We start from the raw sequence: 57,206 nt of genomic DNA, 5'->3' as shown, positions 1-57,206 counted from the left end.
TGGGCGTCCTGACCCCATTCGACGTGCTCCAGCCCAGCCTGCACTGCGAGCGCGATGATCCGCTCCGGAGGAAGCGGCCGATAGGTGACGCTGCACATCCCCGCCGACAGAAGCCGCGGCGGCCCACTGTCCGTGACCAATCAGGTCTCCTGACGATTCGCAGCCGACGAGGAGAGGATCGGGGCGACGACGAATCGTGTGGTGGCCCAGACGACGTACAGCAGGGGGGAGCACGCGAGGAAGACGCCTGCCATCGGCTTCAGCAGGACGGCGGCCACGACGAGGCCGAGCACGGCGATGGTGAGGACGGACAGGTACCAGCGCCGCACCACGAGATAGAGGCAGGGCAGCACGAGAGGGCGCAGCCGCACCGGCCCTGACGCGTCGGACGCCAGCACCAGGAGCGCGAGCACCACCGTCACCACCAGCGCCGACACGGTGAGGAAGAACGGGACCAGCGCCGGTCCCCACCTCGTCGGCGCGACGGCGGCCACGTCCGCGGCCAGCACGCCCACGGCCGCCGCACCACCCGCCCAGAGCAGGAGCGCCCGCGGTGCCGCCCGCCGGTACGAGCACCGGAAGGCGCGCAGCACGTCCGTGGATCCCTCACCGAGCCCGGCGAAGCATCCGAACGCCCCGGCCAGCGCCGGCCCGCACGGCAACGACAGCGCGGCGAAGAAGGGCCACGACGCGAGCGGGTCCCTCACGATCGCGAGCGCGGCGAGGAGCGGTGCGCATGTCACGGCGAGCAGGACGTTGGTCATGAGCCCGACGTAGACCGTGGAGAACAGCTTCTCGTACGTCTCCTGCCGGGCCGGCCTCAGCAGGCGCGGTGCCCGCGCGGCGCCGTGGGCGCTCATCCCTTGAGTCCGCTCGTCGCGATGCCCCGGATGAAATACCGCTGCCCGAACAGGAAGACGACCAGGATCGGCAGCACCGACAGCACGGCGCCCGTCATGATCATCGCGTACTCGGCGTCGTACTGGCCGACGAACGAGCGCAGGCCGAGCTGGACTGTCCACAGCTCGTTGCTCGTCAGGTAGATGAACGGTCCCATGTAGTCGTTCCACGTGTTCACGAACGTGAGCAGGGCGAGGCTCGCGAGCGCCGGTTTGGACAGCGGGAGCATGATGCGCCAGTAGATGCCGTACTCGCTCAGGCCGTCGATGCGTGCGGCCTCGCACAGGTCGTCCGGGATCGACAGGTAGTACTGCCGCATGAGGAAGACGCCGAACGCGCCGAACGCCTGCAGCAGGATGATCGACCAGTAGGTGTCGGTGAGCTCCGCGCGCTGCATCATGATGTACTGCGGCACCATGTACGCCTGCCAGGGCACCGCGATGGTGGCGATGTAGGCCAGGAACAACGCGTCCCTACCGGGGAAACGCACCTTGGAGAACCCGTAGGCGGCGAAGCTGCCGGTCAGCACCTGCAGGACGGTGACGGCGACCGACAGGAAGGCCGAGTTGCCCAGGTAGGTCAGCATCGGGATGCGGTCCCAGATCTCGGTGAAGTTCGACCAGCGGAACTCTCTCGGGATCCACTCGATGGGAACGGTGAGGACCTCGTTGTTCCGCTTGAGAGAAGAGGACACCATCCACGCGAACGGCACCAGCACGAGCAGGGCCACGGCGAGGAGGCACGCGTACGCCAGCGCCGTCCGCACCAGGCGCGGCCCTCGGGAACGGGGGCCCGGGGGTCGATCGGGTGGCCGGGGCGGGGCGACGGCCGGGGGAGCGTCGGGCAGTGCGGTCATCGGGTGCTCCTCCGTTCGTTGAGACGGAACTGGACGACGGTCACGGTGAGCACGATGACGAAGAGCATCAGGGCGATGGCCGAGGAGTAGCCGAACCGCCCCTCGGTGATGCCCTCGCGGTAGACGAGCTGGGCCAGGACCAGGGTGCTGCGCCCGGGCCCGCCGTCGGTCATGACCACGATGAGGTCGAGCACCTTGAAGCTCTGGATGGTCAGCATGACGACCACGAAGAACGTCGTGGGGCGCAGGCAGGGCAGGGTTATCCGCCGGAAACGATGCCAGGAGTTCGCGCCGTCCACCCGGGCGGCCTCGTAGTACTCCTTCGGGATCGTCTGCAGACCGGCGAGGAAGAGCACCATGTAGTAGCCCATGTCCCGCCACACGCTCGTGACGATCACGGCCGGCATCGCCCAGTCCGTACTGGCCACCCACCGGGGCGGGTGGTCGACGCCGAGCGCGTGGAGGATCTGGTTGACCGGTCCGGCCGTCGGATTGAACAACATGTTCCACACGACGGCCACCGCGACCAGAGACGTGATGTACGGGAAGAACGCCGCGGTGCGGAAGAACTGCACCCCGCGAAGCTTCCGGTCGAGCGCGATCGCCAGGCCGAGCGCCGCCGCCAGCGTGAGCGGGATGTGACCGGCCGCGTAGTAGAGGGTGTTGCGGAGCGCGACGAAGAAGGTCTCGTCACGCAGCAGTCGCCGGAAATTCTCCAGCCCCACCCACTCAGGCGTGCTGTAGGAGTCCCACTTCAGGAACGCCAGCGCGAACGCCGCGAGCATCGGAACCAGCGTGAACAACGCGAAGCCGAGGAAGTTCGGGAGGATGAAGCTCCATCCGATGAGGATGCCGCGCCAGGCACGTCGTCTCGGCGGCGAGCCCTCGGGCGCCGGTTGCGTCATCACATGAGCCATGGCCGTCCTTCGTGTCCTCCTGCTCCTGCACCGAGACGCCCCGTGCTAGTTGAGCACTTCGCTCTTCACGCGGTCGCCCATCGAGCGGATGCCCTCGTCGATCGACTTGTCGCCGACCATGATGAGCTCGTGCTCCTCGTTGAGGATCGTGTCGACGTCGGAGGTGTGTTCGCTGACCGGCATCTCCAGCACCACCTTGTCGGGCTGGAAGGCCTTCTTGGACAGTTCGTCGGCGGGCATCCCCTTGTTGGAGAAGTACGACTTGGTGATCTCGGGACTCTGCAGCGCCGGCACCACGCCCACCTTGCTGATCGCCTCGGCGCCGGCCTGGCCCGCGGCGAACTGCACGAACTTCTTGGCCGCGTCGGCGTGCGCGGCCCGCTTGTTCACCGCGAAGGCGGTCGGCGAGCCGAACGTGGTCACCCCGGAGGCTCCCGGCCGCTGCGGCATCGGCGCCAGGGCCCAGTCGACGTCCGTGGCGCCCTTCTGCTTCTGCTCGAGGATGCCGGAGATGTACCACGTGCCCATCGGCAACATCGCCGTGGCACCGCTCTCGAACAACGTCCGGTAGTCGGACTTCTGTGCCTTCGCCGTGCCGAAGTCGAGGGCCGAGCCGTCCTTCTGCAGCCCGAGCGCCATCTCGTACTGGTCGCGGAAGAACGAGTAGTCGCCGCCGAGCTGGTCGCCACCGGTCTGCGCGGCGGCGATGGCCTGCACGACCGACCGCCACGTGTGGTGGTAGGTGCCGTAGACCTTCTTGCCTCCTTCGTCGTGCGTGAGGCTCCGGGCGAGTTTCGCGTACTCGTCCCAGGTCAGGTGCTCGGGCATGGTGACGCCCGCCTTCTCGAAGGACTTCTTGTTGTAGTAGAGCAGCCAGAAGTCCTGCCGGTAGGGCAGCGCGTAGTACTTGTCCTTCACGTTGAACGCGGGAAGGCCCGCCAGCTTCGAGGTGTCGGCCGACGTGACCAGATCGGTGATGTCCAGGAGCTGCCCGCGGCTGGAGTAGCGCGAGTAGTCCGTGACGTTCTTCATCGTGATGACGTCGGTCCGGTCACCGCCTGCGAGCATGGTCGTGACCTTGTCGGGGTAGTCGTCGGCGAGGATGTCCACCGGCTTGATCGTGATGCCGGGGTTCGCCCGCTGGAAGGCGTCGAACAGCGCGGTGAACTCGGGGGTCTTGGCGAGGTTCCACACGGCGACGCTCAGGGTGACGGCCCCGCCGCTCTCCGGCTCCTCGGAACCGCGGCCGCACGCGGTCAGAGCCAACGCGAGCGCGACCGCTGCTCCCGTGAACCTGGCGAAACGGCGGACTCCTCCCGCCGTGGTCGAAGCGATCATCACTCCGGTCTCCTTCCCTGCGCCGGGTCAGGCGCTGACCTTGAACTCGTCGGCGGTCACGACCGCGCGGGGCGGTTGACCGGACAGGTAGCGCTCGAGTTCGTCGAGAGCGCTCTCGCTCATCCGCCGGGTCTCCGATCCGAGCGATCCGGCGATGTGGGGGGTGATCATGACATTGGGCAGGTCGTACAGTGGTGAACCCGCTGGGAGCGGCTCCGGGTCGGTCACGTCGAGGATCGCGTCGAGGCGCCCCCGGACGCACTCGCGCTCCAGGGCCGAGGTGTCCAGGACCGCGCCGCGCGCCGTGTTGATCACGGTCGCGCCGTCGGGCAGCAGGGCCAGCTCGGCAGCCCCGATGAGGTGGCGGGTGGACGCAAGCGCGGGCACGTGGAGCGTGAGCACGTCGGAGCGCGGCAGCAGCTCGGGCAGCCGCACCAGGCGGGCGCCCGCGGCGCTCACCTGGGCCGCGTCCGCGTAGGGGTCCGCGACGAGGACGTCGACCTCCAGACTGCGGAGCCGTTCGACGACCCGGCGTCCCACGCGGGAGAACCCCACGACGCCGATCGTCCGCCCGCGGTTGGACAGCTCTCCGCGGCGCGCGGCGTACGACCAGTCCTGCCGATGCGCACGCGCGTCCTGCGCGAGGAACGGGGCCTTCTTGCCCGCGAAGATGATCGCGGCGAGGGTGAACTCGGCGACCGGGATAGCGTTCTCGTGGGCGGCGTTGGTGACCAGCATCCCGCGGCGCCAGACCTCGTCGGTGACGAAGTCGCGCACCGTGCCCGCGCAGTGGAAGATCGCTCGCAGCCGCGGGGCGTCGGACAGCCGCTCGGCCGTCAGCGGCGGGCAGCCCCACGAGGTCATCAGCACCTCGACCTCGCGCAGCCGGCGCCGTACGTGCGATGCGTCGAGGTCGCCGGTCACGATCGGTTCGCCGAGCTCGACCAGACCGTGCAACCGGCGGAGCTGCGGCTCCTGGAACTGCACGGTGAACGTCGCGGGGTCCATGACCAGCAGCGCGTGAGGCCGTCGTCCGTTCGTCACTCACGATCCTTAGGGAAAGCGCTTACCAGTGCGCCGATCATGTCCGATCGTTTCAATCACGTCAATACCGTGTTAATCAGAGTGATCAGGGCTGACGATCGTTCTTGATCGAAGGAGGCGCCATCGCTCATCCTCTCTTGACGGGACCGAGCGGTGCTGCCACGATCACCTCCACGATGGTTACGTAAACATCACCGCGCACGATGACGGCGTCGTCTTCGGCCGTCCATACGAAGGGACACGCGCGATGCCGGGCGACCTCGACGACCTGCGGCTCTCGCCCTTCACCGGGTGGACCCGGGTGCACTGGGCGGCACTCGCCGACCGCGTCCTGCTGGCGGCCCGCCGGCACGCCTCGGCGTCGCACGCGCGCATCTCGTTCCCCGGCGCCCCTGGAGGCTACGGTCCGGACGTCGACGCGCTCGAGGGATTCGCGCGCACGTTCCTCGCCGCCGGATTCCGGGTGGCCGGAGAGAACGGGCGCGACCCGCTGAACCTCATGGAGTGGTACGCCGAGGGCCTGGCCGCGGGCACCGACCCCGATTCGCCCGACCGCTGGGTGCGGCTCGACGAGCACGACCAGGCCAAGGTCGAGGCCGCGTCGATCGCCTTGGTCCTCCACCTCACCCGGCCGTGGTTGTGGGACCGCCTGACACCGAGGGCGCAGGAGCGGGTGGTCGACTACCTCGCGCCGGCGATCGGCGCGCACTATCCGCCGATCAACTGGATCTGGTTCCAGATCGTCGTCGAGCAGTTCCTCGCCTCCGCCGGCGGCCCGTTCGCGCGGGAGGACATCGAGGCGGGACTCGCGCTGACGGACGGCTTCGTCCGGGACAACGGCTGGTACGCCGACGGCGCGGAACGCGCCTACGACCATTACGTCGGATGGGCGTTGCACTTCTACCCGCTCATCTGGACCGAGATGGCCGCCGGAGACCCCGAGGCGGACGCGCGACGGCCGGTCTATCTGCGCCGGCTTGAGCGATACCTGCACGACGCCGTCCACCTCGTCGGCGCCGACGGCTCGCCGCTCGTCCAGGGCCGCAGCCTGACCTACCGGTTCGCCACCGCGGCCCAGTTCTGGCTAGGCGCGCGCTCGGGCGTCACGACGCCCGCGCCCGGTGTGCTGCGCCGCGCCGCCTCCGGCATCGCCCGGCACTTCGCCGACCACGGTGCGCCCGACGAGGAGGGCCTGCTGACGCTGGGCTGGCACCGGCCGTGGCGGCCGATCGCCCAGTCCTACTCCGGTCCAGGGTCACCGTACTGGGCGGCGAAGGGCTTCCTGGGACTGTCCCTCTCCGCCGACCACCCGGTCTGGACGGCCGTGGAGGAGCCCCTGCCGGTCGAGTCCCACGACTTCCACCTCGTCGTCTCCTCGCCCGGATGGCTCGTCAGCGGAACGCGGGCGGACGGCATCGTGCGGGTGACCAACCACGGCACGGACCACTCCCGCCCCGGGTCCACCCTGACCGACTCCCCGCTGTACGCACGCCTCGGATATTCGACGGCCACCTCGCCCGTACTCGCCGGAGAGCACGCCGAGCACCCGCTGGACCAGTCGGTCGTGATCCTCACTGACGGCGGCGAACCCAGTCACCGCACCGGGTTCGAGACCCTTGCCGTCGACCGCCTGCCCACCGGGACGCTCGTCGGCGCGTCCCGGTGGCAGGCGCACTGGGTCGAGCCCGATCGCACGCGCCCCGATCACGGGTACGGGCGCGAGGGCCGGGTGCGCCTCGGTCCGTGGATTCACCTGATCTCGGCCGTGCGCGGCCCCTGGGAGGTACGCCTCGTCCAGGTGTCGGAGGCGGGGGACGAGCAGGGCGTGCTCCGCGTCGGCGGATGGCCGCTGCCGGGGGCGGGAAGGGCCCGCAAGGCCACGGCCATGGTGTCGGACGACGCCGCGCACTCCATGGTGACAGGCGGGGAAGGGCTGGACGCCTCCGGCGTCGTGCCGGCCGAGGACGCCTCGCCGCTCGCGGCCCGGATATCCGTCCCGTGGTGCGCCACGACCGGAGCGGCCCGGCCCGGCATCTGGTACGACGCGGCGGTCTTCCTCGGCGGGCGGGAACCGGAGGAGCCGCCGGCCGTGCACCGGGACGGCGCCGGGATGGTCGTCGTCTGGCCGGACGGGACCACCGACAGGCTGGAAGCCCGGCTCATGACGAGGACGAGCGGACGATCAGGCGGGGTTCGATGACGACCCGATGCGCGGGACGGTGCGCGTCCTGGTCGGCGATACGGTCCGCGAGGAGCGCGAAGGCGGCCCGCCCGATGGCCGCCTTGGGAGGGCGGACCGCGGTCAGCGGAGGGTCGCAGAGTTCGGCCACCTCGTCGTCGTAGGTGACGACGGCGAGATCGCCGGGAATCCGGATGCCGCGTTCCTGACAGCGTTCAACCAGGGAGATGGCCTCCGGGTCGGAGTGGACGAGCAGCGCGGTCGTCGCGGAGGCGACGCACTCGTCGAGCAGGTCGTCGAGTACGTGAGGCCACTCGGGATCTCTCCGGTCGACCGTGTCGGCATCCAGCGCGTCGTCGAGCCCGAGGCCGAGTTCCTCGCAGGCCTGCCGCCAGCCGCGCCGCACGTGCGGACTCGTCGGGCTCTCCTTCGTCGTGATCACTCCGATCCGCCGATGACCCAGCGCGGCCAGATGCCGCACGGCCATGGCGGCTCCGAACACGTGGTCGCTGACCACGGACTCCATCGCCTCCTGGTAGGGCCCGACGACGGCGGCACGCTCGACGAGGACCACGGGCACCTCGGCGGACTGGAGCCAGCGCACCAGCGCCTCCCCGTCCTCGCCGGTGGTGGTCGGCGCCACCAGGAGGCCGTCGACTCCCACGGAATCCACCAGCCAGGAGAGCTGACGCCGCTCGTCGGCGGCCTGGTAGGTCGCGCCCCTCAGGACGACGCGCGTGTCGGAGGCGGCCGCCGCCTCACGCACTCCGCGGATGACATCGGGCCAGTAGTAGTCCAGCGAGGGGACCACCATCCCGATCGTCACCTGAGCCTTCGCCTCCTCGGCCGCGTCCTGCGCCGGCTGCGGAGGCGGCCGGTCCCCGGGTGCCTGACTGATCGGCGCCTCGGCCACGGGCCTGCGGAGGAGGGCGGCTCCGCCGCGGACGCGGCGGATGAGCCCCTGGGAGGCGAGGAGGGCGATGTCGCGGCGAATGGTGATGGCCGACACGTCCAGCTCCGACGCCAACTCGTTGACACGCAGGACACCGCGCCGCCGTAGCAGCTCGATGACCTGGGCCCGTCGCTCGTCCGGAAGCGGTGCGGCCGAGTCGGACACCGTCATTCGTCAACCTCCACCCGTATGTCGATGACTCCCCGCCGCGTGCTCGGCACGACCAGGGCCAGCCTGGTCAGATTCTCGCCCCATACGGCCGAGAGCATCGGATCCTCCAGCGCCCGAGGCGTCAGCACGGCGGTCAGCGCCTGAGGGCGCCAGGTGACGAGCACGGGGCGGCTCCCCGCCCGCGCCCGTACGCGCACGCCCCCGGCCGCGTGCCGCTCGACGTGGCCGGCCAGCAGGAAGTGCAGGGCGCTCGGGACGGACCCACCCTCGTCGGCGGCGAAGCGCCAGCGGTCCTCGACCGTCACGCGGGGCACGCCCCGGTCGAGCTCCACCGTCCGCCGCCACCGCTCCAGCCCGGGGACGGGATAGGCGGCGGCGAGATCCATGCGCACCGTGAAGCGATCGGGTTCCTCCACCGCTTCGACGCGCCGAGCCCGGAACTCGCCTCCCTGCCCCTGCGGGGTTCCCCGGACCTCGGGAACGTTGTGCCAGCTGCTCTGCATCGTCCAGATGCCGTAGCGCCCGGGCCCGAACGTCTGCGCCGTATAGGTGGGACGGCCCGCGTCGACCAGCACCGGAACGCCGTCCACCGCGACGATGACGGAGCCGACGTCGTTGTGATTGTGGTGCTCCCCGTTGTGCCCGCCCTTGACCGCGACGGCGAGGCCGAGCTCCGTCCCGGCCGCCGACCGCGCCACGCCCACCTGGGTTCCCGGCAACCACACGCCGGATGTCAACGGCGGCCCGCTCCGCTCGGCCTCGCGCCAGTGCGGATCGAGCAGCTCGCTCACGGCGCGCCCGAGCTCGGCCGACGCGGAGATCGCCGCAGCGCGCCGGGAGGCCGCGTGCCGCATCGCGTCCCGGTCACCGAGCCGGCGAGCCCAGCGGTAGGGCACGTGCCAGGGCTGATCGGCCGGTGGGCGGGCCCGTGCGTCCGCGAAGTTCACATACCAGGGCCCGCCGAGATGCATGCGATGCGGGAAACGCACGGTCTCCCGCACGACCGGGACGTCCACCGCGCGCAGCGCCCCCGACGTCGCGTGTTCCAGGACGTCCAGGGCTTCGAGCGCCCGGCACGCGCCGTTCCACCAGTACTCGTAGCCCTCGTCCACGGAACCGTCCGGCGGGAGCGCCGCGAGGTATCGGTCGATGCCTGCCACGGCCAGGGAGACCAGCGTGACCCGCTCCTCGTCGTGCTCGCACAGACGCAAGGCGGCGACGAGCAGGTTGCCGCAGATCCACGGGCACCAGTTGTGGACGTCGCCGTCCAGCCCCAGCCAGTGCCAGTCACGCCGTCGCAGGAAGGGGTGGAGGACGCGCGTACGGGTCTCCGACCGCAGCCGGCCCCGCAGCCCCGGGAACCGCTCGTCCAGCGAGGTCCCGAGGAGTTGATCGGCCCAGGCCAGTTGCGCGGCGACGTCGGCGGCCCCGAGATCGAGGCACGGCCTGTCGGTGTCCGGGAGCACCGTCCCGCGCGCGGGACACGACTCCTCGTGTGCCGGCCAGCACCAGGAGCTCTGCTCGCACAGCAGGAGTATTCCGTCGACGGTCTCGTCCAGCCATGTCTCCTGACGCGTCGTCACCGCCATGAGCACGGCCCGGGTCAGCCGGTCCTGACGCTCGAACACCTGGCTCTCATAGCCCGTGCGATCGCCGTCGCGGAAGAAACGGGCATACTGCGAGGCCAGCGGTTGCGGCCACGGCGTCCCCCGTTCGGTCTCCGCCCTTCGCCGTACGGCGAGCATGGCGTCGCCGCCGTTATCCCTGATCGGCGCCCACAGGGCGTTGTCGGCCGCGGGCGCCGGCAGCGCGGCATCCGATGGCAGAAGGACGCGGGCCAGATTCTCTGCCGAAGCCGCGGATTCCCAGACCTCGAGTAGAGGACCGCGAACGGAATCCGCCGCCCCGCCGCCGGTTCTGGTTCCAGTCATCGTCCTCCTCGCCGGAACCAGTGTAGCGATCGAAGTTGATCGAAGATGATGTGTATGAACCGTCCCGTCCGGCTCGCGGGCATCCGTCTGCATGGTGAAACTTTCACCGGCACACTCTCGGCGGACCCACGGTCGTCCGGCCTTCCTCGTCAGGGCCGTCATCGACCCTCGTCGTGGTCTGTTATGAACACAACGATCGAAATCGTTCGTACATGGTCTTGACATGATACGTGCGGGTTTTCACACTGACTCTCGCGAGCTCGCCTCAAGCAGCCGGTGAAGGACAGGAGTAGTCGTCTTCGCCGTCATTCACCCCCGCCGACGAGGCCCTCGTCCCCCGTGAACCGATAGCGACTACGCCACCACCCCGCCGACTCGCGATGTCAGCGCCAACAATCCTCGCCGGCGTGGCGCTCCGGCTTCACGCACCGAGACCTGCGTCCCGGTGAGAGCCAAAGCGACCGTCCGCGCTCCAGGGCTGCAGGAGTGGTGGACACAGAAGGGATGCGTTCGTGAGATCTTCTCGTCATGCCGCGGGAGCATGGGGCGCGTTCATCGCGTTCCGGCTGTTGGCGGTGTTAGCGCTCGTCGGAAGCATGGTGAGCGTCACCTCCACCGCGGCCCATGCGTCCACCAATCAGCTGAGGGGCGTCAACTGGGCCGACGCGAGGGACAACTTCGTCAACGGCGTGCTCTACGTGTCCGGGCTCGGTTCGTCCGACACCTACTCCTCCGCGGCCGCGACGGCCGACCAGGTGGTCGGCCAGCTCTACTCGATCACCGGCGCCAACACCGTACGGATCCCGATCAACGAGCCGACCGTGGCGAACTACTGGGAGACCTACACCGGGGCGATCGACACCGCGCTCGGCAAGGGCAACGTGATCTTCGCGTACTGGGCCTACAGCGGCGGCAAGCCACCCAACATGACCGCCTTCAACCAGATGTGGGACAAGGTCGTCGGGAAGTACGCGGGCAACCCGAACGCCTACTTCGAGGTCATCAACGAGCCGTACGGGTACAACACGACCGACCTGACCAACATGTACAACGCCTGGCTGAGCAGGTACGCCGGCGTTCCCCGCGGCCGGGTGATCCTCGACGGCGGCGGCTACGCCACGAACATCGGCGCGGTCGGCGGTGACAGCCGCCTGAACGGCACGCTGCTCGCGGTGCACGACTACACCTTCTTCGTCAGCCCGCCCTACGACAGCGAGAACGAGTGGGCCGACCACATCGGCAGGTCCATCGGCAACTACGCCGACCGCACGGTCGTCACCGAGTGGGGCGGCCCGATGGGCCCCGGCAGCAAGTACGACGTCCAGTGGAACCCCATCGACTACAGCATTCCCAGCGGGTCGCTCTTCGCCGACTACATCCGGGGCGTCAGCGGCAAGCTCCGCAGCCTCGGTGTGGGAAGCGTGTACTGGCCGGGCCTGCGTGACGGCGACTGGTACAGCCTGACGAGCAGGAGCGGAAGCGGCGCGAACACCAAACTGTCGCTGGTGAACCCCTCGGGCCTGGTCCGGCTGCAGTACGCCTGGGGGGTCGGCGCCGGAGGCGGCACCTATGTGCGTATCCGGAACGCGGGCACCGGTCTGTACATCGACGGCATGGGCCGCGGCACCGCCGGGTCCGACGCCGGCCAGTACGCGAACAGCACCAGCACCAACCAGCAATGGACCATCGAGAACGTCGGCAACTACGTGCGGATCAAGAACCGTGCGACCGGTCTTTATCTGGACGGCATGGGGCGCACGTCCAACGGCTCCGCGGTGGCTCAGTACGGGGACGGCAGCGGCACCAACCAGCAGTGGTCGGTCGTGACCGCCGCCAACAACGTGCGGATCAAGAACCGTGCGACCGGTCTCTATCTGGACGGCATGGGGCGCACATCCAACGGCTCCGCGCTGGGCCAGTACGCGGACAGCGGCAGCACCAACCAGCAGTGGAACATCGTATCGGCGGGTTGACGGGAGAGACGATGACACTCGGTGCTCCCGGCAGGAGCCTTCACCGGGCGATCGCGGCCCTCATCCTGCTCGCCGCCGCCGCCGTCGGTCTCCCGGCGCCGGCTCACGCGTCCGCCGTGACCGTCACCAACGGCACCCAGTTCCTCGACACCAGTGGAAACGTGCTGCACGCTCACGGGGGCGGCGTTCTGAAGGTGGGCGACTACTACTACTGGTTCGGTGAGAACCGCAACCCCGACAACACCTTCCGCGCGGTCTCGGTCTATCGATCCACCGACCTCAGTCACTGGGAGTTCCGCAGGGACGTCCTGACCCGGTCGTCGGCTCCCGAGCTCAACGTCGCGAACATCGAGCGGCCGAAGGTCATCTACAACAGCTCCACCGGCAGATACGTCATGTGGATGCACAAGGAGAACGGATCCGACTACAGCGAGGCCCGCGCCGCGGTCGCCTCCTCCGCGACGGTGGACGGCGACTACACCTACCACGGCAGCTTCCGGCCGCTGGGGCAGTACATGTCGAGGGACATCACCCTCTTCAACGACAACGGCACGGCCTACATGATCTCGGCGGCCGACGAGAACTACGACCTTCACATCTACCGGCTCACGCCGGACTACCTGAACGTCAGCACGCTGGTGGGCAACTTCTGGAACGACGCCCATCGCGAGGCCCCGGCGATGTTCAAACGGGGGAGTGTCTATTTCCTGCTGACCTCGGCGGCGACCGGCTGGAACCCGAACCAGGCGCGATACGCGACCGCGTCGAGCGTCTCCGGACCGTGGACCGGGTGGACCGACGTCGGCGACGGCACGACCTTCAACTCCCAGCCGGCGTTCGTGCTGCCCGTCCAGGGCTCGTCGACGACCAGTTATCTGTACATGGGTGACCGCTGGGCCGGGGCCTGGGGCGGGCGGGTGAACGACTCCCAGTACGTCTGGCTGCCGATCACCTTTCCGTCCGCGACCAGCATGAGCCTGACCTGGTATCCCCAGATCACGATCGACACCGCGACCGGCGTCATCTCGGGCGGCGGCTCCACCCCCTCCTACCGGATCACGGCCCGGCACAGCGGAAAGGTGGTGGACGTGGTCAGCGCGTCGACGGCGAACAACGCGGAGGTGAAGCAGTACTCCTGGAACGGCGGGGCCAACCAGCAGTGGCAGTTCCAGGACGCCGGCGGCGGCTACTACCGGCTGGTGAGCCAGAACAGCGGTAAGTGCCTGGACGTGGCGAGCGGGTCCACCGCCGACGGGGCGAACGTCATCCAGTACACCTGCGGCGGTGGTGCCAACCAGCAGTGGCAGTGGGTCGCCACGGGCAGCTACTTCCAGCTCAGGGCACGGCACAGCGGCAAGTGCCTGGACGTCGTCAACGCCTCCACGGCGGACGGCGCCGACATCACCCAGTACACCTGCGGCAGCGGCACCAACCAGCAGTGGAGCCGCACCCAGTCCTGACCCGTCCGCCTGACCCGTCCGCGCGGCGGGGGCGCACCTCCTCGCCGGCCCGGCGCGGTCCCTCCTGGGACGGGCGCCGGGCCGGTCAAGGCCTTCTATCGGAGGTACGCCGCGAGGCCGAGCCGCTGGTCGCGTACGGCGGTGGCGACGAGGCCGGCGATCTGGTGGGCGCCTGCCGCCTCGAAGTGGGTGTGGTCGTTGGCGAAGAAGGCCCCGACCGGGCCTGAGGTGTAGTCGCCGTTGAACGGGCAGAAGTGCAGGCTGTTGTAGAGGGTGTAGCTCAGCTTGTGCAGGTCGATGACCGGGGCGCCGGTGGCGGTGCCGACGGCGAAGGTGTCGGTGACGTAGCCGCGGTTGGGCGTGGCCGTGCTTCCGCTGCAGGTCAGGGCGGCCACGGGCGTCACGAGTACGGGGGTGGCGCCGCGCTGCCGGGCGGCGCTGACCATGGCGGTGAGCAGTTCGCGATATCGGGTGGCGCCGACGTGGCGGGGGCAGGTGGTCGAGCCGTCGTTGATGCCGAACTGGATGAACAGGTAGTCGCCGGCCTTCATCCCGGTGGAGGCGTTGAGCATGGACTGCCAGCGGGAGGCGTAGGCGGTGGAGCTGAGGACGCACTCGCCTGCGGAGTTCATGCGGTCGGTGACGGCCGACTCATAGAGCCAGGTTTGGATGCTGCGGCCGCCGACGGCGTTGTTCACCACGGTGGCGTCGGTGGTGAGGTACTGGCCGAGTTCCCGGCCCCAGCCGACGATGGGGGCGCCGGAACTGTTGGCGACGGTGGAGTCGCCGGCCAGCCAGACGGTGATCCGGCCCGGAGCCGGGCTGGGACTCGGCGTCGGGCTCGGGCTTGGACTGGGGCTTGGACTGGGGCTTGGACTGGGGCTGGGGCTTGGGCTGGGACTGGGGAAACGGGTCGGGGACGCGCTGGGGCTGCTCGTGATCCCACCGGTGCAGACGACGCCGTTGAGCGTGAAGCTCGCCGGCGTGGGGTTGGTGGAGGTCCACGAGCCGTTGAACCCGAAGTTCACCGACGCGTTGCTCGCGATGGTGCGGTTGTAGTCGGCGTTTGCGGCGGTGACGGCGGTTCCCGTCTGCGTGACCGCCGCGTTCCACGCCTGGGTGATCTGCTGGCCCGCGGTGAAGGACCAGGTGAGGGTCCAGCCGTTGATCGTGTCGCCGAGGTTGGTCACGGTGACGTCCGCGCCGAAACCGCCGGACCACTGGTTGGTGATCCGGTAGGTGACGGCGCACCCGGTGGCGGCGTCGGCGGGCGATGCCCCCGCCACCCACGTCAGCGCCCCGGTCAGCGCGGCCACAGCCGAGGTGATCAGGGCGGCGGCTCGTCGCCGGAACGTGCTCATTCGCGTTCTCGCTTTCTCAGGCGTTGTGGTCTGGGGGGACCGCGTGACGGCGATCTCCTTGGTCGCGACAGCCGTCGCGCCCGCTCAGGGCGCGGCGGCCGGTGCCGTCAGGCGATCCGGCATCCGGCGTCGTTGAGGGTGAAGGAGGTGGGCACGCTGTTGGCGCCGTTCCAGGTCGCGGTGAAGCCGACGGTCGTGGAGGAGCCGGGGGCGAGCGCCGGGCTCCACTCCGGGCCGGTGACGGTGACCGTTGCCCCGGTCTGGGCGAACGTGCCGTTCCATCCCTGGCCGATCTGCTGGCCGTCGGGGAACGTCCAGCGCAGCGTCCACGGGTTCAGGGTGCCGGTGCCGGTGTTGGTGACGTGGACATCGCCCTGGAAGCCGCCGGGCCACTGGTTGGTCACGGTGTAGCGCACGTCACAGCCGGCGGCCGGGCCGCTCGGCGTGGCGCTCGGCGATGCGGAGGGGGTGGGGGTGGGCGAGGCCGAGGGGGTGCGGCTGGGCGATGCGGAGGGTGTCGGGGTCGGTGTCCGGCTCGGGCTCGGTATCGGGCTCGGTGTCGGGGTGGGGGTGGTGCGCGGGGGGAGGTGTTCGGCCACGATCGGCGCCAGCTTGGCCGCGATCGCGCGGTGTCCGGCGTCGTTGGGGTGGACGCTGTCGGACAGGCCGTCGGGCGGGACCCATCCGTCGGTGTCGACGAAGAAGACGTTGCGGTCGCCCGGCGTTGTTGACGGTCTGCACCGCGGCCTGGGTCTGCGGGACGAACCGCCCGCGGAAGGTCTGCAGGGCCAGGATCGCGGCCTTCGGGTACTTGCCCCGGATGGTGCGCAGCAGGCCGGTGTAGGAGTTCTGGAACTGGGTCGTGGACACGCCGTGCCCGGCGTCGTTGGTGCCGAGGTTGATCACGACGACGTCCGCCTGGTAGCGCGAGAAGTCGTGGTCGACGGCCCCGTCGGCGGCGCTGACCTTCACGAAGCGGCGGTCCAGTCCGACGCAGCCGTCGGCGGTGGTGACCAGACAGGCGCCCCCCTGGGCGACCTGCATGTGGTCGAGTCCGAGCTGCTCGCCGACCAGCCACCCGTAGGCGGTGAGGGCGTTCTTCGAGGTGGTGGTGCCGACGGTGATGGAGTCGCCGACGAACTCGACCATGCCGCGGGCCGGCTGGGCGGGCAGGGTGCGCGCGCCCGGGTCGAGCACCAGCCCCTGGAACACCGCGTCACCGTGGTAGGAGCCGGCCACCACGCGGTAGGACACGCGCAGGGTGTGGTTCCCGGCCGGGAGTGGGGTGGGGGTGAGGTTGACCGTGCCCCGCACGTCCTGCAGGTAGACGTCGGGGCGGCCGTCGATGCTGTAGTAGAGATCGATGGTGTTGCGCTGCTTCAGCCTGACGGTGGTGCCGGTGAAGCCGGTGGTCAGGTACGCGCCGGCCCAGCCCGGGACGTAGGCGGAGCTGTCGCGCGTGTCCCACCGGCCGACGAAACGGATGTTCGGATCGGTGGGCGTCCCGTCACCGGCGGCGGCCTGGGCGCCCGGCGGCGCCGCGAGCACGGTCGCGAGCACGGTGGCGAGGGCGGCGGCCACGACGGCGAGGCGCATGAGTTTCATGGCGGTCCGTTTCTCCTGCGGCGGGTTCGCCGATGGGGGGTCGAACGCGTGGTCACTCCTGGATGGGCGCACGCGTTGGCGAGGTGTCGTTCTGCCGGGGAGGATGCGGTCCCCGGCGTCGCGGGGGAGGCCAGGGACCGATCACAGTGGTCGGCGCAGGGCACACCGTCATGGCCACCGGACTCGCCGGAGCCGGTGATCCAGTGACCGCGGGCTCCTTCGCCATAGCCGACTGAAACGATTAAAGAGGAGCATCGCTCGTCCGCGACGGTCAAGGCCGTCGACGTGACCTCGCTCGCCTTTCGTGTGGGAAAAGGACGTCCACCAGCGTCTTCGTGGATTCGTGGGGGCATGGGGCGTGAAACGTTCATGTCGTGAGGAGCGGTGCGCGGGTCGTTCCGGTACCCCACACGCCGGCCCTGGGGTGACCGGTGCGTCCGCGGTGCGGACGATCCTGGCCGGCGGCACAGCGGACGCGCCGCCGGTCAGGGGCCGGTGATCTGGCCGCCGATCAGGGCGAGGTTCTGGATGGCGGCCAGGCCGTACAGGGCGGTGGTGTTGGTGGACACCCAGGGAGCCTGCTCCGTCGGGTTGAGCGTCGAGGCGACCTTCTCGGCCCGCCACGGCAGGTTGGGCCCGTAGCCGTCGCCGGTGTAGAACTCCTTCCACGCCCGGGCGGCCAGGTCGTCCCGCTTGAGCCGGACCGCGGCGTAGGCGGTGAGCCGGGAGTGGCCCTGCCTCAGGATGAGGTTGCCGAACGACGCGCCGGTCTCGGCGGTCTGCTCGTCCGCGGTGGCGTTGAACAGCCGGCAGTACTGCAGCCACGCCTTCTCGAACTCCGGCACGTCCACCAGGTCGATGAGCTCGGCGCAGACCTCGACCTGGCCGAACATGGCCGACAGGTGGGAGACCGACACCTTCTTCTCCGCGGGGGCGAACTCGCCGGTGTCCAGGTCGTACAGGCCCTCGCCGGTGACGAAGCCGTTGGGCATCGCGGCGATCGTCCGCATCGTGGCCTTGAGCTTCCGCTCGGCGACGGGGTCGCCGCCGCGCTCCCATTCGGTGAGCCAGGCGGCGGCCAGTCCGCTCCAGTCGGTGCCGAGGCCGACGGCCAGCGCGTGCGGGTCGGGCGTGTACGGCTCGGTGCGGATCTTCCGCAACGGGTCGAGCGCCAGGAACGTCGTGTCGGAGTCGACCAGCGCCCGCATGAGGTCGCCGGTGCGCTCGTCGGCGGTGAGGTAGTAGTAGAACCGGCGGTAGATCGCGGTGGAGATGCGCTGCTGCTTGGCGCTGTCGGCCCAGTGCTGCACGCCGTGCCGGGTGCCGAGCCCCGCCCATGGGCCCAGATGGTAGACGTCCACCTCGCTGGTGTGCCGGGTCATGGCCTCGGCGAAGCGGAAGACGTCGGCGCGTCCCGAGCGCAGGAAGGCGTACCAGAGCCACAGGTCGGGTGACAGCTCGGAGTTGTCCCAGGCGTAGCCGCCGACGTCGTACCGCCACACCTTCCGGTCCTCGTCGAAGGTGTGCATGATGTCGCCGTAGTTCCAGAATCCGTACCAGTGGCGTTGCTCGGCCTGCCCCTTGTAGAAGGTGAAGAGGAAGTCGAGGTGGTCCTCCACCGCGGCCCTGGCCGGGTTCGAGCGGTCGACGGGCGAGAACAGTCCGCCGAACACCTTCGCCGACACCAGGTGCGCGACCGGGTTGACCAGTTGCGGGGGAGTGCGGAGCTGGTCCGCCATCGTCCCCAGCCGTTCGGCGGAGGGGGTGGCGGGCAGGGCCCAGAACGTGAGCTCGTGGGTGCGGGCGATGCCGTACGGCGTGCCGAAGCCGGGCTCGTAGTCCTCGTAGGTGATGTTGAGCCCTTCGAGCTGCTCGGGGTAGGTGTCCTGGCCCATGCCGTCGTGGTAGAAGCGCATGTCCATCGGCCCCGCCTCCGGCGACCAGAGCCAGACGGTGACCTCGGCCTCGTCGGTGTGGGCGTCGCGGATGTCGAGTTGCGTGGGGTGGAGCTGCCAGAAGTCGCGCAGCCCGAAGGCCAGGCCTCCGCCGACGCCGCCCGCGTAGCCGAGCCCGGAGGCCTGCCCGCCCTGGTCGACGGGGATCCAGCCGTAGCCCTTCTTGGTGCGCTTCTTCAGCGTGAAGCCCTGCGACGACAGCTGGCTGAGCGAGTGGTCGCCCCATTCGGGGATGTACTGCAGGCGGGTGGTGACCCGCTGGTCCCAGGTGGAGGGGTCGGGCAGTTCGGTGCCCGCGATCTGGGCGGCCCGCACCGCGGCGCCGGGGTCGCGGCGCAGCCCCGTGATCCCCTGCACGGCTTCGGAGAGCATGCCGTGGCCCTCGCCGACGAAGCGGATGTGGCGGTCGTAGGCGGCGTCCCGCATCGGCACCCGGAACCGGACGCCGAGCCCGGCGATGACGTCGTGCTGCCCGTCGCGATCGAAGACGAACGTGTGTGTCATGCGGATGGACTCGGCGCCGGCGTAGAAGTAGAGCCGCACGGTGAACGGCAGCCAGGACTTACCCCTCTTGCCGGCGTAGCCGCCCTCGATCCGGATCACGGCGCGCACGGGTCCGGCCTGCTCGACGACGACCTTCTTGATGTCGCTCTCGTAGCGGTCCAGGGAGGTCGTCTTCTCCTCGTGCTCGTCGATCCTTTCCTGCTTGAGGTTGACGAGCCGCCCCTTCCGGGCGACCTCCACGTCGCCGCGCCAGATGTGGCCGATCAGCTCCGTGCCGCTCTTGCCGATGCGCGCCCGGATCACGCCGGTGTCCACGTCCACGTGGTTCTGCCGGTCGCTGACGGTGACCGGCGTCGCGGGCTTCGCCGGCGTGCCCGCGCGGAGGGTGTAGGACTCGGCGGGAGTGTCCGCGGAGATCGCGTGCGCGGTCCACTTCAGCGAACCGTCCGGCCAGTAGGCCAGCGGCCAGCTCTGCACGGGCGTGCCGTCGGCCAGCGCGAACGTCTGTCCCTTGGGGACGACCCCCTTGGGCCAGGGCGTGCCCCAGGTGGAGGCCGCGGCGGTGCCCGGCCTGCCCTCAAGCCAGGTCAGCCGCACCTCCGGTACGGCGGGGGCCGCGCCCGCTGCCGGGGCGCCCTCGCCGTCGAGCATCGAGATCAGCGGCATGGCCGCCATGCCGGCCAGGACCTCGCGCCGGGAGACTTCCATCGAGATGAACCTCCGTGGGTGGGGCGCCGGCTCCGTCACTCCTTGACCGAGCCGATCAGGACGCCCTTGGCGAAGTGCTTCTGCAGGAAGGGATAGAAGAACAGGATCGGCAGGGTGGCGATGACGACGACGGCGAACTTCATGCCCTCGACGGGGAACAGGACGGAGTCGAGCTGGGACAGGGCGTTCTCCGCGTCCGCCCCGGTCAGCTGGCGGACGATCACCTGGAGCGTCCACTTCCTGTTGTCGTCGATGTACAGCAGCGGCGACATGTAGTCGTTCCAGATGGCCACCGCGTAGAACAGCGAGAACGTCGCGATGATCGGCTTGGACAGCGGCATGACGATCCGCCAGAAGACGCCGAGCTCGCTGCAGCCGTCGATGCGGGCCGCCTCCTCCAGCGCCTGCGGCAGCTCCTGGAAGAAGCTCTTGACGATGATCAGGTAGAAGGGGTTGATCGCCAGGGGGAGGATCAGCGCCCAGTAGGTGTTCAGCAGGCCCAGGTCGCGGACGACCAGGTAGGTCGGGATCAGGCCGCCGCTGAACACGATCGTGAAGATGACGAGGTTCAGCACCAGCGCGCGGCCCGGCAGGTAGCGCTTGGCCAGGGGGTAGGCCATCGTGAAGGTCAGCAGCACCTGGACCACCATGCCGACCGCCGTGACGCAGATCGTGGTGATCAGTGCCCGCACGAAGGTGCCGGTCTGGAAGATGTACGCGTAGGTGTTCGTGACGAAGCGCTCCGGCCACAGGAAGAACGGCCGTGAGGCGATCTCCGACTCGGTGGCGAACGACGCGGCCAGGACGTAGAGCAACGGCAGGACCGTGACCAGCGCCAGGCCCAGGAGCAGCGTGACGTTGAGGACGTCGAAGATCCGGCTGCCGAGCGAGCCATGGTGCCTGACCGGTTGCGGGGTGGACATGCCGCGCTCCTCAGAACAGTCCGCGCTGGCCGAGGCGCTTGGCCAGCCAGTTGCAGCCGAAGATCAGCAGGACGCCCGCGACTCCCTTGAACAGGCCCACGGCCGTGGCGTAGCTGTAGCCGCCCTGCGTGATGCCGATGTAGTAGACGTAGGTGTCGAACACGTCGGCCACCGAGCGGTTCAGCGAGTTGGTCATGAGCCAGATCTGCTCGAAGCTGTTGTCCAGCAGGTGGCCCGAGGTGAGGATGGCCATGACGACGATGGTGGGCCGGATCGCCGGCAGCGTGACGTGCCAGAACTGCCGCCACCGCCCGGCGCCGTCGATGCGGGCGGCCTCGTACAGGTCGGAGTTCACACCCGCGAGCGCCGCCAGGTAGATGATCGTGCCCCAGCCGGTCGACTTCCACAGTGTCTGCATCACGATGATGGGCCGGAACCACTCGGCCTGGGCGACATAGTCGACCTTGGCACCGCCGGCGACGCCGTACACGAAGTTCGCGATCACCCCGTAGTCCACCGAGAACAGCAGGTAGGTCAGGGACGCGACGATCGTCCAGGACAGGAAGTGCGGGATGTAGATCAGGGACTGGACCGCGCGCTTGAGCACGCTCAGCCGCAGCTCGTTCAGCATCAGCGCCACGACGATGGGCGCAGGGAAGGCGAACACGATCGTCAGGAACGCGAGGATCAGCGTGTTGCCGAGCAGGCGGCCGAAGTCGGGCCCGGTGAACAGCTCCTCGAAGTGCTTGACGCCCACCCATTCGCTGCCGCCGTACCCGAGGAACGGGACGAAGTCCTGGAAGGCGATGGCCAGGCCGCGCATCGGCAGGTACTTGAAGATCGCGAAGTACGCGAGGCCGGGCAGGAGCATCAGGTAGAGCCAGCGGTAGCGCAGCAGCGCGGCGCGCGGCGACAGCCTCTCGCGGCGCGCCCGGGTGGGGGCCGCCTTCACGGGAGGCGGCGCCAGGTCGGTGGCCACAGCGGCCTCCTTTCGTGGCAGGGGCCCGGGACGCCGCCCCGGGCCCCTCGCGATCAGTTGCCGCCCTTGGCGATCAGGTCCTGGAACTCGGTCACCACCTGGCTGCCTCCGCCGTCGTACCAGCGCTTGATCTCCGCCTTGAGCTGCTCCTCGGTGATCTCACCCGCCAGGTACTTGACCCGGGCGTCGGTGACGACCGGGTTGAGCGTCGCGCCCTTGGCCGTCAGGGTGGGGGAGACGTAGGGGAGGGTCGGGTCGTGCACGGCCGTCTGCAGGTCGAGCGCCTCCAGTTCCTTGCGCAGCTTCAGATTGTCCTGCTCCGCCCTGCTCGCCGGCTTCAGCTCGTAGGCGTCGCCGCCCACGCCCACGCTGGCGGTCGTGCCCAGCTGGATGAAGGCCCAGTCGACGTCGTTGTTGATGGTCTTGACGGCGGGGTCGTCCTCGTTGATCCGTACGGCGTAGCCGCCCTCGACTTCGAAGTTGCGCCCCTCGATGCCGTTGGTGAGCAGGATCGCGCCCTGTTTGGACGCCAGCCGGTCGAGGACCTTGAGCACGTCGTCGAGCTGCGCCTCGGTCCTGATGTTCTGCTTGGAGATGGCGATGACGCCGTTGTAGCCGGTGAAGGGCAGGGAGAACTTCTTCCCGTCGGGACGCGAGAGGTTGCCGGTCATCGCCAGCATCTCCGTGTAGTGCTCGGGGTCCTTCTCCTTGAGCAGGCCGTACAGCTGGGTGGCCCGGACGTTGACGTCGATGATGATGCCGCCCTTGCCCTGCACGAACGGGTCGTTCCACTTGCCGGCGTCGAGGGTGGCGAAATCGGGGTTGACCAGTCCCTCGTCGACCATCTTCTTGAGGTAGCGGTTGGCCTCGAAGAACTCCGGGGTGTCGAACTCGGGGACGAGCTTGCCGCCGCGCTCGCCGAAGCCGTTCGGTGCGCCGAACCATACGTCGACGGCGTTGTACGGGTTTGCCGAGTTGAACACCGGGGTCGGCCACTTCGGGATGATGAGGCCGTAGGTGTCCTTCTTGCCGTCGCCGTCGGGATCCTTCTCGGTGAAGGCCTTGGCGACGGCGTAGAGGTCGTCGGTGGTCTTGGGCAGGTCCAGGCCGAGCTTGTCGAGCCAGTCCTTGCGCAGCAGCACGGCCGAGCGGAGCAGCGGACGGACCCGGTAGACGCCGAAGTTCCTGCCGTTGGTCGAGGAGTTGAGCCTGGTCTGCTCGTTCCTGGGCTTCAGGTTGGGATACTTGTCCAGCTTGTCGGTGAGGTCCCAGAACGCACCGGCCTCGGCGGCCTTGACGAAGGACGGGGTCTTCTGGTCCTGGATCACCATGACGTCCGGGATCCTGTCCGAGGCCAGCGTGACGTTGGTCTTGTCGCCATACTCCGCGTTGGGCACCCATGTGACCTTGAGCTTCTTGCCGGCCAGCTTCTCGACGGCCTTCTGCATCTCGCCGTCGGGAGCGGGAGCCGTGCCGAAGAGCGGGGCCATCACGGTCAGCTCGTTGTCGCTCGGACCCTGCTCGCCCCCGGAGGAGCAGGCGGAGGCGACAAGGGCGGTCGTCATCGCCAACACACCGGCGAGCAGCCGGTGGGGGGTGGTTTTCATATGGTGCCTTTCGGATGCAGGCGGGCCTCGTTCTCCGCGAAGAAGCGCAGGCAGAGCCAGGTGTTCAGCTGGATCCAGCCGCCCACGGCGACCGTGAGCGCCAGGATCGGGAAGGACGAGACCGCGACCACCGCCGCCGCCAGGCAGAACAGCAGCAGGACCGAGGCGGCGGGGCGGGTGAGTGCGAACAGCGAGGCCTTGGGCAGGCAGGCGAGGGGCCGCAGATCGTAGTGCGCGTACATCGGCAGCAGGTAGGCGGCCACGACGACCAGCGCGACCAGCGCCGCGTAGGTCGTCAACCGGAGCGCCGCCGCTCCCGATGCCGTGAAGTACAGGTAGTCGCCGGCCAGCACGACGCCGGCCGCCAGCAGTGGAAGCACCAGGAGCGAGCCGCGAGCGAACTCCCTGCGGTAGACCGCCGCGAAAGCCGACCGGACATGAAACGATTCACCCATGGCGTGCCGTCTCGCCACGGCATACGCCGCGACCGTGGCCGGGCCGATGCCCAGGAGCACGCCGCCGAGCAGGGTGAACGCGATCCAGAGGAGATTCAGCCGAACCGCCCACAGCAGCTCGTCGCAGAGCAGATAGATCCTGATCGACCAGCCGGTCATCGCGTGCCGATGCCCCGATTGGGGATTTCTGCGCGGGTGTGAGGTTTCACGGGAGTTCCTGCCTGCGACGCGAAAGCGGGTGAAGGCCGATCGGTTCGTGCGAGCGGAAGAGCCGGTGCCGTCAACAGCGTCGACGGCGCGATATCCCGGATTTAAACGTTTTTCCCCCAACTGCACAAGACCCAACATGCTCGCGGAATCCGGAATGACCGGCAAATGACCGCAATAAGGAAGAAACTGACACGTAACTCGCCACCTGCTACGGCGCGACAGAAGAACGTTTCACGCGACGACGGTCACGCCTGCTCCCAAGGCGTGGCGTCCGCCGTTCCATCCCCGCGCCCGCGCGTGCGTACGGCCGATCGGCGCCGCGTCGAGCGCCGTCCCCGGCCTGTCGCGAGGCGGGGGCATCCAGGTGCGCGCTGGTGATCCCGGCGAGCGCGCCCACCTGCGCGGCCGCCCGAAGGCGAAGCGGGAGCCTACGCGGGCCGGCGGGCGAGGGTGAGCATGTGCCCGCTGACGCCGAGAAGTGACGGCACGCGTTCCAGCGTGCGCTGGGCGTCGAGCATGAGCCTGCGGCGTCCGGGGTCGTCGAGCCAGTCGTTCACGTCGCCGTACAGCCAGAAGGCGCCCTCCAGGCCGTACCGCTCGGCGTCGGGGAGCCCCGCGTCGGCGAACTCCCCGGGCACCTCGTCGGGATCGTGCAGGTAGGCGGAGAAACCCTGCACGGGACCCAGCAGGACGCCGTCCGCCATGGCCTTGCGCGCGGCCAGGCGGTGTGGTTCCTGCTCGTAGACCCCCAGGTAGACCATGTCGTGCACGGCCGCGTAGCGGTTGATGGTGGCGGCGGCCACCAGCCCTCCGGGGCGCACCACGCGGCGCGCCTCGGTCAGGGCGGTGACCCGGTCGGCGCGGTCGGCCAGGTGGTAGAGCGGGCCCAGCAGCAGGACCGCGTCCGCGCTCGCGTCCGGCAGGGGCAGATCGCGTGCGTCGCCCTGCCGGGCCGTCACACCCGGCAGGGCCGCGGCACGCTCGACGTGGAGCGGGATCGGGTCCAGCAGTTCGACCTCGTAGCCGTCGGCGACCAGCCATTCGGCGTGCACTCCGGTGCCGCCACCGACGTCGAGCACCCGGGCGGGCGGTGACGGCAGTGTCCGGCGCAGCACGTCCTGCGTCCGCCACAGCTCCAGACGACCCCGGCCCGTACGGAGCCTGCCGTCCTCCTTGCCCTGCTCGTAGTAGGCGAGCACTTCCCGGGTCACCGTCATGACCGATCACACTCCGCCTGGTCGTGGGTGCGGGGTTAGGCAGCCGGCTCGGCGGGGAGCCAGATCCGGTGGCCGCCGGGCACCTCATGGTAACGGCGCAGCGCGGCCAGACCGCTGAGCCATCCGGTCCAGGCGGCGTACGGCGGGTTGCCGGTGTCGAAGCCGCTCTGGACGAACGTCAGGCGGGTCTTGCCGCCGCTGTCCTCCAGCTCCCAGGTGACGACGCCCCCCGGTCCCCAGTCGGCCGACATGGTCTTGCCGGGGACCAGGTCGATGATCTTCGCGGGGTGCGGATCGGCGTCCAGGCCCCCCATGGCGAAGCGCCCGCCGACGTACGGCTCGATGCCGATGGGGTAGCCGAACCAGTCGCTCGCCTTGTCCGAGTCGACCAGGGAGTCGTACACCTGCTCGACCGGCGCCTCGACGACCATCTCCCCGCGGAAGTCGGCCGAGGTGTAGTCGGGCTGGGGGCCGATCTCGCGCCCCTCGACGTAGTCGGCCAGGTTGGACAGCGCCAGCGACCAGAAGGTCTGCAGCACGCCCCGGATGCTCGCCCCGGTGATGACGTCCTGGAAGTCGAAGTGGCTCTGCGACAGGGTCAGGACGGTCGCGTCCGGGGCCTCCTCCGCCAGCGTGATCTCGGTGGTCGTCTCCACGCCGTCCAGCAGCCAGGCGAAGCGCAGCGTGTGGTCGTCGGCGTGCAGCGGACGCTGGTGGGGGGCGTCGCCCTCGGGGGTGCGGCGGCCCCAGAACGCGTAGCTGCCGGGCAGGTCGGCCTCGGCGTGCTCGGCCAGCCACACCCGCATCGCGGCGGGGTCGGTCAGCGCGTGGCGCACCTCCTTCAGCGGAGCCACCAGGCGGACGCGGACGATCATCGGTTCACTCACGGTCGTCTCCCTGCGGATAGTGGGGATAGCACGCCACGGCGAGCTTGAAGGCGTCGCCTTCGCCGCCGCCGTAGCGGGTGAACAGGTCCTGCAGCGCGGTGCGCAGGTCGGCCAGGAACTCCTGGCGTCGTTCCGGGGGCACGCGCACCTCGCCCGACACGCCGATGGACGGCAGCTCCGGCGCGGTCCGGTCGAGGGCGGCGATGTCGGCCTGCACCTCTTCCATGAGGTCGAGCAGGTAGCCCAGGCTGAGCTCGTCCTGCCGCCGGCGCAGCCCGCCGATGCGGCCCACAAGGCCCGGCGACAGCCAGTAGGAGCGGGCGCTCGCCTGGTAGATGCCTTCGGTGATGCCGCGCACCCGCCGCTCGGAGACCTGGTCGACCAGGCCCGCCTCCACCAGGCGTTTGACGTGGTAGTAGACCCGCTGCGGCGTCTGGTCGAGCGCCGCCGCCACCTCGGTGCACGTGCGCGGCACCGCCAGTTGCCGCAGCACCTCGATGCGCTGCGGTTTGAGCAGTGCCTCGGCCTGCTCGATCTGCTCCAGGTACAGGACGTCTCTCATCGCAAAAACAATGTTGTACGTAAAAACTCTCTTTGTCAATCGCTCTTGGAAGGGGGAGAGGGTCATCGGACGGGGGTCGGCTAGCCGCAGTCGGAGGCGCGGGCCAGGAACAGGGCCCGCTCCCGCTCGTCGCCGGTCAGGGACGCCGCCCGTTCGAACTCCCGCCGGGCCTCGTCCGTACGGCCCAGCCGGGCCAGCAGGTCACCGCGTACGGCGGGCAGCTGAGGGCAGCCGCGCAGGGCCGAGCCGATCCTGGACGAAGAGCGCGACCTCATCGCCGGGAAAGGGACGCCACGCGACTCGGCTTCGCGCCGGAGGAGACCTGTTTCGGATGAGTCAGCGGTTCCTTGTGGAGGCCCACGCCTGTCCGAGGGCCGTCCTGTACCACACCGCCCGCTTCCGGCTCGTGCCCGCGCTCGCCAAGTCGCGCACTGCGGCGACCCCGCCCGTCCGCAAGCCGGGCACGCTCTGGATCGAACTGCCGCGCCCGGCCACGGCGGGCGCCGAACCGGCGGGGCACGTGCGCATCGGGTACGCCCGCGCCTCCATCGTCCGTCAGCCCCTGGACACCCGGCTCGACGCACTCCAGGCCGCCCGCGTCTTGTCCGAGGAGATCCCCACCCGCCCCGAACTCGACAAGGTCGTCGCCCTGGCCCGCGAGCTCCGATCGGCAAGCGTCGCGGTCATGCTCGTGGTGCACGAGCACAGACGGCTCGGCCGCGACCTCGACCTGGCCGCCCTGGCCGAGCAGCTGCACGCCGCCGGCATCGGCCTGGAGTTCCTCACCGCCGAACTGCAGGGCTCCCACGACCCCTCCGGCGTGGTGTTCACCGTGCTCGCCGCCCTCTCAGAGATGGAGCGCGAGTACATCCGCGACCGCACCCCTGGAAGGCCACGTACTTGCCTCACAAGCATCCAGGGGGCTTCAGAAATGTGAGGCATGTCAGGTGCCCTACCTCGTTACTGGCGGCCGCGCGCCTCACTCGGTGAGGCCGGGTGGCTCCTGGTAGGGCGTTCTGGTGTCGGCTACAGGCGGGTGTCGCCCAGGCCGGCGGCGCGGGCGCGGGTGATGGCCTCGGCGCGGGAGGCCGCGTTGAGCTTGGCGAGGATCGGGGAGATGTAGTTGCGCACGGTCTTGGCGCTCAGTCCCGACCGCTCGGCGATGGCGGGATTGGTGTAGCCGGCCGCCATGAGATGCAAGATGTCGTGCTCCCGTGTGGTGAGCTCGGGGAAAAGCTGCCGGCTTGGCCCGGGTGTGGAGGCCAAATCCCGCCACCAGAACCGGGGCAGCCTCGGCCGCTACGTCCGTTTGGGCGAGGAGACCTCCGCCGCGTCACCGCCGAGCATGACCCCGCAGCACGACGACGCAAACGCTGACGTTCAGGCGAGACACCCGGACTACGCGGTGTGTTTCTGGCGTACTCGGTCGTACCTCATCGGGACCGGCACGCCGTACGGCCGGCGGTCAGGTGAACGTGAGCGTCATGGTGTCGCCGTGGCCGGACCAGTTCAATGTCAGGCGCCAGCAGCCCGCCCGGGGCAGGTTGACCGACGACGGCCCGGCGCCGCCGCTGATCTCGCGGCTGACCGAGGTCGTCGTACCATCCAGGCGGGCTTCGATCGTCAGCGGCTGCATCGGCTGCTGCGGCAGCCGCGAGACCCACAGGATCTTGTTGGCGTCGTCCGGATCGGCCGACGCCTTCGGCGGGTACTCGAACAGCACGGCGATCATGTCGCCGCGCTCGCTGAACACGTGGGGGACGCCGGATCCGTCGCCGCTGAAGCCCGCTCTCGCCCAGATCGGAAGCGCCTCGCGGCTGACAGCGGATCCACAGGAGACGGACGGCCGTGCGGCCTCGGGCGCCTGACCGCCCGCCGAGCAGCCCGCGGCCATGACGAGTGCCGCCAGGGCCGAGAGGCCACGTCCGATCGCCACGCTGACCTCCACGGTGTAGGGACCCCATTGTCCGCCGCCGCGTGAAAGCAGACCAGCGGCAGCACGAAGGGCACGCCCGAGGCCCGGTAGGCATCCACCGCACGCCGCGTGTCACAGCTGCGTGCCGTTATCAGCCAGTGCGACCCCGTCGCCGCGGGTGGCATTGGAACAGGGACACACCTGATGCGCCACCCGTACCAGGTCGGCAGCCTGGGCGGGCTCGGCGATCGACGGCAGACGGACGTTCAGCTCCACGCCCGGCTTGAAGCCGTCGTTGCCCGTGGGGATGAGCATGACCTTCGAGTCGATCGCCACGTCGTCGGCGAGTAGTCGCTTGCGCTGAGCCACCAGGGCCAGAGAGGTGGCGAAGCGACCGGGCGCTCCCGCCGTGGGATCGGCCGCGCCGGCGAAGGCTAACGATCTCGAGCGGAAGCTGGTCATCGAGGGCAACCGGGCATGGAAGGCCAGCGCGACCGTGCGGCAAGAATGGGTGGCCGCCCTGCCGGCCCGCGTCACCGCGCCCAAGCCGGTGCTGGCCTGGGTCGCCCGGCAACTGCTGCGGATGCCGGAACCGTTGCGGGACAAGCTCACCGGCGCCCGGCACACCGCTGTGTGGGCGAAGCCGGCCGGCAACATCGATAGCCGATCGAGCAGGCGGTCGCTTGGCTGGAATTGGTACAGCGCAGGTAAGGTCCGATTCTGTGGACCGTTTGGGGACCAATTCGAGGCTGGCCGAGGACTTGCTCATCGAACTGGACCGTGACGCCGGGGTGTCACTGCACCGGCAGATCGAGGCGTCGATCCGCGCGAGCATCCGGGCCGGTCGGTTGCGAGCGGGTGCGTCGCTGCCGCCCAGCCGCACCCTCGCGGCCGGGCTCGGGGTTTCCCGCGGGGTGGTCGTGGAGGCCTACCAGCAGCTCGTGGCCGAGGGCTACCTTGCCAGCCGATCGGGCGGATACACCCGGGTCGCCGCGTCGATGCCGCCGGCCGCCGCCGGCGCGGGCTCCGCGGCTTCGATGGCGCAGCCGGCCGCGAGCAGTGCCGGTCTCAGGGCTGGCTTCAGGGTTGACTTCGGGTATGGGCGCACCGACGTGTCGCAGTTCCCGCGGGCCGCCTGGCTGCGTTCGGTTCGTACCGTGCTCACCACCGCACCCAACGACCGGTTCGTCTACCTCGACGGGCGCGGCGTGCTGGAACTGCGCCAGGCCCTGTGCGACTACCTCAACCGGGTACGCGGCACGCTGGCCGTCCCCGGCAACGTGGTCATCTGCAACGGCTACGGACAGGGCGTCTCACTGCTGATCCAGGTGCTCGCGCGGCGCGGCGCCAGGCGGATCGCCCTGGAGGACCCCTCGTCCGACGACGATGCCCGGGTGCTGGCCGGGGCCGCGGGACTGGAGGTGGTCGGCATCCCGGTGGGTCCGGACGGCGTTCGGGTCGACGCCCTGGACGTGGCCGACGCCGACGCGCTGGTCCTCACGCCGTCGCACCAGTGGCCAACCGGCGGGGTGCTGTCGGCGGCGGCCAGGGCCGAAGTGATCCGCTGGGCCAGGCGCCGCGGCGCGATCGTAGTCGAGGACGACTACGACGCGGAGTACCGCTACGACCGCTCTCCGGTGGGCGCCATGCAGGGCCTGGCGCCCGATCACGTCGTCTACTGCGGTACGGCCAGCAAGACGCTCGCGCCGGGGTTGCGGCTGGGCTGGATGGTAGTGCCTCCCCGGCTGGTCGCTGACGTCGCCGCGGCGAAGCTGCTCGCCGACCGCGGTTCGTCGGTCATCGACCAGCTGACGTTCGCCGACTTTCTCGGCCGCGGCGAGTTCGACCGTCACCTGCGCCGGATGCGTCCGGTGTACCGGCGCCGTCGCGACGCGCTGCTGGACGCGCTACGCACCCGTTTGCCGGAGCTGCGACCGGCCGGGATCGCCGCCGGGCAGCACGTGGTCGCCTGGCTCCCGCCCGACCTCGACGAGGCGGCGGTGGTGGAGGCAGCCGCCCGGCATGGGCTCGGCATCCAGGGCGTCGGGCCGTTCCGGATCGCCGGCGCCGGGCCCGGTGGCCTGATCTTCGGCTACGCCATCCTCAGCGAGAGCGCCATCGCCGAGGGAGTCGCGCTGCTGGCGACGGCCATCCGGGAGGTACGGGGATCCTGACGCGGCCCGTCACAGTGCCGGACGAATGTTCTGGGCCGGACGAATGTTCTGGTTCAGATGGAACACGTTCGCCGGGTCGTAGGCGGTCTTCACCGCAATCAGCCGGGCCAGCTTCGCGGCCGAGTACGCCCGCCGCACGCCGCGCTGCCCATCGGCCAGTTCGTCGGCCGTCAACGAGTTGACGTAGATCCCGCTGGCGTACGGCTCAAGCGAGGCGCCGGCGGCGCGGGCGGCACTCATCCTGGCGTCGTCCTCGGCCGGGTCGGTCCAGCGAGAGCCGGCACCGAACTCGAACATCGTGCCGCGGTGGCTGAACGCCGCGTCTGCTTCCGGGACATCGGCGATCGCGCCGCCGTGCGCCTGCAGGCCGACGCTCGGCAGGTGCAGGCTCGCGCTCAGGTCGGAGCCACCGCGCAGCAAGAACGCCTCGATCGCCGCGGTGGGAAAGCTCCGCAGGTAGTGCCCCTTGGCATAGCGGCGGTAGGCGTGGCCGCCGGTGGAATCCTCGCGTTGCTGAAGTTCGAGGTAGGACGGTGTGGTGACGCGGGAGGCAACGGGGCGCCCGAGCGCCCGCATCGCGGGCAGCAGCCGGCGGCCCTCGGCCGGGTCGCCGACCCACACGAACCCCAGCGTGGCGATCGGGCCGGCGGGAGCGCTGCCGACACTGGCGGTGAACGTCGCCTGCCGGGGCGCGACGGCGTTCAGGTCGCGCCAGCCTTCGATGACCGGGACGGCGTCCTCGGCGCGGAAGTCGAACTCGGCGACCAGCGTCCGCGTGCCGGTGTGATGCAACTGGAACTCGAACTCGGTCACGATGCCGAAGTTGCCACCACCGCCGCGCAGGCCCCAGAACAGGTCGGGGTTGTCGGTACGGCTCGCGGTCACCACGTCGCCCTCGGCGGTGACCACCGTGTAAGAGACGACGTTGTCGCAGGCCAGGCCGTACTGGCGAGCCAGCCAGCCCATGCCGCCGCCGAGCGTGAGCCCGCCGACGCCGGTGTGTGAGACGTTGCCGGCGGTGGTGGCCATGCCGTACGCCTGGGTCGCCCGGTCCAGCGCGCCCAGCAGCGCGCCGCCCTGCACCCAGGCCCGGCGACGGGCCGGGTCGACCCGCACGCCGCCCATGGGCGTCAGGTCGATCATGAGACCACCGTCGGGCACGGCGAAGCCGGCGGCGTTGTGGCCACCGCAGCGCACGCCGATCTCGAGGTCCAGTTCGCGGGCCAGCCGCACGGCGGCGACCACGTCGGCGACGCCCGCCGCGCGCACGATCATGCGTGGACGCCGGTCGATCATGGCGTTCCAGACGGTACGGGCGGTGTCGTAGCCGGCGTCGCCAGGCGTGAGTACCTGGCCGTCGAAGCGGGTTGCTGTCGTTGTCATGCCCTTCAGCCTGACAGGAATCGGTACCCTCGGTAAGGTCCGATCTTGTAAGCCAATTGAGGACCAATTCAGGGGCCGGCCGAGGATCTGCTCATCGACTTCGCACCGGGAATCCGCCGGGTCTGCGTGCCCAGGGCGCTGGGCACGGCGGGGACCGCGGCCGCCCGAACACCAGGCCCTGGTCCAGACGCCGTGGCCAGGGCAGTATCCAGACTTGCCACAAAATGTCCAGTCTGATGCCCAGCAAAGACCAGACGTGATTCTGAAACCTCGATTGCCAACGCCTTCGCACGCCGCTCCGCCGTCATCGCCGGCAGGGCCATCAGGCACCTCACCCGATCAGCCACGCTTGAGTGGGCCGGCCGCGGCGTGCGGGTCAACGCGGTCGTTACCGGCGCGGCACTGCCGATCGACGGCGGAGCTGGCCGGGCTGGTCGCGCAGTACCTGCCCGCGGGTGCGGCGATGGCCGTGATGGCGGTGGCATCGCTCGCCGTCACCGCGATGCTCAACCCGGCCCTGCGCCTGTCGAACGGGACCCCGCCGCCCAGACCACAACCGGCCACTGCGCGAGCAGTGGCCGAACGCCCCTTAACCGACGCTGAGAAACAACAATGAGAGGAATCACCGTGCACTCGAACCGCGTGACCGGAGGAGCCGATGCTGGGACGACGGCAGGGCGGCCGATGCCCACACAGGACGACGTGCTCGGGTACTTCGACACGCTGTCGAACTGGGGACGGTGGGGCGACGACGACGAGCTCGGCACTCTGAACCACATCACCGACGACGTCCGGCTGGCGGCGGCGCGGGCCGTGCGCCACGGCAGGAGCGTGTCGTGCGCGTGGGAGGTTGCCGTGCCGGAGGAGATGGAGCGGTCGACGACGGCGTGCCCGTGCTTCGCCGACATGCCGGGTGCCGAGAACATGCCGCTGCCCGGATTCCGCAACGACCGGCACTGGGGCTATTCGTCCGAGCGGCTCGGCATCACGTTCCACGGCAACACCGTCACCCACGTCGACTCGCCGTGCCACATCTTCTGGGACGGCACGATGTACAACGGGCGGTCGCACTCGCTGGTCGACGCCGCAACGGGATCGGCGTGGGCGGCCGTCACGGCGGCGGCGAACGGCATCATCACGCGTGGCGTCCTGCTGGACATCGCGAAGGTCCGCGATGTGCCGTGGTTGGAACCGGGGCAGGGCGTGTATCCCGACGATCTCGAGGAGGCCGAGCGTCGCCAGGGTGTGCGGGTGCGATCCGGCGATGCGGTACTCCTACGGACCGGCTATGGCCGCGTCCGGCACGAGGCCGGTGCGGCCGGCGGTTTCACGCAGGCCGGCTGGCACGCCTCCTGCCTGCCGTGGCTGCAGGAACGGCAGGTCGCGCTGATCGGCGCTGACACCCCCCAGGACGTTCAGCCATCGGGGTACGAAGACATGGCGATGCCGGTTCACACCGTGGGCCTCGTCGCGATGGGTCTGTGGCTGCTCGACAACTGCGACCTGGAGTCGTGCGCGACGACGGCCGCCGAGCTCGGCCAGTGGGACTTCCAGCTCGCAGTCGCGCCGGTCCGCTTCGCCGGTACGTCCGGCAGCCCGGTCAACCCGATCGCCACATTCTGACCCCGGTTCACGAGGGGGTGCGACGCCATGAAGAACCCGGCCCCGCACCTGGAACGCCCCTTTCTGTGGTCTTCGGCGCGCGGCCTGCCTGCCTGTGGGTCGGGTCTCATGCTCGCCTCCCGCCGTCGACGGACAGCGTGGTGCCGGTGACGTAGGAGGCCTCGTCAGAGCTCAGCCAGATCGCAGCGTCGGCGATCTCCTCCGGCGTCGCCAGGCGTCCGAGCGGCGTGATGGCTTCCTGCTCGGCGATCATGTCGGTGCCCTGGGCTACCTGGTCGGACATCGCCGTGCGGGTGATCGCGGGTGCGACAGCGTTCACACGGATCCCGTGCGGCGCGTAGTCGACAGCCGCGACCTTGGTGAGCCCGACGACGCCGTGCTTGCTGGCGACGTAAGCCGGGGCATGCGGTATGGCGTAGAGGCCACCGTTGGACGCGATGTTCACGATCGCGCCGCCGCCCGTCCGGAGCAGCTCGGGGATCTCGTGCTTGAGCGAGAAGAACGTGCCGGTGAGGTTGATCCGCATCACTCGCTCCCACGCGTTCGCCGTCATGGCCGTCAGGTCCTGGCCCGTGGAGGGGACCGCAGCGTTGTTCACCGCGACGTCGAGTCGACCGAACCTTTCCACGACCGAAGCCACCGCGCGCCGGACGGAGTCCTCGTCGGCGACGTCCACTTGGACCGCGGTCGCCGTCCCACCGGCCCCGCTGATCGCGTCGGCCGTTTCCTCTGCCGTGCTCTCGTCCAGGTCGAGGACCGCGACTGCCGCGCCACGGCGGCCGAGACCGGACGCGATGGCGCGTCCGATACCGCTCCCGGCACCCGTGACGAGGCCGACTTTCCCGGTGAAGTCGGTCATGCCAGCACCTCGTGGTTCACCCACGCCACCTTGTAGGGGTGGTCGGCCTTCCACTTGTGGATCACGTTGATCGCCCCTGGAGCCGCGAACAACGTCGCCAGATCGTCCGGGGACTCGACGCCGAACTGCAGGACCGCGGTCGCGATGAACGCCGGGATCGCTTCCTCGCCGACGACGGGAATGTGGTGCTGCGCAGAGAAGCGGCGCACCACGCCGGTGTCCTTCATGGATTTTTCGATATCAGCCAGGAATTGATCGAGATCTGGGTCGGAGATCTGACCTTCAAAGGAAACGAGCATCGTGTGCATGAACATGCTGCAACTCAAGCACTCCTTCGGCCGCCCCGTCCAATACCAACCGGTTCGCACACTGATATTCTCCAGGAATGGATCCGCTGGAACTGCGGGAGTTCAGGTACTTCATGGCCGTCGCGGAAGAGCTGCACTTCGGCCGCGCGGCGTCGCGCCTGCGCATCGCGCAGCCCGCGCTGTCGAAGGCGATCCAGCGCATCGAGACTCGCCTGGGTGTGCAGCTGTTCGTCCGGACCAGTCGGAGCGTGACGCTCACGGACCCCGGCAGGGTGCTGCTCGAGCAGGGGCGGCACGCGTTGAACGCCATGGACGTCGCCGTGCAGCGCACCCGGCAGGCGGCCGAGACCGGGCCACTGCGCCTCGCCATGAAGCCGGGCGGTGACGCCGGACTGCTGTCCGCGCTGCTCGCGGAGTATGCGAAGACCCCGCACGCCCGACACGTCGATATCATGTTCCACCCAGGCCCGGAACGAGCAGACCTCGTCCGCGACGGACGAGCCGACGCCGCTCTCCTGTACGCGCCCTTCGAAGACCTCACGGGCCTCACGATCCAGACACTCCACGTCGAGGACCGCGTCGCCGTGCTGCCCGAAGGCCACCGCCTGGCCGGACGTTCCAGTATCAGGTCCGCGGATCTCGACGGAGAGACCTTCCCTCGTTGGCGTGGCATATCAGACGACGGATCTGACGGACCGGAGCTCAACGACGTCGCCGAACTGATTCCCCTGGTCAGGCTCGGACGAGTGGTCGCGGTACTCCCTCGCTCACTCGTCACCCCGGCAGCACCGGGCACACTCTGCGTGCCCGTCGCGGATGCCGAACCGAGCTGCATCGTCCTCGGGCGCAACGAGCACGACCATCGCGACTCCGTCGCCGCCCTCATGGCGGCGGCGACAACGGCCAACAGCCGCTGAGACCACCGCGCCCGTGGTCGGCCCCGGACAGAGTCGAGCCGGTTGCGGGTGTCGGTCAGGTCGGCGATCCGCCTGTCGATCCGGTCGCGTTGGGCGGCCGGCCGGGCGAGCAGTCCGGGACCCTTTCTCCCCCGATCGCATCGAAGTGGTGGGCCGTCAGGAACGGCTTGAGGGCCGCCAGCATCTCCTCGGGTGCCTCTTCGGCCGGGTGGTGGCCGCAGTCGGGGATGATCACGCTTTCCACGTCGTCGGCGGCGAGCCGCATGGTCTTTTCGACCAGTTCGCCGGAGTTGCCCGCTCCGGCGATCGCCAGGATGGGGATGGCCAGCCGCCGGGCCTTGCGCCGCTGGTTCTGCGCGATGGTGGTGTCGAGTGCGCGGTAGAACGCGAAGCTGGCGCGCAGGGCGTCGGGGTCGGAGGCGAGGGGGCCGACGTAGTGTTCGACGGCGTGGTCGGGGAGCTTGCGCACGGCCTTGGTGGCGAACTGGTGCCCGAAGAAGAGGCGCTCCTTGCCCTGGACGAGCAGCTCGTCCAGCTCGGTGAGGCGGTTGAAGGCGAAGTGCCAGAGGCGGTCGTTGGCCTGTGTGCCGTGGAAGAGCGGCGGTGAGGGGGACAGGCCCGGGATGGCGGCCTCGGCGACGGCCAGGCGGTCGAGCCGCTCGGGGTGGCCGGCGGCCACCGCGTAGCCGGTCCACATGCCGATGTCGTGGCCGACCATGGAGAAGCGTTGGTGCCCGAGCGCGGACATCAATGCCACCATGTCGGCGGCGAGGGTGCCGGTGTCGTAGCCGTCCTGCGGCTTGTCCGACAGCCCGACGCCGCGCGGGTCGACCGCGACGACCTGGAAGTCGGCGGCCAGCGCGGGCATGAGCAGCCGCCAGGCATACCAGCTCTGCGGCCAGCCTGCCAGCAGTAGCAGCGCGGGTCCCCGGCCGCCGGTGACCGCGTGCAGGCGCACGTCGCCGGTGTCGACGTAGCGGCTGATGAAGGTGTCGGCGAAGCCCGGCGGCAGGTGCGGTGCTCCGCTGACCGAGCCGGCGCGGTGAGGTCTCCTGCCCGCGGTCAAGCGCGGAGGGCGTCGATCAGGGCGTCGACGGCGGCGAGTGCGGCAGAGGTGTCCAGTCCTGCGCGGGCGACCAGGGAAAGGCCCTGGACGGTGAACAGCAGGAGCTGCGCCTGAGCCTCGGGGGTGGCGGCCTGGGTGACCTCGCCGGCGGCCTGCGCGCGACGCAGGGCGTCGGCGACGATCCGGGTGAAGCGGGCGTGCGAGCGGGCCACGATCTCGCGGGCCTCGTCATCCTGCGGCACGAGCTCGGCGGTGGTGTTGCCGATCATGCACCCGTGCGGAACGCCGACGTCGGAGGCGTACTCCTGCGCCCGGGCCGGGTTGGCGAGCACCTCGCGCAGCGCCGGCAGCACCGGCCCGGCCTCCAGCGCCGTGACCAGCTGGCGCTCGTAGGTGTCCCAGTACAGCTGGACCGCCGCCAGGTAGAACTGCCGCTTGTCGCCGAAGGCGCCGTACAGGCTGCCCCGCTCCAGGGCCAGCGCGTCGACGAGGTCCTGAACGGAGGTCGCTCCGTAGCCCCGGGACCAGAACAGCAGCAGCGCGCGCTCCAGGGCCTGGTCCTTGTCGAAGGCGCGGGGGCGCCCTGTCCGTGCCATGCCCCCAGGTTACGACTTTTTGACCGCGTGCACAAAAGGTCGTACGGTGATGGCCGAGCGACTTTTTTAACGCTTGCATAGAAGTCGGCGGCGTGAGCGTGCGCCGGCGAACGAGAGGCAGGACCGCATGGACTTCAACGCAAAGACGGCGCTGATCACCGGATCGGGCGCCATCGGCGGGCTCGGGCACGCGACAGCGAGGATCCTCGCCGCCGGCGGCGCCAACGTGATCATCACCGGCACCGACCCGGACCGCGGTGCCCAGGTCGTGGACGACGTGCGGGGGAGCGCGGCCGGCTCCGCCGGCACCGTGCGCTTCATCCCCGCCGACCTGGCCGACCCGCAGGCCGTGCAGCGGCTGGCCGAGGACGCCGGGGCGGTGGACATCCTCGTCAACAACGCGGGCGTCGTCCCGTTCAGCGCGACCACCGACCAGGACCTCGCCGCCTACGACGCCGCCTTCGCGGTCAACGTGCGCGCGCCGTTCGTCCTGGTCGCCCGGCTCGCGCCGAAGATGGCCGCCCGCGGGGGCGGCAGCATCGTCAACGTCAGCTCCACCGCGGCCGCCCTGGGCATGCCGGCGATGGCGGTCTACGGTGCCACCAAGGCAGCGCTTGAATCCCTGACACGCACCTGGGCGGCCGAGTTCGCCGGGTCGAACGTGCGCGTCAACGCCGTGTCGCCCGGCCCGATGACCACCTCCAAGGTGGTCGCGGCCATGGGACCGGACCTCGGCGGCATGGGACTGACGACCGCGCTCAAGCGCGCCGCCGACCCGGCCGAGGTCGCCCAGGTCATCGCCTTCATCGCCGGCGACCAGGCAAGCTACGTGACCGGCGCCGTCGTGGCCGCCGACGGCGGCCGTACCGCCATCTAACCCCGAACGGGCCGGCTAGGGCCACGTCCGCAGCGAGGAAGCCGGCCCTGGCGGGTGTCCCGTGATGACGAGGATGGCCCGTCACCGTTGCCAGAACCACCGTCACCAGAATCACGCGCCTTGGCGCGAGTGAGGAAATGAGTTCAATGGGTCGTCTTGAGGGAAAGCACGCACTGATCACGGGCGGGACGAGCGGCATCGGGTTCGAGACCGCCCGCGAGTTCCTCGCCGAGGGAGCGACTATCGCGATCACCGGCCGCTCGCGCGAACGTCTGGAGGAGGCCGCCCGGCGGCTGGGCGGCCGGGTGCTGCCCGTGCTCTCCGACGCCGGCGACGTGCCCGGCCAGGCGGCGCTCGCGGCGCGGCTGCAGGAGGAGTGGCCGCGGCTCGACATCGTGATGAGCAACGCCGCCGACGTCACCCACCTGCCGATCGAGGAATGGACCGAGGAGGCGTTCGACAGGCTCGTCGCCACCAACCTCAAGGGACCGTTCTTCCTGATCAAGGCCCTGCTGCCGCTCTTGTCACGGCAAGCCTCGGTCATCCTCGTCGGCTCCGTCTCCGCTTTCATCGGGCACGAGAACGCGGCGGTCTACGGAGCCGCCAAGGCCGGCCTGCTGTCCCTGTCGCGCGGGCTGACCTACGAGCTGAAGGAGCGGGGCGTCCGCGTCAACGGGCTGAGCCCGGGGCCGACCATCACGGACACCTTCGCATCACTCGGGCCCGAGCGACAGGCCGCCATCTACGACGAGCTGCGGCGGACCGTGCCCCTGCATCGCATCGGCACCGCCACCGAGCTGGCAAAGGCCGCTGTCTACCTGGCCTCCGACGAGTCCGCCTACACCGCCGGCACCGTCCTGCGCGTCGATGGCGGCATCGGAGAACTCGCCTACTAGCTAGTGAACGTCCTGGGAAGAGCCGGGGGAAGTGTCGTAGGCGAATGACAGGATCCTCGTTGTGGCAGATTCAGACGATCTCATGCGACGGGTATCGGCGGCGAAGGGCCGCTTCCTCTGGTCCCAGTGCTTCAGCTCTTCGCGCGCGATGTTCCCGAACTGCCGTTTCCCGATGACACCGACACTCTCCAGGTGCTGTGGTGTCCAGTCGATCACGAGCCGTTCTATCAGCCGCACCCCGTCGTACGCTGGCGTACGGCGATAGCAGCCGGGTCTCGCCTCGTCGATGCACCCGAGCCCCATGCCGACAGCGACGAGTCACATCTCCCTGCCGCCTGTGTCTGGATTCAGGATCCGGTCCGGGTTGAGTGCAGCCGAGGCCATGAGATGGAGCACCTGTCGCGAGTCAGCTTGCGGCCGTAGAACGGCTCATCGGATGCGACTGCAGCGCCTTTGACCAGAGAGCAGGCGGGGACAGGCTGCCCTTCGACGGGGCCGACACGACATCCGAAGGTGACGCGGTTGGGGCCGGGGCGGCTGACAGGCTGGTCCGGGGCCCAGGCGTCGTCGATGATGACGTCGATCCAGGCTTCGTGGATTCCGTTCTGGTGGTAAGCGCATTCGACAGGGGAGAACGGTCACAGCATCTATCGCGCTCTTTCGGCCAGGCCGGCACATCGCTCCCGCGACAGCCGCCCGTCGGCGACCACGACCGTGACCGCACGCGACAGGTCCCCGGCGAGGGACAGCGGCTCACTCCAGGCCAGGGCAGGGCCCACCCCGGGGTACTCCGCCACCCTGACGAACCACGGGTCTGTCACTCCGGTCTGCACGAACACCAGGCTCCACGCGTCCGACACCAGCGCGAGCCATGGGTCGCGGCTGCCGTGGGCGGTGTCCTCGCCGTCGCCGTGGGCGGTGAGAACGGCCAGGCGCGGCGCGTGCCGGGGAGCCCGCCAGAAGAACCCGCCATATCCCGCGCCGGCCCGGCCCTTGCACGCCGAGCTGCGGATCGCCACCGTGTTGCCCGTCGTGCCGCCGGTCAACGTGATGGCGACGTCGAGCGCCCACGCGTCGTCGAGCGCCCGGGCCGTGAGCGTCCGCCGCTCGCGTAGTAGCACCCGCCCGCCCGGCCCGGTCCACTCCAGTTCCTCGGCGTAGCCGCCTTCCACGGCACGCAGGACGAGACGTCGCTGCCGTCCGTGGTTCGGCAGCGTCACATGACCGCGGCCCGGGACGTAGGTGGACCCGCCCCAGAAGTTCACCCCGTCCACGTCGGAGACGGCGACGCTCACCCCGAAGTGATGCGGATGGTCGGCCGGGCGGGTCTCGGTGACGACCGCACCGCCAAGGGTGCGGACCGGGTGGAGGTACGGTCGCGGGGCGTCGGTCGCCTGCAGGTCGCCGCGGTACTCGTAGACGGCGACCTCGCGCCCCGCCACGCGCAGCGTCGTCTCCGGCCACGCTGCGGGGCGACGGGCGGTGCCGGGAAAGCCGAGCTCGGACAGGAGCGCGAGCCGTTCCGCGCTCGCCGCCGCCAGCCCGGAGATGCCCGGCAGCACCCTCCGCTCCGGCTCGATCCGCTGGAACTCCCGCGGGACGGCGACCGGGCCCGGTGCCCGCCGCACCTCGTCGAGGAACCGGGTGAAGGCGCCGGTCGCCGCCAGCGGCACCAGCAGCTCCGCGCCGTCGCGCACGTGGGCGAGGAGGTTCTCCAGCAGATCCGTGCGCGGATACCCGGTCCGCACCCCGTCCGCCTCGATCTCGTCGGTCGTGTAGCGGAGCAGGGCGGTGCCCTGCTCGCCGTGCAGGAGCAGGTACGGCTCGTTCTCCCGGTCCGCGCAAAGGGAGACGGCGACCGTGACCACGGTGCCGTCGCGAAGCCGCAGCCGGGCGCTGGAGGTGTCGTCGGCCTCGATGGCGTTGACCCGGTAGAGCTCCAGGTCGATGCCGGCGATCGCGTCGGCCGTGTCGGCTCCCGCGACGGCGAGGGCGGTCGCGATCCCGTGTGCGAACGGGTTGGTCATAGCGCCGTCCACGACGTCGGCGCCGTTCAGCGTGCGTCTGCCGGCCCAGGCGGCGCGGGTGTAGTACGACCGGCGGCGCTCCCACGCCCCCGCCACGCCGATGCCCCGCAGACCCGAGCCCATGAGGGCACGCGCCGCCGGGATCGCCGCCGAACCCAGAGACTGGAAGCCCACCTGGCAGGCCAGGCCGGTCTCCTCCACGGCGTCCGCGATGCGCTCGAACTCGGTGACCGAAGGCGCGGGCGGCTTCTCCAGCAGGACGTGCGCTCCGGCACGCAGTGCCGCGGTCGCCAGCGCGGCGTGCGTGTGGATCGGCGTCGCGATGACGGCGATCTGCGCGCCGGTCCGCTCGATGAGCCCGGGCAGGTCGGCGGACCACTCGAGATCGCCAAGGCCAGGGTGCGCCAGGGGATCGGGCGGCCGGGTGTCGCACACGCCGACCGGCTCGGCCAGCCCGGCCGTCTGGAGGCGCCGTACGTTCTCCAGATGGACGGCGCCGTAGCCGTGCACTCCGGCCACCACGACCCGCAAAGGCTGCACCCGCGTCACCTCGTCACCGAGCCGGGCCCGCGTCCTCGCCGGAACTGATCATCGCGGTGACAAGTGCGTCACCTGCCCTGGGCGCTTGTCGCGGGACTGCGAACAATCCGCAAGTAGATCACATGTGCACGAAGCGTCAAGGGCGTCGCGCCCGGCTGGGAGATGACATGAGATACGGGTTCGTCGGGCTCGGGCACCGCGCGCAGCTGTACGTCGACGCGCTGCTCGGTGAGTGGAGCGACGCGGGGGAGATCGTCGCGTTGTGCGACGTCAACCGGACGCGCATGGGCTACTACGCCGAGCGGATCGGCCGGGACGTGCCCTGCTTCGCCCCCGCGGGGTTCGGCGGTCTGCTCGAGGTCGCGGACGCCGTCGTGGTGACCACCGTCGACGCCGCCCACGCCCACTACGTGTGCGCGGCGCTCGACGCCGGGCGCGACGTCGTGGTGGAAAAGCCCCTCGCCACCACCGCCGCGGGCTGCGCGGCGATCGCCGCGGCCGCCGAGCGGAGTGACGGCCGGGTCGTCGTGACCTTCAACTACCGGTACGCGCCGCGCAACTCGGCCGTACGACGGCTCGTCATGGACGGCGCGATCGGGGAGGTGACGTCCGTGCACTTCGAGTGGACGCTCGACACCATCCACGGCGCCGACTACTTCCGCCGGTGGCATCGGCGCAAGTCCGACTCCGGCGGTCTGCTCGTGCACAAGTCCACCCACCACTTCGACCTCGTCAACTGGTGGCTGGCAGACACCGCGGAGACGGTCTACGCGCAGGCCTCCCTGCGGTTCTACGGCGCGCGCAACGCGCGGGCCCGCGGCCTGGGCGACCGGCCCGCGCGGGGCCGGGGCGCCCCCGGCCTCGGCAGCGACCCCTTCCTCCTCGACCTCTCCGCCGACCCCCGCCTGCGCCGGCTGTACCTCGACGCCGAGCACGAGGACGGCTACATCCGCGACCAGGACGTCTTCGGCGGCGGCGTCACCATCGAGGACAACATGGCGGTCCTGGTCAGGTACGCGCGGGGCGCCCTGCTGACCTACTCACTCAACGCGCACGCTCCGTTCGAGGGATACCGGGTGGCGCTGAACGGCACGGAGGGCCGCCTGGACCTGGAGGTGGTCGAACGGGCCTGGACCCCGCCGCGGGCCGCCGTCGACCCCGGCGCCCTCACGGGGGAGCACGCGGCGGGCTCCTGGGAACGCCTCACCCTGCGACGCCACTGGCGGGAACCGGAGGACGTCCCCATCCGGGCGGGCGGCGGCGCCCACGGCGGCGGGGACGCCCTGCTGCTTGACGACGTCTTCCGCGGCCCCGGCGACGACCCGCTCGCCCGCCGGGCCGGTCACCTCGACGGCATCCGGAGCGTCCTGGTGGGTGTCGCCGCCGACGCCTCGTCCACCACGGGCGCCCCCGTCCACCTCGTCGCGGAGGGCACCCGGCTCGCGGGCTGAGGCGGACCCGTCAGCCGATCGCCGCGGCGAAGCGCCGCTTCATCGTGGCGACCACCTCGTCGGGGTCGGCGGCCCAGATGTCGGCGTTGAAGATCTCGACCTCGATGTCGCCGCGGTAGCCCGCGGCGTCCACGGCGGCGGTGAGGGGCGGGAAGTCGATGACGCCGTCGCCCATCATGCCGCGGCCGAGCAGCGGGTCGGCGGGCAGCGGCACCAGGAAGTCGCTCACCTGGTAGCTCGCGATCCGGCCGGCGGCCCGGGCGATCTGGGTGAGCACCTCGGGGTCCCACCAGATGTGGAAGGTGTCGACCACCACGCCCACCTGCTCGGCCGGGTACGGCTCGGCCAGGTCGAGCGCCTGCCGGAGGGTGGACAGCACGGCGCGGTCGGCGCAGTACATGGGATGCAGGGGCTCCAGCGCGAGCCGTACGCCGCGCTCGGCCGCGTACGGTGCCAGCCGGGCGAGCGCCTCGGCGACCCGGACCCGTGCCTCGGCCAGGTCGCGGCTGAAGCCCGGAAGCGGTCCACCACCAGGGGAGATTCCGGGAAGCCCGCCCACGACCAGCACCAGGCAGGCCGCGTCCAGGGCGGCGGCCTCGTCTATCGCCGCACGGTTGTCCTCCAGTCCGAACCCCGGGCCGGTCAGGAAGCCGCCCCGGCACAGGGAGGAGACGCGCAGTCCCGCGTCCGTGACCAGCTTCGCCGTCGCGGCCAGGCCGTACTCGGCCACGCTCTCCCGCCACAGCCCGATCGCGGGAATGCCGTGCCGGACGCATCCGTCGACGGCTTCGCGCACCGACCAGCGGCGGGTGGTCCACTGGTTGAGGGACAGGCGGCCGGGTGTCATGCGGTCACCCCGGCGGTGGCGAGCAGGGCGCGCATGCGTGCGGCGGCCAGGTCGGGGTCGGGCAGGAGCCCGGCCTGGTCGGCGAGACGGAACACCTCGGCCAGGTGGAGGATCGACCGGGCGCTGTGCGCGCCGTTCACCATGACGAACGCGTCCTGGTGCCCGGCGAGCCAGGCCAGCAGGACGATCCCGGTCTTGTAGTGGTACGTCGGCGTTTCGAAGATCTTCCGGGCGAGCGGCACGGTCGGGGCGAGGACGGACGCGAACCGCTCGCGGTCTCCGCCGTCGAGCGCCTGGAGGGCGGCCGCCGCGGCCGGGGCGATCGGGTCGAAGATCCCGAGCAGCGCGTGACTGCCGCCCGCGATCAGCTCGGGGTAGTTGAAGTCGTCGCCGGTGTAGAGCCGCACGCCGCCGGGGAGCCGTTCGCGCAGCCGCACCTCGTGATCGGCGTCGAGCAGTGACACCTTCACTCCGTCCACGCGTGCGGCGTTGTCGTGGACGAGTGCGAGGAACGCCTCGGTGGCGGCCTCCGGATCGCGTGATCCCCAGTATCCGGCGAGGGCGGGATCGAACATCTCGCCGAGCCAGTGCAGGATCACCGGCCGGTCGGCGTGGCCGAGCAGCTCGCCGTAGACCTCGTGGTAGTCCTCGGGGCCGCGGGCGAGGCGGGCGAGCTGCCTGCTCGCCATGATGACGACCCGGGCGCCCGCTTCCTGCACGGTCTCGATCTGCTCCAGGTAACCGGCCGTCGCCTCCTTCAGCGTGACCTCCCCCGGCAGATGGTCGGTGCCGGCCCCGCAGGCGAGCAGGTCCGCGGGGTCGCCGTAGTGGCGGGCCTCGGCGGCGCTGCGCCGGATCAGCTCCCGGGTGGCCGCCCAGTCCAGGCCCATGTTGCGCTGGGCCGTGTCCATCGCGTCGGCCACCCGCAGCCCGTACGACCACAGGTGGCGGCGGAAGCGCAGGGTCGCGTCCCAGTCGAGGGCGGCGGGGGAGCCGGGGGAGTGGGCGGCGAGCGGGTCGGCCACCACGTGCGCGGCGGCGTACACGACTCGGCTGGTGGGCGGTGACGGCGGCGGGGCCCAGGCGACCGGCTCGCGCATCCGGTAGGTCTCCAGCCTGCGGTCCGGCCCGGGCAGCGTGACGACGGTCATGCCGACACTCCGGGCACCTCGACACGCACGCCCTCCGCCGAGGAACGCAGGCCCAGCTCCGCGACCTGCACCCCGCGAGCGCCGGAGGCGAGGTCGTGGGGGAAGGGCGCGTCCTCCACCACATGACGCACGAACATCTCCCACTGCGTCTTGAAGCCGTTGCCGAACTCGGCGTTGTCCGGCACCTCCTGCCACTGTTCACGGAACGGCTCGGTCGCGGGCAGGTCGGGGTTCCACACCGGCATCGGGGTGGAGGCCCGGTGCTGGATCCGGCAGCGGCGCAGCCCGGCCACGGCGCTGCCGTGGGTGCCGTCAACCTGGAACTCCACCAGCTCGTCGCGGTTCACCCGGACCGCCCAGGAGGAGTTGATCTGCGCGATCAGCCCGCCGGCCAGCTCGAAGATCGCATAGGCGGCGTCGTCGGCCGTCACCTTGTACGGCCGGCCGTGCTCGTCCACCCGCTCCTGGACGTGCGTCACCGCCCGCGCGGTCACCGCCTCGATGCGGCCGAACAGGTTCTCCAGCACGTAGGTCCAGTGCGGGAACATGTCGAGCACGATGCCGCCGCCGTCCTCGGCCCGGTAGTTCCAGGAGGGCCGCTGGGCCGGCTGCCAGTCGCCTTCGAACACCCAGTAACCGAACTCGCCGCGTACGGACAGGATCCGGCCGAAGAAGCCGCCGTCGACCAAACGGCGCAGCTTCAGCAGCCCGGGCAGGAACAGCTTGTCGGCGACGACGCCGTTCTTCACGCCGGCCTCGCGCGCCGCCCGCGCCAGGGCGACCGCGCCGGCGAGGTTCTCCGCGGTCGGCTTCTCGACGTAGACGTGTCTGCCCGCCTCGATCGCCCGCATGACGGCCGCGACTCTGGCGTTCGTGGTCTGCGCGTCGAAGTAGACGGCGTTGCGGTCGTCGGCGAGGGCGGCCCCGAGGTCGGTCGTCCAGTCGGTTATGCCGTGCCGCGTCGCGATCGCCTCCAGCTTGGCCGCGCTCCGTCCCACCAGCACCGGCCGCAGCAGCACCCGTCCGCCGTCCGACAAGGCGACCCCGCCCTGCTCGTTGATCGCCAGGACCGAACGGACCAGATGCTGGCGGTAGCCCATGCGCCCGGTCACCCCGTTCATGACCACGCCGAGGGTGTCCATCCGTTTCTCCTCGCATGTGAGAACTCGGTCTGGAAAGCGCTTTCCCATCGATCGGAAAGCGCTTTCCACTACGCTGGACCGTACGGCCGGGGCGGCGGAACGTCAACCGCTACGCCGTTCGATGCATGACCACGAGAAGGCCACAATGAGGACCATGAGTGCGAAGCGCGGCGCGGTCACGCTGGAGGACGTGGCGAGGGAGGCCGGGGTGTCGCTCGCCACCGCGTCGCGCGCCATCAACGGCAGCGCACGCACCGTCCGTCCGGAGATCCGCGAGCGGGTCGAACGGGCGGCACGCGCGCTCAACTACACGGCCAACGCGCAGGCCCAGGCCGTCGCGCGGGGCCGCACCAACCTGGTCGGGCTCGTCGTGCAGGACATCGAGGACCCCTACTTCTCCTCGATAGCCGCCGGGGCGATGCGGATGGCCGAGGCCAACGGTCTGATGGTCAGCATCGCCGGCACCGGGAGACGGCCGGACAAGGAGGTCGAGTACGCCGCCGCGATGCGCGGCCTGCGCGCGGCGGCCATCGTCATCGCCGGCTCCCGCACCGACGACCGCGACGCGCTCGACCGGCTCGGCGCCGAACTCGACGCCTTCGAACGGTCGGGCGGCCGGGTCGCGCTCATCGGCCAGCGACGGCTGCCCGTCGACACCGTGGTCGTCGCGAACCGCGCGGGTGCCCGCGATCTCGGGGTCCGCCTGGCGGGCCTCGGCTACCGCTCGTTCGGCGTGCTGGCCGGCCCGCGCGACCTGCTCACGGCCGCCGACCGGCTCGCCGGCTTCACCGAAGGCCTGGCCGCCTCGGACGTCGTCGTGCCGCCCGAGGCCGTCGTGCACGGAGAGTTCGACCGTGACGGTGGGCACGACGCCATGCTCGACCTGCTCGCCGGCCGCGGCGAGGTCGAGTGCGTGTTCGCGGTCAACGACGTCATGGCGGTCGGCGCCCTCGCCGCGCTGCGATCGCGCGGGCTCGAGCGCACGGTCGCGGTCGCCGGATTCGACGACATCACCACCCTGCGGGACGTCACCCCCGCCCTCACCACGGTGCGCCTGCCTCTGGTCGAGATCGGCGAAGCCGCGCTGGAGATGGTCCTGCAGGAACCGGCGGACCGCCCCCGTCGGCGGCTCGTCCGTGGCGAGGTCGTCCTGCGGGAGAGCACGCCCGGCATGCGTCACGGCTGACTGCGCCGCGGCTGACGTCCTCCCGCAGAGCCTGGTCAACGGAGGAAGGCGGCGGTGATTCCGGCATCGACGGGGATGTGCAGGCCGGTGGTGAGGGACAGGTCGCCGGCGGTGAGGGCGAAGACGGCGGCGGCGACGTGGTCGGGCAGCACCTCGCGTTTGAGCAGGGTGCGCCGGGCGTAGAACTCGCCGAGCTCGTCTTCGGGGACGCCGTGGACGGCGGCGCGGTTGGCGCCCCAGCCGGAGGCGAAGATGCCGGAGCCGTGGACGACCCCGTCGGGGTTGACGCCGTTGACACGGATGCCGTGTTCGCCGAGTTCGGCCGCGAGCAGGCGGACCTGGTGGGACTGGTCGGCCTTGGCCGCGCCATAGGCGATGTTGTCGGGCCCGGCGACCACGGCGTTCTTGGAGGCGATGTAGACGATGTCGCCGCCCATGGCTTGTTCGATCATGACACGGGCGGTCTCGCGCGAGACGAGGAACGAGCCGCGGGCCATCACCTGGTGCTGGAGGTCCCAGTCGTCGGCGGTGGTGTCCAGCAGGGAGCGCGACAGCGACAGCCCGGCGTTGTTGACCACCAGATCGACCCCGCCGAAGGCCAGCACCGTCTGCCGTACGGCCTCGGCGACCTGGGCCTCGTCGGTGACGTCGGCCTGCACGGCCACGGCCACGTCCGCGGGGCGATACGCATGGGCCCCGATCCCGGCGGCGACCTTCTGCGCGGCGGCAAGATCGCGGTCGGCGATGACGACGCAGGCGCCCTCGGCGGCCAGGCGGCGGGCGGTGGCCGCGCCGATGCCCGAGCCGCCGCCGGTGACCAGCGCGATCCGGGTGGCCAACGGCCGCGGCGCCGGCATCCGCCGCAGCTTGGCCTCCTCCAGCTCCCAGTACTCGATGCGGAACTTCTCCGACTCCTCGATCGGGGCGTAGGCCGACAGCGCCTCGGCGCCGCGCATCACGGTGATCGCATTGAGGTAGAACTCCCCGGCGACGCGGGCGGTCTGCTTGTCCTTGCCGAAGGAGAACATGCCGACACCCGGCACGAGCACGATCGCCGGGTCGGCGCCGCGCATCGCCGGCGAGTGCGGCGTGGCGTGCCGCTCGTAATAGGCACGGTAGTCCTCGCGGTAGGCCGCGTGCAGCTCGCCGAGGCGGGAGATCACGTCCTCGATCGGCGCGTGCGCGGGCAGGTCCACCACCATCGGCGCGACCTTGGTGCGCAGGAAGTGATCCGGGCACGAGGTGCCCCGGGCGGCCAGCTCGGCGTGCTTCTCGCGGGACAGGAAGTCGAGCACCTGTGGGGTGTCGGTGTAGTGGCCGACCTGGCGGGCTTCGGTCGAGCACAGCCCGCGCAGTACGGGGAACAGCTCTGCCGCCCGCTCGTGCCTGGCCTGCTCGGGCAGCGGCGCGTAGCCGGGCTTTACCGGTCCGAACGGCTCGCGCCTGCCGTGCTCGGCGATGTACGCCTCGGCGGTGCGAATGATCCACAGCGCGTGGCCGGCGCATTCGGCGGAGGTGTCGCCCCAGGCGGTGATGCCGTGCCGGCCCAGGACGCAGCCGACCGCCCGGGGGTTGGCGTCCTTGATCGCGGCGATGTCCAGGCCGAGCTGGAAGCCGGGCCGCCGCCAGGGCACCCAGACGACCCGGTCGCCGTAGATGCGCCGGGTCAGCTCCGGTCCGTCGGCGGCGGTGGCGATGGCGATGCCCGCGTCGGGATGCAGGTGGTCGACGTGCGCGGCGTCGACCAGGCCGTGCATCGCGGTGTCGATCGACGGCGCCGCCCCTCCCTTGCCGAACGCGCAGTGGTCGAAGGCCGCGACCATCTCCTCCTCGCGCTCGGCACCCGGGTAGACGCCGGCCAGCGCGCGCAGCCGGTCGAGCCGGAGCACGGCCAGCCCGGCTTCGGTGAGCGTGCCGAGATCGCCGCCCGACCCCTTCACCCACATCACTTCCACATCCGAGCCGGTGACCGGATCCAGAGCCGTCCCCTTGGCCGAGGCGTTGCCCCCGGCGAAGTTCGTGTTGCGGGGATCGGCTCCCAGCAGATGCGCACGTTCGAGCAACTGCTCAACCGGCGTGGTCATGAAATATCCCCCTAAAGTGGCGTAGCAGCGGGTGTCGCGACGCCGTGACGGCACTCCGCAGGATGTCGGCGGCAGCCAGGCCGGTGGAGTCAGGCGCCCCAGCCGGCCTGGGTGCCGCCGACCCTCTCGGTCCGGATCTTCTCCAGGTATCCCGATTCGGCGTAGGCCCGCATCGGATCGGGAGCAAGGCCCATCTCCTCGCGGAGCGCGGCCAGCAGCGGCCGGACGTCGGTGTCGTAGGCGTCCATCAGCACGGCGTTGGCACCGAGCACGTCACCCGCCGCCTGCGCGGCGGCCAGGGCCTCGCCGTCCACCAGCAGCGCCTTGGTCGTGGCCTCCTGCACGTTCATCACCGAGCGGATCTGGCCGGCGATCTTCGGCTCGATGTTGTGACACTGGTCGAGCATGAACGCGATCTCCGGGCGCAGCCCGCCGCCGCGCACCACCTCGTACATGATCCGGAACAGCTGGAACGGGTCGGCCGCGCCCACCATGAGGTCGTCGTCGGCGTAGAACCGGGAGTTGAAGTCGAACCCGCCGAGCCTGTCCTCGCGCAGCAGGAACGCCACGATGAACTCGATGTTCGTGCCCGGCGCGTGGTGGCCGGTGTCCACCACGACCTGCGCCTTCGGGCCGAGCCTGACGCAGTGGGCGTAGGCGGTGCCCCAGTCGGGCACGTCGGTCATGTAGAAGGCCGGCTCGAACAGCTTGTACTCCAGCAGGAACCGCTGCCCCTCGCCCAGCCGGTCGTACACGGCGGCCAGCGCCTCGGCGAGCCGGTCCTGGCGGGCACGGATGTCGTCCTGCCCCGGATAGTTCGTCCCGTCGGAGAACCACAGCTTGAGCGTGTCCGACCCCGTGGCGTCCATGATGTCCACGCACTCCAGCAGGTGGCCGAGCGCCTTGCGCCGCACCGCAGGGTCGGGATTGGTCACGCTGCCCAGCTTGTAGTCGTCGTCCTGGAACACGTTGGAATTGATCGCCCCGACGCCGACCCCGAGACCGGCCGCGTGGCGGGCGAGGTCGCCGTAGTCGTCCACCCTGTCCCACGGGATGTGCAGGGCGACGGTCGGCGCGACCCCGGTGAACGCGTGCACCTGCGCCGCGTCGGCGATCTTCTCGTACGGATCGCGCGGCACGCCCTCCTGGGCGAACACCTTGAACCTGGTGCCGCTGTTGCCGTACGCCCACGACGGCGTCTCGATGCGCTGCCCGCGCAGCGCCGCCCCGATGTCGCCTCTCATCGGATCCCCGATTCAGTCAAGGTGGAAAACCTCGCGGAGGGCGGCCATGCCCTCGTCGGGCGCGCCGTCGAGCCCCTCGAAGAAGGGCGCCATCTCGGCCTGCCAGCGGGCGTTGACCTGGCGTTCGGCCATCGCCGCCTTCGCGGCCTCGAAGTCGCCGGTCTCGAGGTAGCCCACCAGGAGCCCGTCGTCACGCAGGAACAGCGAATAGTTGTGCCAGCCGGTCTCCCGCAGCGCCGCCCGCATCTCCGGCCACACCTCGCGGTGCCGCTCCCGGTACTCCTCCAGCCGGTCCGGCCGCACCCGCAGCACGAAGCAGACACGTTCCATGCTCACCGTCCATCCGGCCGGTACGGAGCCGCGTCGCGCCCGGTCACGCTGCTCACCCTTCGCGTAATCCATCAAAACGTTTTATTGGAAGTCGCCCGGACGCTACGTCGCGCGAGCAGGGCTTGTCAATGGCGACAAGGAGAGGCTTTTGCCGCTGCGGTAGGGTCTGGCCATCGGCCGATAAGACGTTTTAACGGATCGCGCCCGAGTGGGATCGAGGAGGGCGGACGACAGTGGGGACCGTCAGCATCCGGGAGGTCGCCGCCCGCGCCGGTGTCTCGCCCGGGACCATCTCGAATGTGCTCAACCGTCCGGAGCGGGTGGCTCCGGAGACCCGCGAGCGGGTCATGCGCGCCATCCGTGAGCTGGGCTTCGTGCGGCACGGGTCGGCCTCGACGCTGCGCGCCGGGCACAGCAGGACGATCGGCCTGTCGGTCATCGACATCGGCAACCCGTTCTTCACCGACGTCGCCGCGGGGGTGGAGGAGGCGGCCAGCGAGCTCGGCTATGCCGTGATCCTCGGCAACTCGGCGGGCTCGCGGGACAAGGAGGAGCGCAACCTGCTCGTGCTGGCCGAGCAGCGCGTGCGCGGGGTGCTGATCACGCCGTCGGACGAGGATCCCGCGCGGCTCGACGCGCTGCGCGAGCGCGGCATCAGCGTCGTCCTGGTGGACCATCCCGCGCACCGGCCCGACCAGTGCGCGGTGGCCGTCAACGACCTGGCGGGCGGGCAGATGGCCGTATCCCACCTGCTGTCGCTGGGCGCGCGGCGGATCGGCTATGTCACCGGCCCGCGCTCGATCCGCCAGTGCGTGGAGCGGGGGCAGGGCGCCGCGCAGGCCGCCTCCGCCGCCGGGCTCGACCCCGAGACCGCGACCACGACGGTGGAGGTGCCGGCGATGACGGCGCGGGAGGGGCAGCGGGCCGCCGCGTCGCTGCTGGCCTCCGGCCTGCCGGACGCGGTGTTCTGCGCCAACGACCTGCTCGCCGTGGGCTTCCTGCGCGAGCTGCTGCGGGCCGGGGTGCGCGTCCCGCGCGACGTGGCGCTCATCGGATACGACGACATCGACTTCGCCGCCGCGTCGGCCGTGTCGCTCAGCTCGGTCCGTCAGCCCACCCACCGGCTCGGCCGGATCGCCACCGAACTACTGCTGGACGAATGCGACAACCCGGACACGCACGTGCACCAGCAGGTGATGTTCCAGCCCGAGCTCGTCGTCCGTGAGTCCACCGTGGGTCGCACGCAGTCACAGGAGGGTGAATGAGCGTCCACGCGGCCGTGGACCTCGGCGCGTCCAGCGGCAGGGTCATGACCGTGCGGGTCGAGGGCGGGCGCGCGCACCTGACGGAGGTGCACCGCTTCCCCAACCGCCCGGTGCGGGTGAACGGGACGCTCCATTGGGACGTGCTCGCCCTTTATCAGGGAGTTCTCGACGGGCTGCGGGCCGCGGGGCCGGTCGACTCGATCGGCGTCGACTCCTGGGCCGTCGACTACGGCCTGCTCGACGGCGACGGGCGCCTGATCGGCAACCCCGTCCACTACCGCGACGACCGGACCGCCGGGATCATGGCGGCCGTCTCCGCGCGGCTCGGCGCCGCCACCCTTTACCAGGTCAGCGGCCTGCAGTTCCTGCCGTTCAACACCGTCTACCAACTGCTCGCCGAGCCCGCCCTCGACCGGGCGCACACCATGCTGCTGATCCCCGACCTGCTGGCGTACTGGCTGACCGGCGAGGCTGCGGCCGAGGCCACCAACGCCTCCACCACCGGCCTGTACGACGTCCGCGCGCGGGCCTGGTCACACGACCTGGCGCGCGAGCTGGGCGTGCCGCCCGGCATTCTGCCGCCGCTGCGCGAGGCAGGGACACGCGCCGGGATGCTGCGCCCGGAGTCGGCCGCCGAGCTCGGGTTGCCCGGCGGCGTCGAGGTGATGGCGGTCGCCTCGCACGACACGGCCTCGGCCGTGGCCGCCGTGCCCGCCACCGGCGAGCGTTTCGCCTACGTCTCCTCCGGTACCTGGTCGCTGGTGGGCCTGGAGTTGCCCGCGCCCGTGCTCACCGAGGACAGCCGCCTGGCGAACTTCACCAACGAGGGCGGGCTGGATGGCACCATCCGTTACCTGCGCAACGTCATGGGCCTGTGGATCCTGCAGGAGTGCCTGCGCGTCTGGGGTGAGAGCGATCTGCCCGGGCTGCTGGCCGCCGCGGCCCAGGCGCCGCCGTTCGCCGCCGTGATCGACCCCGACGACTCCACCTTCCTGCCGCCGGGTGACATGCCCGCCAGGATCGCCGCGTACTGCGAACGCACCGGGCAGCGTCCCCCGGACGGGCGGGCGGCGATCGTGCGGTGCGTGCTGGAGAGCCTGGCCCTCGCCTACCGCCGTACGATCCGCGAGGCCGTACGGCTCAGCGGCCGGGACGTGGAGGTCGTCCACGTGGTCGGCGGCGGCGCGCGCAACGCCCTGCTGTGTCAGATGACCGCCGACGCCGCGGGACTGCCCGTGGTCGCCGGACCGATCGAGGCCGCCGCCCTCGGCAACGGCCTGGTGCAGGCCCGCGCCCACGGTGAGGTGGACGACATCCGCGACCTCGTCCGCCGCAGCGAACCGCTCCAGACCTACCGCCCGCTGGGCGGACAGACCGCATGGGATCACGCCGAAGGCCGCCTCCCCGGCTGACGGACGCCATTTTTCCCCGCGATTGTGAATCGTTTCATGTATTCTGTGCGGGACTGTCCTGACGACGCTTCAGCACGCGGAAACCGGTGCGCTTGGCCGTACCGCATGCATGACCGGCGGTGCAGCCGGTGGACGGACGCGCGCAGATCAACGCTCACGGGTTGAGGGAGACATGGCATCCGCCAATATCAAGGAAGTGGCGCGGTACGCGGGTGTGTCCCTCGGCACTGTCAGCAACGTGCTCAACCGTCCCGAGGTCGTCTCACCCACCACACGTCAGCGGGTGCTCGACGCGATCGACAAACTGGGTTACGTGCGGAACGACTCCGCCCGGCAACTGCGCGCCGGTCGCAGCAGGACCGTCGCCATCGTGGTCCTGGATGTGTCGAATCCCTTCTTCACCGATGTGATCCACGGCGCGGAGGCCGTCGTCGAGAGCGCCGGCGGGATGCTGGTGGTCTGCAACAGCGGCGAGGACGCGCGGCGGGAGCACCGCCATCTCGACATGCTCGAAGAGCAGCGGGTTCAGGGCTTGCTCATCACGCCGGTCTCCGACGGCCGGCACAAACGCCTTGACGCGTTCGTGGCACACGGCATTCCCGTGGTGCTCGTCGACCGGGGCTCCGGTCATCCGAGCCGCTGTTCCGTCGCGGTCGACGACGTCGCCGGAGGGCGCCTGGCGGCTGACCACCTCGTCGACCAGGGCCATGAGCGGATTCTGTACGTCGGCGGCCCGCTTTCGATCCGGCAGGTGGCCGACCGCCGTGCCGGTGCGACCGCCGCACTGGCGGACCGAGCCCCTCAAGCGGAGCTGCTGACATACGAGACGGCGAGCCTGTCGGTCGCGGCGGGTCGGCAGGCGGCCGAGGACATCGCGACCATTCCCGTGGACGAGCGCCCGACGGCCGTCTTCTGCGCCAACGACCTGCTGGCGCTCGGCGTGCTGCAGGGTCTTACCATGCACGGCATCCGGGTGCCCGGGGACATCGCGCTGGTGGGCTACGACGACATCGACTTCGCCGCCGCTGCCGCCGTTCCGCTGAGCTCCGTGCGCCAGCCGCGCGCCCAGCTCGGCCGTACGGCCGCGCAACTCCTGCTGGAAGAGTCGCTCGAGGGCGAGAAGCACAGCCATCGGCACGTCGTCTTCCAGCCTGAGCTGGTGGTGCGGGCGTCCAGCGACTACAGCCGCGGCCATTCGGGCTGAAACTTTCAATACATCCCATCTATGGGAAGAGATCGAAGCGTAAACCCGGCGCAGATGTCATGTGTCCCCACGGACGCGCGGAAGCGCGTGCGGGCGGCGACACCCATCAGGAACGCCGCAAGTGTCGACATCGACGACAATCACCGTGACCTCGGCTCTCGTCGCGTCGGTAGCTCCCGCTCGATTCTGGGTCTGGACAGAGCGCCCTTATTGGCCTACAAACATCCCATGTCCACGTGGTGAAGGTTCGCACACTCCCAGGAAACACCGGAGACATTCGCCTCCACGCCTCCGCCACGGGTACTACCGGCAGGGGTAACCCGCCGACATTCTGTGACCTTTGGAGTACTCCCCGTCGCGAGAGGTCCCCCCATGTCTCCCTCCCCGTTTCAGCTCAGCCGTCGTCAGCTGCTTGTGGCGGCCGGGGCCGCCACCGCGGCCGGGATCTTGAAGGTCGGGCCGGCGTGGGCCACCGCCGGTCCGCAGAGCTACAGCGCGAGCTGGTCGTCGGTGGACCAGCACCCGCCGGCGGCCGAGTGGTTCCAGGACGCCAAGTTCGGCATCTACTACCACTGGGGTGTGTTCAGCGTCCCCGCGTACGCGAACGAGTGGTATCCGCGCAACATGTACAACAACGGGTCTAACGAGAACAATCACCACAAGAGCGTCTATGGTGACCCGTCGGTGTGGCCGTACCACAACTTCATCAACGGTGCGCAGGACAAGGCCGGCAACTGGGTGCAGTTCGCGCCGAAGCTGAAGTCCGCCGGGGGCAACTTCGACCCGAACGAGTGGGCGCAGCTGTTCGCCGACGCCGGCGCGAGGTTCGCCGGGCCGGTGGCCGAGCACCACGACGGCTACTCGATGTGGAACAGCCGGGTGAACGAGTGGAACTCGGTCGCCACCGGACCCAGGCTCGACCTGCTGCGGTTGCACGCGGACGCCATCAGGGCCAAGGGCCTGAAACTGCTCGTGGCCATGCATCACTGCTACAACTTCACCGGCTTCTACCAGTGGGTGCCGGCCCAGTCGACGACCTCGCTGAAGAAGCTGTACGGCCAGCTCAGCTTCGCCGACGAACAGCAGCTGTGGTACGACAAGCTCAAGGAGGTCATCGACGGCTACCAGCCCGACATCATCTGGCAGGACTTCAACCTCAGCCAGCTGGACGAGTCGCGGCGGCTGGCCTTCCTGGCGTACTACTACAACCAGGCGGTCGCCTGGAACAAGGACGTGGTCGCGACCTACAAGGACGGGTTCAACACCAAGGGAGAGGTCTTCGACTACGAGCGCGGCGGACCGGCCGCCATCCAGACCCCCTACTGGCTGACCGACGACAGCATCTCCAGCTCCAGCTGGTGCTACACCGTGGGGATCGGGTACTACTCGCTCAACGCCATGCTGCACTCGCTGATCGACCGGGTCAGCAAGAACGGCAACATGCTGCTGAACATCGCCCCCATGGCCGACGGCACCATTCCGTCCGGGCAGCGGTCGATCCTGCTGGGCATCGGGGACTACCTCAAGCGTTTCGGCGAGTCCATCTACGCGACGCGGGCCTGGGCGATCTACGGCGAGGGGCCCACCCAGATGGGCGGCGGTTCCTTCACGACGCCGCGGGCGGGCACCAACACCGATATCCGCTTCACCCGCAGCAAGGACAACACGGTGCTGTACGCCACCGTGCTGGGCTGGCCGGGCAGCACCCTGCACATCACCACGCTCAACTCCAACCGGATCAACCTGAGCACCCTGGCCTCGGTGCAACTGCTCGGCTCCTCGGCCGGCCAGTACACCACCCTGCCCAACCGCACGCAGGACGGTTCCGGCCTGCACATCTCGATGCCCTCGTCCACCGCGCCGTTCAGCGCCCCGGCGTACGTCGTGAAGCTGACCTTCAACGGCCAGATCCCCGCCCTGGGCGGAGGCTCCACCCCGACCGGCTACGTGCGGATCGCCAACGTCACCACCGGTCTGGTGCTGGACAGCGGCGGCAACGTGGCGTCGGGGTCGAA

49 protein-coding genes and 1 pseudogene (1 of these 50 running past the window's edge) are annotated in these 57,206 nt (G+C 70.3%); 15 read left to right on the top strand and 35 right to left on the bottom strand.

Annotated elements, in window-relative coordinates; genetic code table 11:
* The 6 genes in view from ABZ860_RS38080 to ABZ860_RS38055 are tightly spaced (at most 45 nt apart) and all read right to left on the bottom strand, a layout consistent with a single transcriptional unit that may run on beyond the window.
* A protein-coding gene (locus ABZ860_RS38080; RefSeq protein WP_357230094.1) for a TIM barrel protein crosses the window boundary here: on the bottom strand, nt 1-140 show its 5' portion. It extends 685 nt beyond the left edge of the window; the window shows 140 of its 825 coding nt (coding positions 1-140); the start codon lies at nt 138-140; its stop codon lies off the left edge, out of view.
* Nucleotides 141-860, bottom strand: a complete 720-nt coding sequence (locus ABZ860_RS38075; protein WP_357230092.1) for a hypothetical protein — start codon at nt 858-860, stop codon at nt 141-143.
* A complete protein-coding gene (locus ABZ860_RS38070) occupies nt 857-1,756 on the bottom strand; it encodes a carbohydrate ABC transporter permease (protein WP_357230090.1) in 900 nt (299 codons plus the stop codon). Before ABZ860_RS38070 ends, ABZ860_RS38075 begins: the two co-directional genes overlap by 4 nt.
* Nucleotides 1,753-2,673 carry a sugar ABC transporter permease gene (locus ABZ860_RS38065; protein WP_357230088.1) on the bottom strand — a complete coding sequence of 307 codons (921 nt, stop codon included), beginning with the start codon at nt 2,671-2,673 and terminating at the stop codon, nt 1,753-1,755. Before ABZ860_RS38065 ends, ABZ860_RS38070 begins: the two co-directional genes overlap by 4 nt.
* Before the next feature lie 45 nt (nt 2,674-2,718).
* Complete coding sequence (locus ABZ860_RS38060; protein ID WP_357230086.1) at nt 2,719-4,011, bottom strand: sugar ABC transporter substrate-binding protein; 1,293 nt, start codon at nt 4,009-4,011, stop codon at nt 2,719-2,721.
* 27 nt (nt 4,012-4,038) lie between these two features.
* Nucleotides 4,039-5,055 carry a hydroxyacid dehydrogenase gene (locus ABZ860_RS38055; RefSeq protein WP_357230084.1) on the bottom strand — a complete coding sequence of 339 codons (1,017 nt, stop codon included), beginning with the start codon at nt 5,053-5,055 and terminating at the stop codon, nt 4,039-4,041.
* 247 nt (nt 5,056-5,302) lie between these two features.
* Here ABZ860_RS38055 and ABZ860_RS38050 point away from each other — a divergent pair, with 247 nt between their 5' ends.
* A complete protein-coding gene (locus ABZ860_RS38050) occupies nt 5,303-7,255 on the top strand; it encodes a DUF2264 domain-containing protein (RefSeq protein WP_357230082.1) in 1,953 nt (650 codons plus the stop codon).
* Here ABZ860_RS38050 and ABZ860_RS38045 read toward each other — a convergent pair.
* Both ABZ860_RS38045 and ABZ860_RS38040 read right to left on the bottom strand, forming a co-directional pair.
* A complete protein-coding gene (locus tag ABZ860_RS38045; protein ID WP_357230080.1) occupies nt 7,215-8,357 on the bottom strand; it encodes a substrate-binding domain-containing protein in 1,143 nt (380 codons plus the stop codon). The genes ABZ860_RS38050 and ABZ860_RS38045 overlap by 41 nt on opposite strands.
* A complete protein-coding gene (locus tag ABZ860_RS38040) occupies nt 8,354-10,288 on the bottom strand; it encodes a heparinase II/III family protein (protein ID WP_357230078.1) in 1,935 nt (644 codons plus the stop codon). The genes ABZ860_RS38045 and ABZ860_RS38040 overlap by 4 nt, the downstream gene beginning before the upstream one ends.
* Before the next feature lie 512 nt (nt 10,289-10,800).
* Between ABZ860_RS38040 and ABZ860_RS38035 the strand changes: the two genes are divergently transcribed.
* The gene (locus ABZ860_RS38035; RefSeq protein ID WP_357230077.1) at nt 10,801-12,261 is read left to right on the top strand and encodes an RICIN domain-containing protein; all 1,461 of its coding nucleotides are present in this window, start codon (nt 10,801-10,803) and stop codon (nt 12,259-12,261) included.
* An 11-nt stretch (nt 12,262-12,272) separates the two neighbouring features.
* The gene (locus ABZ860_RS38030; RefSeq protein ID WP_357230075.1) at nt 12,273-13,721 is read left to right on the top strand and encodes an RICIN domain-containing protein; all 1,449 of its coding nucleotides are present in this window, start codon (nt 12,273-12,275) and stop codon (nt 13,719-13,721) included.
* 95 nt (nt 13,722-13,816) lie between these two features.
* Here the strand turns inward: ABZ860_RS38030 and ABZ860_RS38025 are convergent, their stop codons facing one another.
* The 12 genes and pseudogenes from ABZ860_RS38025 to ABZ860_RS37970 form a co-directional block, all read right to left on the bottom strand.
* Nucleotides 13,817-15,082: a cellulose binding domain-containing protein gene (locus ABZ860_RS38025; RefSeq protein WP_357230073.1), complete on the bottom strand. Its 1,266-nt coding sequence runs from the start codon at nt 15,080-15,082 to the stop codon at nt 13,817-13,819.
* Nucleotides 15,083-15,189: 107 nt separating this feature from the next.
* On the bottom strand, nt 15,190-15,498 hold the full coding sequence (locus ABZ860_RS38020) for a cellulose binding domain-containing protein (RefSeq protein WP_357230071.1): 309 nt from the start codon (nt 15,496-15,498) through the stop codon (nt 15,190-15,192).
* Between the two features lies 1 nt (nt 15,499).
* Nucleotides 15,500-16,687: a GDSL-type esterase/lipase family protein gene (locus ABZ860_RS38015; protein WP_357230069.1), complete on the bottom strand. Its 1,188-nt coding sequence runs from the start codon at nt 16,685-16,687 to the stop codon at nt 15,500-15,502.
* A gap of 485 nt (nt 16,688-17,172) precedes the next feature.
* On the bottom strand, nt 17,173-19,854 hold the full coding sequence (locus ABZ860_RS38010; RefSeq protein ID WP_357230067.1) for a Tat pathway signal sequence domain protein: 2,682 nt from the start codon (nt 19,852-19,854) through the stop codon (nt 17,173-17,175).
* Nucleotides 19,855-19,889: 35 nt separating this feature from the next.
* The gene (locus ABZ860_RS38005) at nt 19,890-20,777 is read right to left on the bottom strand and encodes a carbohydrate ABC transporter permease (RefSeq protein ID WP_357230065.1); all 888 of its coding nucleotides are present in this window, start codon (nt 20,775-20,777) and stop codon (nt 19,890-19,892) included.
* A 10-nt stretch (nt 20,778-20,787) separates the two neighbouring features.
* The gene (locus ABZ860_RS38000; protein WP_357230063.1) at nt 20,788-21,756 is read right to left on the bottom strand and encodes an ABC transporter permease subunit; all 969 of its coding nucleotides are present in this window, start codon (nt 21,754-21,756) and stop codon (nt 20,788-20,790) included.
* A gap of 53 nt (nt 21,757-21,809) precedes the next feature.
* Nucleotides 21,810-23,363 carry an extracellular solute-binding protein gene (locus tag ABZ860_RS37995; protein ID WP_357230061.1) on the bottom strand — a complete coding sequence of 518 codons (1,554 nt, stop codon included), beginning with the start codon at nt 23,361-23,363 and terminating at the stop codon, nt 21,810-21,812.
* Nucleotides 23,360-23,977, bottom strand: coding sequence for a DUF624 domain-containing protein (locus ABZ860_RS37990; protein ID WP_357230059.1), 618 nt, complete (start codon nt 23,975-23,977; stop codon nt 23,360-23,362). The genes ABZ860_RS37995 and ABZ860_RS37990 overlap by 4 nt, the downstream gene beginning before the upstream one ends.
* Nucleotides 23,978-24,456: 479 nt before the next feature.
* A complete protein-coding gene (locus tag ABZ860_RS37985; protein WP_357230057.1) occupies nt 24,457-25,245 on the bottom strand; it encodes a class I SAM-dependent methyltransferase in 789 nt (262 codons plus the stop codon).
* 35 nt (nt 25,246-25,280) lie between these two features.
* Entirely contained in the window at nt 25,281-26,132 is an 852-nt protein-coding gene (locus ABZ860_RS37980) for an SRPBCC family protein (protein WP_357230055.1), read from the bottom strand.
* On the bottom strand, nt 26,125-26,694 hold the full coding sequence (locus tag ABZ860_RS37975; protein ID WP_357230053.1) for a helix-turn-helix domain-containing protein: 570 nt from the start codon (nt 26,692-26,694) through the stop codon (nt 26,125-26,127). Before ABZ860_RS37975 ends, ABZ860_RS37980 begins: the two co-directional genes overlap by 8 nt.
* 80 nt (nt 26,695-26,774) lie before the next feature.
* A pseudogene (locus ABZ860_RS37970) lies at nt 26,775-26,915 on the bottom strand (tetratricopeptide repeat protein); the annotation flags it as partial.
* Nucleotides 26,916-27,025: 110 nt separating this feature from the next.
* Here ABZ860_RS37970 and ABZ860_RS37965 point away from each other — a divergent pair.
* Complete coding sequence (locus tag ABZ860_RS37965; RefSeq protein WP_357230052.1) at nt 27,026-27,631, top strand: recombinase family protein; 606 nt, start codon at nt 27,026-27,028, stop codon at nt 27,629-27,631.
* Nucleotides 27,632-27,720: 89 nt separating this feature from the next.
* Here ABZ860_RS37965 and ABZ860_RS37960 read toward each other — a convergent pair whose 3' ends face one another.
* From ABZ860_RS37960 to ABZ860_RS37950, 3 genes are all read right to left on the bottom strand, one after another.
* Nucleotides 27,721-27,960 (bottom strand): LuxR C-terminal-related transcriptional regulator, encoded by a 240-nt coding sequence (locus tag ABZ860_RS37960; RefSeq protein WP_357230050.1) that lies wholly within the window; start codon nt 27,958-27,960, stop codon nt 27,721-27,723.
* Between the two features lie 199 nt (nt 27,961-28,159).
* The gene (locus ABZ860_RS37955) at nt 28,160-28,630 is read right to left on the bottom strand and encodes a hypothetical protein (protein ID WP_357230048.1); all 471 of its coding nucleotides are present in this window, start codon (nt 28,628-28,630) and stop codon (nt 28,160-28,162) included.
* Nucleotides 28,631-28,741: 111 nt separating this feature from the next.
* Nucleotides 28,742-29,221, bottom strand: a complete 480-nt coding sequence (locus ABZ860_RS37950; RefSeq protein ID WP_357230046.1) for a hypothetical protein — start codon at nt 29,219-29,221, stop codon at nt 28,742-28,744.
* A gap of 110 nt (nt 29,222-29,331) precedes the next feature.
* Here ABZ860_RS37950 and ABZ860_RS37945 point away from each other — a divergent pair, with 110 nt between their 5' ends.
* Nucleotides 29,332-30,783, top strand: a complete 1,452-nt coding sequence (locus ABZ860_RS37945; RefSeq protein WP_357230044.1) for a PLP-dependent aminotransferase family protein — start codon at nt 29,332-29,334, stop codon at nt 30,781-30,783.
* A gap of 9 nt (nt 30,784-30,792) precedes the next feature.
* Here the strand turns inward: ABZ860_RS37945 and ABZ860_RS37940 are convergent, their stop codons facing one another.
* The gene (locus ABZ860_RS37940) at nt 30,793-32,166 is read right to left on the bottom strand and encodes an FAD-dependent oxidoreductase (RefSeq protein ID WP_357230042.1); all 1,374 of its coding nucleotides are present in this window, start codon (nt 32,164-32,166) and stop codon (nt 30,793-30,795) included.
* A 684-nt stretch (nt 32,167-32,850) separates the two neighbouring features.
* On the opposite strand from ABZ860_RS37940, the gene ABZ860_RS37935 reads away from it, so the two are divergent.
* Nucleotides 32,851-33,789 (top strand): cyclase family protein, encoded by a 939-nt coding sequence (locus ABZ860_RS37935; protein ID WP_357230041.1) that lies wholly within the window; start codon nt 32,851-32,853, stop codon nt 33,787-33,789.
* A gap of 106 nt (nt 33,790-33,895) precedes the next feature.
* Here ABZ860_RS37935 and ABZ860_RS37930 read toward each other — a convergent pair whose 3' ends face one another.
* A complete protein-coding gene (locus ABZ860_RS37930; RefSeq protein WP_357230039.1) occupies nt 33,896-34,648 on the bottom strand; it encodes an SDR family NAD(P)-dependent oxidoreductase in 753 nt (250 codons plus the stop codon).
* Nucleotides 34,645-34,962: a hypothetical protein gene (locus tag ABZ860_RS37925; protein WP_357230037.1), complete on the bottom strand. Its 318-nt coding sequence runs from the start codon at nt 34,960-34,962 to the stop codon at nt 34,645-34,647. The genes ABZ860_RS37930 and ABZ860_RS37925 overlap by 4 nt, the downstream gene beginning before the upstream one ends.
* Nucleotides 34,963-35,033: 71 nt before the next feature.
* Between ABZ860_RS37925 and ABZ860_RS37920 the strand changes: the two genes are divergently transcribed.
* Nucleotides 35,034-35,873 (top strand): LysR family transcriptional regulator, encoded by an 840-nt coding sequence (locus ABZ860_RS37920; RefSeq protein ID WP_357230035.1) that lies wholly within the window; start codon nt 35,034-35,036, stop codon nt 35,871-35,873.
* 55 nt (nt 35,874-35,928) lie between these two features.
* Here the strand turns inward: ABZ860_RS37920 and ABZ860_RS37915 are convergent, their stop codons facing one another.
* The gene (locus tag ABZ860_RS37915; protein ID WP_357230033.1) at nt 35,929-36,939 is read right to left on the bottom strand and encodes an alpha/beta hydrolase; all 1,011 of its coding nucleotides are present in this window, start codon (nt 36,937-36,939) and stop codon (nt 35,929-35,931) included.
* Nucleotides 36,936-37,535: a TetR/AcrR family transcriptional regulator gene (locus ABZ860_RS37910; protein WP_357230031.1), complete on the bottom strand. Its 600-nt coding sequence runs from the start codon at nt 37,533-37,535 to the stop codon at nt 36,936-36,938. The genes ABZ860_RS37915 and ABZ860_RS37910 overlap by 4 nt, the downstream gene beginning before the upstream one ends.
* A gap of 127 nt (nt 37,536-37,662) precedes the next feature.
* On the opposite strand from ABZ860_RS37910, the gene ABZ860_RS37905 reads away from it, so the two are divergent.
* Complete coding sequence (locus ABZ860_RS37905; RefSeq protein WP_357230029.1) at nt 37,663-38,412, top strand: SDR family oxidoreductase; 750 nt, start codon at nt 37,663-37,665, stop codon at nt 38,410-38,412.
* Nucleotides 38,413-38,558: 146 nt separating this feature from the next.
* Nucleotides 38,559-39,308: an SDR family oxidoreductase gene (locus tag ABZ860_RS37900; protein ID WP_357230028.1), complete on the top strand. Its 750-nt coding sequence runs from the start codon at nt 38,559-38,561 to the stop codon at nt 39,306-39,308.
* Nucleotides 39,309-39,955: 647 nt separating this feature from the next.
* Here the strand turns inward: ABZ860_RS37900 and ABZ860_RS37895 are convergent.
* A complete protein-coding gene (locus ABZ860_RS37895; protein WP_357230026.1) occupies nt 39,956-41,875 on the bottom strand; it encodes a DUF6807 family protein in 1,920 nt (639 codons plus the stop codon).
* A gap of 167 nt (nt 41,876-42,042) precedes the next feature.
* Between ABZ860_RS37895 and ABZ860_RS37890 the strand changes: the two genes are divergently transcribed.
* The gene (locus ABZ860_RS37890) at nt 42,043-43,326 is read left to right on the top strand and encodes a Gfo/Idh/MocA family oxidoreductase (RefSeq protein WP_357230024.1); all 1,284 of its coding nucleotides are present in this window, start codon (nt 42,043-42,045) and stop codon (nt 43,324-43,326) included.
* A gap of 10 nt (nt 43,327-43,336) precedes the next feature.
* On the opposite strand, the gene ABZ860_RS37885 is transcribed toward ABZ860_RS37890, so the two are convergent.
* Genes ABZ860_RS37885 through ABZ860_RS37875 form a run of 3 tightly spaced genes read right to left on the bottom strand, consistent with a single transcriptional unit; the run spans nt 43,337 to nt 46,466 of the window.
* A complete protein-coding gene (locus ABZ860_RS37885) occupies nt 43,337-44,173 on the bottom strand; it encodes a sugar phosphate isomerase/epimerase family protein (protein ID WP_357230022.1) in 837 nt (278 codons plus the stop codon).
* Nucleotides 44,170-45,324, bottom strand: a complete 1,155-nt coding sequence (locus ABZ860_RS37880; protein WP_357230020.1) for a dihydrodipicolinate synthase family protein — start codon at nt 45,322-45,324, stop codon at nt 44,170-44,172. The genes ABZ860_RS37885 and ABZ860_RS37880 overlap by 4 nt, the downstream gene beginning before the upstream one ends.
* Nucleotides 45,321-46,466, bottom strand: coding sequence for a Gfo/Idh/MocA family oxidoreductase (locus tag ABZ860_RS37875; RefSeq protein ID WP_357230018.1), 1,146 nt, complete (start codon nt 46,464-46,466; stop codon nt 45,321-45,323). The genes ABZ860_RS37880 and ABZ860_RS37875 overlap by 4 nt, the downstream gene beginning before the upstream one ends.
* Before the next feature lie 154 nt (nt 46,467-46,620).
* On the opposite strand from ABZ860_RS37875, the gene ABZ860_RS37870 reads away from it, so the two are divergent.
* Nucleotides 46,621-47,652 (top strand): LacI family DNA-binding transcriptional regulator, encoded by a 1,032-nt coding sequence (locus ABZ860_RS37870; protein ID WP_357230017.1) that lies wholly within the window; start codon nt 46,621-46,623, stop codon nt 47,650-47,652.
* 35 nt (nt 47,653-47,687) lie between these two features.
* Here the strand turns inward: ABZ860_RS37870 and ABZ860_RS37865 are convergent, their stop codons facing one another.
* The 3 genes from ABZ860_RS37865 to ABZ860_RS37855 form a co-directional block, all read right to left on the bottom strand.
* Nucleotides 47,688-49,736: a bifunctional aldolase/short-chain dehydrogenase gene (locus ABZ860_RS37865; RefSeq protein ID WP_357230015.1), complete on the bottom strand. Its 2,049-nt coding sequence runs from the start codon at nt 49,734-49,736 to the stop codon at nt 47,688-47,690.
* Nucleotides 49,737-49,825: 89 nt separating this feature from the next.
* Nucleotides 49,826-50,980 (bottom strand): L-rhamnose isomerase, encoded by a 1,155-nt coding sequence (gene rhaI / locus ABZ860_RS37860; RefSeq protein WP_357230013.1) that lies wholly within the window; start codon nt 50,978-50,980, stop codon nt 49,826-49,828.
* A 12-nt stretch (nt 50,981-50,992) separates the two neighbouring features.
* The gene (locus ABZ860_RS37855) at nt 50,993-51,310 is read right to left on the bottom strand and encodes an L-rhamnose mutarotase (protein ID WP_357230104.1); all 318 of its coding nucleotides are present in this window, start codon (nt 51,308-51,310) and stop codon (nt 50,993-50,995) included.
* A 233-nt stretch (nt 51,311-51,543) separates the two neighbouring features.
* Between ABZ860_RS37855 and ABZ860_RS37850 the strand changes: the two genes are divergently transcribed.
* From ABZ860_RS37850 to ABZ860_RS37835, 4 genes are all read left to right on the top strand, one after another.
* The gene (locus ABZ860_RS37850) at nt 51,544-52,575 is read left to right on the top strand and encodes a substrate-binding domain-containing protein (protein WP_357230011.1); all 1,032 of its coding nucleotides are present in this window, start codon (nt 51,544-51,546) and stop codon (nt 52,573-52,575) included.
* Nucleotides 52,572-53,987, top strand: coding sequence for a rhamnulokinase family protein (locus ABZ860_RS37845; RefSeq protein ID WP_357230009.1), 1,416 nt, complete (start codon nt 52,572-52,574; stop codon nt 53,985-53,987). The genes ABZ860_RS37850 and ABZ860_RS37845 overlap by 4 nt, the downstream gene beginning before the upstream one ends.
* Before the next feature lie 172 nt (nt 53,988-54,159).
* The gene (locus ABZ860_RS37840) at nt 54,160-55,191 is read left to right on the top strand and encodes a LacI family DNA-binding transcriptional regulator (RefSeq protein WP_357230007.1); all 1,032 of its coding nucleotides are present in this window, start codon (nt 54,160-54,162) and stop codon (nt 55,189-55,191) included.
* A 372-nt stretch (nt 55,192-55,563) separates the two neighbouring features.
* The coding region (locus ABZ860_RS37835) for an alpha-L-fucosidase (RefSeq protein WP_357230005.1) at nt 55,564-57,206 on the top strand (1,643 nt) is incomplete at its 3' end.

This window comes from Microbispora sp. NPDC046973 (assembly GCF_040644495.1).
Classification (GTDB): domain Bacteria; phylum Actinomycetota; class Actinomycetes; order Streptosporangiales; family Streptosporangiaceae; genus Microbispora.
The sequence above is the reverse complement of the archived record's forward strand: the minus strand, read 5'-3'. Positions and strand labels throughout refer to the sequence as shown.

Coding starts and splice junctions, on each gene's coding strand:
- ABZ860_RS38075 (WP_357230092.1), bottom strand. CDS start 860: ATGAGCGCCCACGGCGCCGCGCGGGCACCGCGCCTGCTGAGGCCGGCC.
- ABZ860_RS38070 (WP_357230090.1), bottom strand. CDS start 1,756: ATGACCGCACTGCCCGACGCTCCCCCGGCCGTCGCCCCGCCCCGGCCA.
- ABZ860_RS38065 (WP_357230088.1), bottom strand. CDS start 2,673: ATGGCTCATGTGATGACGCAACCGGCGCCCGAGGGCTCGCCGCCGAGA.
- ABZ860_RS38060 (WP_357230086.1), bottom strand. CDS start 4,011: ATGATCGCTTCGACCACGGCGGGAGGAGTCCGCCGTTTCGCCAGGTTC.
- ABZ860_RS38050 (WP_357230082.1), top strand. CDS start 5,303: ATGCCGGGCGACCTCGACGACCTGCGGCTCTCGCCCTTCACCGGGTGG.
- ABZ860_RS38045 (WP_357230080.1), bottom strand. CDS start 8,357: ATGACGGTGTCCGACTCGGCCGCACCGCTTCCGGACGAGCGACGGGCC.
- ABZ860_RS38040 (WP_357230078.1), bottom strand. CDS start 10,288: ATGACTGGAACCAGAACCGGCGGCGGGGCGGCGGATTCCGTTCGCGGT.
- ABZ860_RS38030 (WP_357230075.1), top strand. CDS start 12,273: ATGACACTCGGTGCTCCCGGCAGGAGCCTTCACCGGGCGATCGCGGCC.
- ABZ860_RS38025 (WP_357230073.1), bottom strand. CDS start 15,082: ATGAGCACGTTCCGGCGACGAGCCGCCGCCCTGATCACCTCGGCTGTG.
- ABZ860_RS38015 (WP_357230069.1), bottom strand. CDS start 16,687: ATGAAACTCATGCGCCTCGCCGTCGTGGCCGCCGCCCTCGCCACCGTG.
- ABZ860_RS38010 (WP_357230067.1), bottom strand. CDS start 19,854: ATGGAAGTCTCCCGGCGCGAGGTCCTGGCCGGCATGGCGGCCATGCCG.
- ABZ860_RS38005 (WP_357230065.1), bottom strand. CDS start 20,777: ATGTCCACCCCGCAACCGGTCAGGCACCATGGCTCGCTCGGCAGCCGG.
- ABZ860_RS37995 (WP_357230061.1), bottom strand. CDS start 23,363: ATGAAAACCACCCCCCACCGGCTGCTCGCCGGTGTGTTGGCGATGACG.
- ABZ860_RS37990 (WP_357230059.1), bottom strand. CDS start 23,977: ATGACCGGCTGGTCGATCAGGATCTATCTGCTCTGCGACGAGCTGCTG.
- ABZ860_RS37985 (WP_357230057.1), bottom strand. CDS start 25,245: ATGACGGTGACCCGGGAAGTGCTCGCCTACTACGAGCAGGGCAAGGAG.
- ABZ860_RS37975 (WP_357230053.1), bottom strand. CDS start 26,694: ATGAGAGACGTCCTGTACCTGGAGCAGATCGAGCAGGCCGAGGCACTG.
- ABZ860_RS37965 (WP_357230052.1), top strand. CDS start 27,026: ATGAGTCAGCGGTTCCTTGTGGAGGCCCACGCCTGTCCGAGGGCCGTC.
- ABZ860_RS37940 (WP_357230042.1), bottom strand. CDS start 32,166: ATGACAACGACAGCAACCCGCTTCGACGGCCAGGTACTCACGCCTGGC.
- ABZ860_RS37935 (WP_357230041.1), top strand. CDS start 32,851: ATGCCCACACAGGACGACGTGCTCGGGTACTTCGACACGCTGTCGAAC.
- ABZ860_RS37930 (WP_357230039.1), bottom strand. CDS start 34,648: ATGACCGACTTCACCGGGAAAGTCGGCCTCGTCACGGGTGCCGGGAGC.
- ABZ860_RS37925 (WP_357230037.1), bottom strand. CDS start 34,962: ATGTTCATGCACACGATGCTCGTTTCCTTTGAAGGTCAGATCTCCGAC.
- ABZ860_RS37920 (WP_357230035.1), top strand. CDS start 35,034: ATGGATCCGCTGGAACTGCGGGAGTTCAGGTACTTCATGGCCGTCGCG.
- ABZ860_RS37910 (WP_357230031.1), bottom strand. CDS start 37,535: ATGGCACGGACAGGGCGCCCCCGCGCCTTCGACAAGGACCAGGCCCTG.
- ABZ860_RS37905 (WP_357230029.1), top strand. CDS start 37,663: ATGGACTTCAACGCAAAGACGGCGCTGATCACCGGATCGGGCGCCATC.
- ABZ860_RS37900 (WP_357230028.1), top strand. CDS start 38,559: ATGGGTCGTCTTGAGGGAAAGCACGCACTGATCACGGGCGGGACGAGC.
- ABZ860_RS37890 (WP_357230024.1), top strand. CDS start 42,043: ATGAGATACGGGTTCGTCGGGCTCGGGCACCGCGCGCAGCTGTACGTC.
- ABZ860_RS37885 (WP_357230022.1), bottom strand. CDS start 44,173: ATGACACCCGGCCGCCTGTCCCTCAACCAGTGGACCACCCGCCGCTGG.
- ABZ860_RS37880 (WP_357230020.1), bottom strand. CDS start 45,324: ATGACCGTCGTCACGCTGCCCGGGCCGGACCGCAGGCTGGAGACCTAC.
- ABZ860_RS37875 (WP_357230018.1), bottom strand. CDS start 46,466: ATGGACACCCTCGGCGTGGTCATGAACGGGGTGACCGGGCGCATGGGC.
- ABZ860_RS37870 (WP_357230017.1), top strand. CDS start 46,621: ATGAGTGCGAAGCGCGGCGCGGTCACGCTGGAGGACGTGGCGAGGGAG.
- ABZ860_RS37865 (WP_357230015.1), bottom strand. CDS start 49,736: ATGACCACGCCGGTTGAGCAGTTGCTCGAACGTGCGCATCTGCTGGGA.
- rhaI (WP_357230013.1), bottom strand. CDS start 50,980: ATGAGAGGCGACATCGGGGCGGCGCTGCGCGGGCAGCGCATCGAGACG.
- ABZ860_RS37855 (WP_357230104.1), bottom strand. CDS start 51,310: ATGGAACGTGTCTGCTTCGTGCTGCGGGTGCGGCCGGACCGGCTGGAG.
- ABZ860_RS37845 (WP_357230009.1), top strand. CDS start 52,572: ATGAGCGTCCACGCGGCCGTGGACCTCGGCGCGTCCAGCGGCAGGGTC.
- ABZ860_RS37840 (WP_357230007.1), top strand. CDS start 54,160: ATGGCATCCGCCAATATCAAGGAAGTGGCGCGGTACGCGGGTGTGTCC.